This is a genomic window from Paenibacillus cellulosilyticus, from assembly GCF_003182255.1.
GTDB lineage: Bacteria > Bacillota > Bacilli > Paenibacillales > Paenibacillaceae > Paenibacillus_T > Paenibacillus_T cellulosilyticus.
Map to the genome: position 1 here is coordinate 1 of NZ_QGTQ01000006.1, position 57,671 is coordinate 57,671.

Genomic DNA, 57,671 nt, shown 5'->3' on the forward strand with positions numbered 1-57,671 from the left:
AACGCAGCACCTTCCAAGATGCTATGTATTCACAGCACAACAGTTTTTTAGAGGCCTCCTGGTAAAGGTGGCCTCCATTAGAGAGTGACATTTTCATAGCACAGTTAAAGTGACATTTTCTCAGACGATTGACACTTCATTCTCGAAGGTTTCACGGAACTCAGCCTCCAGTTTCGATAGGGCCACGTATTACGAACTAACCGTGCTCGATAATGAAAAGAGACAGCTTCGGACATCATTTCTTGTCCAAGGCAGTCTCTTTGTTATTATCGCTTCGGCGCTTGCGACATCTTGTATGAAGCGAGCAATTCGCCAACGGGTACGCCGTTAATGATAAGTCCTTCCACGGTGCAATTCTCAATATGTACGTCGTTTAAATTACTTTTCGTAATGACACTGTTTCGGAAGTCCACTTCCTCGATATGTACAGGCTCATAGGGCTCTGGCTGCAGCAGCCAGCTCTCTTTTAGCATGGAGCCTGAGATACGAAGGCCAGATAGATTGCAGTTCACTAACTCAGCATTGGCCAGATCACATCGATCGATAATGCAGTTTTTGAAGTCATTTTCAGCGAATCGAATCGGAATGGTGTGACCCCCAAGGTCATGGATAACAGCTCCGTTCATTTGACTGAAACCAATCGTAAGCCCATCCATATCCAGATGCTTTAGCGAGAGATTCGCCATCCCGCCATGGTGAATGCGCATTCCGTTGAGGCGGCTGTCGAATATCTCTGCCCCATCCATCACAACGTCCCGCATGACGACTCCGCGTAAGTTCGAACTTTCGATCTTCGCTTCCTCTAGATCCTCACGGATCATCGTCTTCTTCGACTGCATTGTAGAATCGACCCGCCCGAAGAACAAGGAATCGATCGTACAGTTGAACAACTTTGAAATCTTCGGCAGCAGCGAGATATCCGGCGTAGCAATCCCTGTCTCCCATTTGGATACGGCTTGGCTGGTCACGCCTAGGAGATCCCCTAACTCCTGCTGCGTCATATTGCGCTCAACGCGTAGTGTCTTAATCCGTTCATGAAACTTAATCTCTTCTACCATGGCGCTGTTCACCAGCTTTCTTCGAGATAAGTCTATGATTACATACGGTGGTTAAATATGACAATGGAAACAAAGTTGATCGAATCCAACCATTGGTTGTATCGTTACTGCTCCATCATATCGTATAAAAAACCGTCTCCCCTTTCAGGTAAGACTCGCACAATCTGCTATATAGATAAACGACTACACAACGAATAAAGCCCGCTGTGGTAGCGGACTTCATCCATTGTAATTTTTAAATAAGATTATAACTGCTTCTTGATAAAATAGTGTTGAATCTCTTATTGATCTACCGTGCCATTATTCGCATTGTTCACCGGCGTAACCGTCTTCCGATTCGTCAGCCCTTGGATCAACTTGTTCAGATCGAGGCCGGATACGCTCTTGAGCATCTCTGGCGCTGTAGCCATCAGAGAGGTGACGTAGTTGCTAACCCTTGCCGCGCCTTCGCCATGGCCTGTGTCCACCACTGTGAGTTGATCGATTCCTTTCATCGGCTCGGCAACTTTGCCGGCGAGCTCTGGCAGCATTTTGACGACGATATCGAGCACGGCAGCTTCTCCGAATTTCTCGAATGCTTGCGCAAGCTTTTCCTTCGCCTCTGCTTCCGCTAAGCCCCGCAGACGGATAACCTCTGCCTCAGCTGTACCTTTGGCGCGCTCGGCATCCGCGATCGCAAGACCTTCCAGTCTGCGCTGCTCCGCATTTGCTCTCGCCTCGGCTTCAATCCGGTACTGCACCGCATCTGCTTCACGCAGCTGCTTCGCTTTATCGGCCTCGGCCGCTTGCTCAACTGCGTAGCGATCAGCATCGGCTTTCTTCTTCACCTCAGCATCGTACTGCTTCTCGCGACGAAGAATTTCCTTCCCTTCAAGATCGATCTCCCGCTCTTTGCGGACGAGCTCGACGCGCATCTGTTCCTCGACTACGGACTGCTTCGCACGTGCCTCATGAATCGAATATGCCTGGTCGGCTTCTGCCTTCGCCGTATCCTGTTCCTTCTTGAACGCAGCGATCTTGAGCTCTTTCTCCTTGCCGGCTTCAGCGATATTCGTATCCCGCAGCAGCTCCGCCTTCTGCCCTTCCTCTTCCGCTCTTGCCTTCTGAATTCTAGAGTCTCGAATTGCTTCAGCCTCTGCGATGTCAGCATCACGCTTTACAGCAGCAATTCGCGGTTTACCGAGTGCTTCGAGGTACCCATGTTTATCTCTTACATCCTTGATGGTGAAGGATACGATCAAGAGGCCCATTTTCTTCAGATCACGGGCGGCAACGCCTTGTACCTCCTGCGCGAATTTATCGCGGTTACGGTATACCTCTTCCACCGTCATCGAGCCAAGAATCGCACGAAGATGGCCTTCAAGAACCTCTTGCGCTTCCGATTTCAACGATTCAATCGGCTTGCCCATGAATTGCTCGGCTGCTGTCGCTACATCTTCGACAAGGCCTCCGATTTTGATAATCGCGACGCCGTCCGCTAAGACCGGAACGCCTTGCTCGGTGTACACCTCAGGTGTCGACACGTCGAGCTTATGCGATAGAAGCGACAGAAACTCCGCCTGCTGGAATATCGGGAGAATAAAGGCACCCCCGCCGCGTACGATTTTGATTTTACGTCCAGACTCATCGGTTGACACGTTGCTGCTGCCTAGGAATGAGCCCGTCACAATCATCGCTTCATCTGGACCAACCGTCTTATATCTCGCCCAGAATGCAAGACCCAATACAATAATGACGCCAACAACAATTACAGGTATGACCAAATACTCAGGCATGTTCAAACATTCTCCTCTCTCTGATCGGGTTTATATATCGAATTTCGATACGAACAAAACACCTTCTGCCGCATCGACCTCGACAACGATAACTTTGGCTTCCGAGGGAATCGCGGTTCCGTCAAAGCTGGAAGCAATATGATGAGAACGTGCTGCACCCATCTGTACCATGACTTCACCGAATCCGTTGTCCGGGATCGGAACGATCACTTCACCAATTTGACCTGCTAATTCTTGAATCGAGAAACCAACCGAATTCTCGCTTTGTTCCATCGGACGTATGTAAGCAAAGTACAGGAGCACAGCAAATGCCGTCGCGATGAGAAAAGTTAGGATTAGAACGATGATGTTCCCCATCTCGGTATACTTATTCAGCAGTAATCCTGCCCCACCGAATACGGTAACCCAGCAGGCGATGACCGTTGGGCGGAATAAGCTGTAGCCTTCAACGGACAAGAAATCGAGTGCGCCATCCAGCGATGCACTTAACCAATCACCTAGTAGGACACTAACGATTGCGAACAGGATACCCCCGATCAAACATGATAAAAATAACGTTTCCATCGATGCTCCTCCTTGGCAGTTGCTCGAATGATGGCATATACGTTCCAGTAAGAGCTGATTTTGAGACCCTAAATATATGCCATAGGGTGTAACAAGTATGACGATGCCCGACATTAGAACAAAAGGAGCCCTTGGTGACAGGCTCCTCCGATTGGTGAAACATATATTAAATTTAAAAGTTATAACTTTCATTGCTTATATTCTACTATCGATTCCTTCGGTTGTAAATCTTTAACTTTAATAGGATTGAAGTGTCACCGTAATTAACTTCTTATCTTGTTGCTCCCCTGCCGTTCGGAACGCTTGACGAATGAAATTATAAGCCCCGTTGTTCCACACATCGAAGTTATGATAACCATCTCGAACGAGAATCTGGTAATACGCTTCAATGAATGCTCCTGCGGTTTCAATTAGACCATCATTGGCGCCTGCATAACTGTCCGTAACTACACCATCCTTATCTCCACTGGTTAGATAAAGGACATGCAGTCTATGATCGTTAGTTGCAATGCTCTTTCCTAGCACACTGCCTCTGCTGGAGGTCGGTGCATTGGAGAAGGCGCCTACATAGGCGAACAGATCTGTCATGCCGGGCGCGAGGACCGTTGCATCCAGCCCATTGTTCCACGAGCTTTGGGTATTCGTATACATAGTCGAGTCGTGTCTGTATCCGCCAAGGATCATGTTCAAAGCCTGCATCCCGCCCATCGATAAGCCCGCGATAGCACGATGATTCCGGTTGAATGCAATCGCTTCAGTCGCAGTATCCACACCATTAGCAATCGTGTGGTACTGGGATTCAATGAATGGAATCAGGTCGTACCGCAGCTCATAATCGAAATAATAAAAGCCGAGCATGTTAGTGCCCGCAGCATTAAATGAATTGTCCGTCCAATCGTGCGAACTCCGGCCGTTCGGGAATACGACGATCAACGGTTCAGTATCACCGTTCGCCATCAGATTGTCCAAGATATTGCAAATAATGAATTGATCGTCCGCCTTGCCGTTGCTGTTCAACCACTCATGCTGATCTCCGCCGACGCCATGAAGCAAATACAATACATCATAACGGGTATTTGCATCTTGCTCATCATAGCCTGCCGGCAAATAAACATTGCACCGCTTCGTTATCGGCTCTCCTTGAACGACAGCTCTTCCTGCCATGCTTGGACTGATGCTCTGATTGGTCACCAGCTCGCGCGAGGCATTGATGTAGTTATTTACTGAATAAGAAACTTCATGCAACGTACCTCGAAGCTCTTCTTGAACAGCACGTTTATAGGGTGCAGGCACTGCCGTTACATCCACCATTGTTCAATTCATCTCCTCTGAATGAAAGCATTAAACCAAATAGTAGCAGGAGGCCAAGAGAATGAATACCTGACAAATTATTGATTGTACGCGAAATGGAAATACTACAATTGGATACGTCTATTTGAGTTAAGAAGGAGGACAACGCTGTGCACCAATATCCAACCGCATCGCTCAATGTCGATGCCGTTCAGCAGATTCAAGATCTTGAGCATGCTCTATCGCAATCAACAGGAGATAACATTATCCTTATTGCGTACGCGCAGGATTCGGATGAACGGTCCGAGGTCGCGCAAGAGGAGTAGTTATAGAAAAGCGAACTTTTAATGACACCAAACCCCGCAAGCGACAATCGCCTGCGGGGTTTTTCAGTTACGCATTTAACTCCAATTGTTGAAGAATGTCATCCAGCTGCTGTCGTGCAGCCTCGTCCAACGGTTGGATCGGTTGCGGCAGGTTGGGGCTTGGAGCACAGCCTAATAATTCAGCGGCCGCAGCAATTACACGCAAGCCTCCATGTTGACGGAACAGATCCCAGACAGGTTCTAAGCGATCTGACAGTCTCACGATTTCCGCTGTGTCACCAGTTTGAGCAGCATGAATGATCGGAAGACATGTCTTCGGGAATAACCCGCCCAGAACGGAATACCAAGTGTCGCAACCCGCATTCAATCCGGCTGCAGCGGCAAAGTCCCCGCTTATTCCGATCTTCACATGTGATGGAACAAGTGAACGCAGCTTGTCGACTCTCGCCCTTGCCTCTGCCGGATCGGATGAGACTGGCGGAATTTTTATGCCTCCGACCTGCGGCAGCTGAGCGATTTCACCGATCAAACGATCACTGAAATTAAAATGCGTCACTCGCGGATTATCGTAAATGCATAACGGTACGGTTAATGACCTTGCCACTGTCTCGTAGAGCGAGAAAACCTCCCGCTCTGTAAGCGGCTGGTAGGAGACCGGAGCTAACAATACTGCGCTCACGCCTGATTGTTGAGCATCCTCCGCATAGTGGAGCACGTCACGCGTTCGCAGAGCGCCGATACCGACCATAACCGGTACGCCATTCGCGTTCTCGACGGCAAGCTGCGCGACACGTTTGCGTTCTTCTCTAGTCAGATACATATAGCTGCCGGTTGATCCCAGCGCGCCGATCGAATGAACCTTGGCATCCGCCAAACGCTCTATGATTCGAACGAATGCCGCTTCATCAATGGCCGTCTCATTCATTGGTGTGAGTGGAAATGCGGATAAGCCTGTAAACATGAGCAACGACTCCTTTTCACCATTTATTGCTCATCATATATGCTGCTTGTCCAGAATACAATCAAATCCGCACCAAACAAAAAGACCGCATGCACCATGCGGCTTTCCATCTTTACGGTTAGCGGAGTAGTTGTCGTCACGTCACCAGACTTATCAAATTGTGAAAGGCACTAACCGCCGCTTCTGCAGCCTCGATATCTTGCGCGCTCGTTCCCCCGCTAACCCCAACGCCACCCATTAATCTGCTCTGTTTCCATAATGGAATTCCCCCGCCAAGAATGACGAGTCGTCCATTATTCGTTGTATGAATGCCAAATGCCTCCCCACCTGGCTGCGCGTTCTTCGCCAATTCGGCAGTTGGTCTTCGAAGCGCAACGCTGGACCACGCTTTATCTATTGCGATATCAATATCGCCCGTACGTGCATGATCCATCCGATAAAAGGCAACCAGATTCCCGCCGCCATCTACGATCGCAACATCGCCACGGATCCCGATCTGAGCAGCTTTATGTACAGCGGCGGCAAGCAGCTGCTTCGCAACGTTCAAGGTCATGGTATCCAACATTACGCCCTCCTTGAACGGGTGAAATAATGGTCGAGCGCTTGGACTGCTGCTTGTGCAGCCCGTATATCTTGATCTCCGGTCCCGCCGCTGACGCCGATTCCGCCAATGATACGATTGCCTCGAACGAGTGGAATCCCACCTTTAAGAATGACCACCTTCCCTTGGCTCGTTGTGTTCACTCCGAATGCATCTCCACCAGCTGCAGCTAATCGGGCGAGCTCTGAAGTCGGCATTTGCATCGATACACTCGTCCAAGCTTTGTTGCGCGCGATGTCGATGCCTGCGATTGGGGCATCATCCATGCGATGAAAAGCGATCAACGAGCCTCCTGCATCAACGATTGCGATGCTGGATGGAACACCTTGCTGCCTTGCACGCTGCTCGGCCACGGATAACAGGTAGATCGCCAATTGTAACGAGATCCCTTCCATTGCATTCCCTCCTCTGCTCGAATGGAAGAGGTCATGTGACAATTGTTCCACCATTAACGAACACGGTTTGCCCCGATATGTAGGAGCCATCGTCCGAGGCCAGCATAACGTAGGCTGGTGCTAGCTCGAACGGCTGCCCTGGCCTGCCTAATGGCACATCAGTACCAAACGTTGTCGTTTCCTCCGCAGTGAATGCAGTTGGAATAAGCGGCGTCCATGTAGGTCCTGGTGCAACAGCATTCACTCGAATGCCGCTTTTGGCGATAGACAAAGAGAGCGAACGCGTCATGGAGACGATAGCACCTTTGGTTGCGGTGTAATCGATCATATTCGCCATGCCCGAGAAAGCCGTATCCGAAGTCGTATTGATGATCGAGCTTCCAGGCGGCAGATGCGGCAGCGCTGCCTTAATCATTTCGAAGAACGAAATGATGTTCGTGTGGAATGTATCGAGCAGCTGTTCGCGGCTAATGTCGAGAATGCTGTTCTGATGATACTGCACCCCATGATTGTTAACGAGAATGTTCAGCTTACCGTAATGTCTAAGCGTTGTCTGCACGACTTGCGCGCAAGCTCCTTCCGCTCGCAGATCGATCGCCATGATATGGCATCTGCGACCAAGCTTCTGTATCATTTGTTTCGTTTCCTCAGCGTCCTTATGCTCATCCAGATACGGGATAACTAAATCCGCACCCTGCTTGGCAAAAGCAATCGCGACCGCGCGGCCAATGCCGCTATCACCCCCGGTAATAATCGCTACTTTATCCTTCAGCCTACCGCTGCCGACATAGGAAGGGTTATCCGAGATCGGACGGGGATTCATCAGATACTCATAGCCTGGTCTCCGATTCTGGTGCTGCGCAGGAAATACGATCGGCACATTCGTGCATTGTTGCTTCCATCCTAGATAAGGATAAACAGGAGTGGACATGATGTGGCCTCCTACGAAACATGTGATGTTGCAATATATTCCGTACAAAATCCGATCATGCCGGAGGACAAACTTCGAACGCAGCGCCGAAATGGATGACGTAACTGAAAAAAAATCACCCCTCGACTGAGGGGTGAGCTCTTTGGTTCTAGCAGCAGCTAAGATTGTATTGACTAGTCAATGTACAAACGCCATCACAATTGTAGTAGAACTTGTATTGGAACGTTCTTGAGCCGTAAGAGCCACCGGAGCATTGCGTGCTAATGCACACTGCATTAGTTGGACATACCGCTGTATCAAGTACACATGCCATCATAATCACCTCCTTTCATAGGCCGATTGTTAACCTTCACTTACCGTTATGTAACTCTTGCAAATCGGTCGATCTTCTATCTCCAACGCGTATTCATAAATTCCTTCTTCAATGACGGGGAAACGGATATGCCCGATCATATCGATACCCGGAATTCTTCCTGCAGGCCGCATATTCAAGATTGGTTGAAGCGGCACATAGCTTAGAATTTTGCCGGAAACATTCCTCACCACCACAGCTGGCGAGCGATGCTCCACTTCCCCACTTTTTGACTCCGGAAACAATAGCTTAACGAGCACCTCGGTTACGACTGCTGCCGGGAAGGTCGGTACATTCACGTGATTGTACACGTGATGCACATTATGAAACTTTTCTTTGATGTTGAATTGAACTTGCTCCGCGACCACTAGTTGACCGACCACATCATTCAGCATTCGTATCACCTTCACTGTTCAGCACCTGAGCGATTTGATCCAACTGCTCACCATTTCCGTATTCGACTACTTGTCCATCTGCATTCACAACATAGACGAACGGTGTAACCGGCACGTTGAAGTGCTCATCGTAATCCTCCAGATACGAATAGATCGGAAACTCAAACCCGAAGTATTCTCGCATATCCGCCGTTTCTTCCTGATCGCCATCTGTCACAAGGATAAACCGGTTATTGCCGTTGAAGCGTCTAAGCTCTGGCACTAATCGCATGCAGGTAGCGCAAGTCATCGAAATGAAATAAAAGATCGTGTTCGATTCAAGCTTATGGGCAAGAGACAGCTTCTCATAAGGAAACCGATCGTTCTCGTCAAAAGGAACAAACTGCGTTTTTCTCCCCTCATAGGCCTCCATAAACTTGCTCTTCAATTTCTCCAGCGCCATGACATCACCCTCCGGTCTATACGATTTTGACTAACGGTTCGACGATATGATTGAATGCGCCCATAGAGAGGCAGTTGTTTGTTTCTACGATCTGCCCTAGTCGATTGAGAATAAACCCGCTCGGCAGCTCCATCACCCTCAGCCTCTTCGTAAGGTCATGCTTCGTTACTCGATAGATGTGGGACACACGTTCACCGAAAGCAGCCTTCACCTCATTAAACATCTCTTCCTTACAATAGATAAGAATGGCAATATTGTAGCGCTTGTGGTTCAGCTCCAGGAATTGATCAAGTATTTCCATCGATTCCAGACAGCTCGTACATTCAACACTGAAGCATAAGAGGAATAAGTGATTCGTAATGAGGTCGTACAACCGAAGCTCTCCTTGGTCTAACGTCTGAATCGTTAGATCTGGCATGTAATCGCCAAGGATGATCGGAGATTTGTAGTATCGGCTAATATAATCCTGTTGGCTCATTGCTTTATGGACTCCTTTCTAGACAGCATCAAAGATTCGACTATGCTCACGTATTCGATACGCTTGGTCCGTGATTAAGTAAGAAGGCAAGTCCGTCAACTCCAACTTACGGAGAAGCTCCGCCTCTTCATCTACAATGACTTGAACGCTGCTAGACAGCTTTCTTTGCATCAAATCCGCTTTCCATGCCGGACCTTTATACAGAACGATAATAGGAATCTCCCCATACTTCTCATGGATGTACGAAATATGACGCATGTACCCTATGTCATCCAGACCGACGCCAAGCAGCGCCGTTACCGGGCTGATCGATAAGCCAATCTCGCGTAAAATCGTACTTTTCAGTTGCTGCTGTCGAACTCGAATATATCGAAGCACTAATGTAAACGCTGTCACAAATAGCAACCAAATGATAATCGCAATCGTCATCCTACTGCTGCCTCCTTCTTCAGCTTCTTCATATATCCCCATTCCACATACATCTGATAGAGACAAGTAAGAGCTGAATAGACGAGGAACGTCATCACATGCGGATTCTCGTAGCTCGAATATGATGGCTGAAGACCTAATCCAATTAAGGCAAGCAGGGCGAGCAGCATATTGCGGATAATGGCGAGCTTCTGATTGGTCAGTTTATCGCTTCTTCCGAAACAGGAGCATTTGATCGGTTTCTTACTAAGCTGTTGGCGTAGAAATAAAAGTGAAAAGCATGTGAGTAGTACAAATGCAGCAATGAATGCGACACCTAGGAGAATGTGTAACGAGAAGGTAACACCAAGGAGTAATTCGAGCCCAAGAACAGTAAAGGCTGCAAGGTAGATCTTCCAATTAAGCTGTTTGCCAATGATGTTGAAATCGATAATGGCGTACAGAAATGGTCTGAAACTGAAGAGTTTGGCCGTGAAGGAACTGATAAACAACAGTGAGAATATACCGGATAAGATAAGAATCGCAACCCCTACTTTCCAAGTGAGCGCTTCCACTAAAGTCCAAGCATAAGTTGTCTTGAGAGGATAATAGCACATGAATGGGATTGGTTCAACAATTTTATTTATCTTTTCATGGTTTTATTAACTAATTTATTCTCTTGAGAAGTAAATCGGATAATGTATATATTAACGATTGGATTACTTCAATTTGGCCAATAAGCCTATAAATAGGAGCAGGTCGTTCCCACCCTATTCAAAAGAAAAAGTCACGGCTCGTTCCACCGTGACCCCATCTTTAGGCACTTCATTACCCTTTTCTCTTCTTACGCCTAAACTTCCCGCCTAGCCAGTCCAGGCTGATTCCAAGTGCGACGAGAATGACGATGAGCAGCACGCACCAGCCTACAATCGGGATGTTCGCTACAGCTGCAATAACGATTGAGCCGACCATGATTTTGATCCAATCCGGTTTGTCGGCAACACCTTGCACTTGATTGCCGACATGGTAACTAATGACGGTTATACCGGCTAAAGTGGCAATCGCAATCGCAATTAGGACCACGATGATAAGCGGTATGCCAACGATCGAAACAAGGAGCAAGGCACTGATTGCTGTAAGAGCCACACCTATCAGGAAACCAGTAAAGAGCAGTCGGCCCCATGCACGCACTGAAAACCGCTCGATGAATTCCCTCGTCTTCTCTCTCCCGATGACACGAATCAGCACCGGGATCAGGATAAGAATGAGGGAGCCGCCTAGCTGCAGAACCCACATCAAAGCCATGAGTCCTCCACCGATTAGTAAGCTGTTCTGAGTGGCGTCATCCAGAGAAAGGTTATATAAATCATCCCCAAGGAAAGCACCCGATTCCTGATCGACAGTCCCTCCCACTACAACAATCATGCCTTCGACACGAGCGGTATTCGTTAAGTGCAGATTACCGTTTACGACAACAATGATGCCTGTCACGTGACCTTGTATTTCCGCATCTCCGCCAACAACATACACATCATCTACAGTTTGCTCGGATGGGACGACCGTGTCCTGATGTTCAAACAAGCTTGCAGCTGAAGCGGTACCGGGAATTAGCAGCATCATAACGAGAATGAGACTGCTGATGTAACAAGTCATTCTTCTCATTCGGTCATCCCCTCTCCACCGGTGTTAGTTGAAGTACTCTACGCAAGGAGTAGATGGATGCAACTAACACGAAGAGCGACACAACAATGACGGATATCGACACGAATGGAATTTCCGATACCATATGCGTTATCGCATAGACGATTGCGACGAACAATCGAATAAATCCATGAATGAATTTACCGTACATAAGAGCCATCGTGATTCCAACCGCACTTAGAAGCATCATAGCAATGAGCGGAAGTGTCAGCCAGGTTGTCCGGAAGTCCGTTGATTGCTGCCTAATCGCTTGCATGACTCGCGTCTCGAATTGAACAGATGGCTGTTCCAGTGTGAGAATAGTTTGCATCTGCAGCTTAAAACTGTACAGCTCATCTACGAATGATTGACATGACTCGCAACTGACAAGATGCGCCTCAATCACTTGACGTTCCTCTTCGCTTATTTCATCATCAACATATGCCGATAACAGGTCTTCTGGATGAGATGTCATCCATGATCCCCCTTTCTTAATTCATCCCGTAATGCCATTCTTGCCGCAAACAAACGAGATTTGACCGTCCCCATTGGGATATGCAGCATCGAAGCAATCTCCTCATAACGGTACCCCTGAACATCGTGCAGCAGGATAACTTCTCGATGATCAACAGAGAGTCGAGCAAGTGATTGCTCCATCGACACCTTCACGAACGGGTCCGGCGTATCTCTATCTATTATCGTCTCATCCGCCTCTTCTTGGAACTCCCTTTCTCTAGCCCGTTTAGACAAGCGGTTCTTACACAGATTCGATACGATGCGGAACAGCCACGAGCTAAATGCATATTCACTCTCAAGATTCGATAATGCGAAATATGCTTTGACAAAAGCCTCTTGGGCCACATCCTCTGCATCCATTCGATCATTCAACATGCCAAGCGCAAAGCGATAAACAGGCGCCTTAAACTGCGTGACGAGCTGCTCGTATGCCTCCTTATCTCCAAGCTTGGCATGTTGGATTGTAAGGTGTAACTCCTCATCCACGCATGTTCATCCCCTACACATCAAAGCTGGTTATATTCATTTATCAGTATGCTCTGAGCTCACATGCTTTCTTTGCATCCACTCATATATAACAGGAATGACCATATAGCTGTTCAACGTAGAAGTGATCATACCTCCAATAACGACGATGCCGAGCACTTGAGAAATTACCGTATCGGCATGATGAGTCAATGCAAGTGGTACCAAGGTAAGAACGGTCGTACCCGCTGTCATAAAGATAGGCCGTACCCGGGACAAGCCGCCGTTCAGCACAGCATCGCGAATCGTCATGCCCGATTTGCGATTACGTTCGATTTGATCAATCAGAACAATGCCGTTCGTTACGACAATGCCCGTAAGCATGAGCACGCCAATCAGGGCGGCTAGATTCCATTGCCCGCCGATCAGGTAGAGTGCCAGCACGACACCTGACAATGCGAGAGGGATGCTAATCAACACGGCGACGGGCGCTCTCCAGCCCTTGAATACAAAGCTTGTAATCATGAGCACCAGTAGAATCGAAGCGATGACCGCGATCACCATCTCTACGATCATTTGTTTAATTTGCGTAGTGATGCCCCCTGTCGAATACGTTACACCCGACGGGAACTGCGTGCCTGATAATACATGATCGACAGCCTTCGAAACCTGACTCATATTCGTTGAAGTGATTTGAGCAGATACGACGGCAATAGGCTGGCCATCCTTCTCCTGTATGGAAGATGGTGCGTCACTTGTTTGTACAGTCGCAAGCTGATCGAGTCGATAGGACTGCCCATTGCTGCCAGCAAAGGTTTCAGCGCGAAGCGAATCCAATACTTGATCCGGCGTGTATACAGGCACTGCGGAATCACTGCTATTCGTGCCATGTCCAATTGGGTCGATATAGACGTCCACCGGAATGATGCCATTCCCGCTTGATGTTGGAAGATCAAAGTCTTTGGCCTTGGACCAATAGCTTGCAATTACTTTGTTGATCTCCGCAGTATCGATACCTGCTGCCTTCACCTTCGCTTTATCGATGATGACGTCATATTTCGGAATGCCATTGGTCAAATCCACTTTACCTGCAACATTAAGGCCTTGGATATCGGCAAGCTTCGTGCGTACGAGCTGAGCCGCTTGCTCAAGCGTCGCTTGATCCGCGCCGGAGAGTTCGATTCGAATGCTGGAATCGTCCCCTGCCAAGCTTTGATTCGTTACCGTAACAACGGCTTTGCTAGCCTCCTGCCCATTCACTTGCGACTGCAGCTGCGAGATCCATGAATCAACATTCACATCTGACTTCAGCTTGACAGACATATTCGCAACGTTCGGCTGTTGAATGTATCCGCCACCTTGGTCGAATACATCATCGGCTTGCGGTGTAAAGGATGACCCCATCGTTGCGGAATAAGATTCTACATCCTTATTGTTGCTTAATCGGGATTCCACATTCTTCACTTCCTGATCAACAACGGCAAGTGCCGATCCTTTCGGAAGCTCGATTTGGATTGCGACTTGACCGGTCGAAGTGCTCGGCAGCAGACTGAACGGCAGTCGCATGGCGAATGTAACGGCGACTATAAACAGCAGCAGTGAGGCACTAATGACCGTTTTCTTGTGACGAAGTGCATAATTTAACACGGGCTTCATCATGGGCTCTAGTGTAACCGTCTTACGCTTAGGCTCCTTCCATCCCATGTAGGCAAATGTAGGAATGACAATCATCGCTACAAGGAACGATATCACTAGCGCAATAACGACGGACCATGCAAAACCAGAGTACGATGCACCAATGATGCCTCCTACTAGCGCAATCGGTGCATATACAGCGATTGTAGTTGCTGTAGAAGCGAAGATGGCTGGCAGCATTTCGACAACTGCTGCAGCAAGTGCCGGCAGTATTGGCTTTCCACGATTGTCCTGTACGCGGTTCATCATATTGTCGAGTATAACAATGGCATCGTCCACGATCCGCCCCATTGCAACAATGAGTCCGGATACGGTCAAGATGTTAAGCGTAATTCCCATCGACTTCAGGATCGCAGTCGTTGCAAGCAGCGATACGGGCAGCGAAATTGCGATTAACAGCGTTGAACGAACGTTGCGGAAGAAGAACCACACACATAGCATCGAGAACAGACAGCCCAATAACCCTTCTCGTACGAGTCCTTGCAGCGAGCTGTTCAAATCTTGCGCTCGATCCGTAAGCAACTCCATCGACACGTCTTGATTGGAAACGGCAGGTATGCCGGCAACCCGATTTTTCACCTGCTTCGCAACGTCTGTGATCGTAGCCGAAGGGGTTTTAATGACGTTAATGAGTACACTTGCCTTGCCATTCGTGCGATTAATGGTTTTGACATCGGTTAGAGAAGGCGAGATCGTCGCGATATCTTGCAGCTGAACGGTATCGCCGTCTTTATTTTTAATCGACAATCGATTTAAATCTTGTTCGGATAAATCCGTACCCATAACCCTTATCGGAAAAGGAGCTTTCACATTTGCCACATTGCCCTGCAGACTTGGAATATCGGCGACAATCGATTTATTGAAATCATCAACCGTTATCTGATGGTCATTCAAATCCTTCATTCGCAGCACAACAACGTAGCCTTTGCCTGCACCGCCTACCGTCTGCACATCTGATACGCCCGGAACCGATTTGATTTGATTCACAATATCGGTCTGAATCGAAGATTGTAGGGTCAGATCATCGATAGTCGTATTCTCTGTCGTCAAACTGTAGCTAAGAATTGGGAACGTGCTGGAGGTTAGTCTCGTAACCGATGGCTTATTCACCCCATCCGGCAGCTGTGCGTCATCAAGCGCTTGCTTAATGGTTCGCTCTGCCAGGTTCATATCATAATCCATCGGATACGAGATGTTCATTAGCAGTCCACCATCGTAAGATGTCGTTTCGATATTGGTGATTCCGTCTGTCTTGTGAAGGACTTCTTCGAGTGGTGCTGTAATATCTCGTTTGATTTGATCCGCTTGATAGGAAGAAGCTCTTAATGAGACCATCATGGTGGTGTTATTCATTCCGGGCAAATAATCTCGCTGCATCTGTAATGCGGAGACACCTCCCCATGCCAGTATGAGAACAACAACGATGCCAATAATGATTGAACGCTGCATGAAAGACTCTATTATACGTTTCATTGTGCAATCCCCTTTCCGGTTATATGGGAAAGGACAGCAGCTGGGCGCTAATTGTTCATCGGAAAATAAAAAAACATGTAACCCGCGAACGGGATTACATGTTTTTGGATGGAATGGATCAAGAACGCCTTGATTTATCGGGATTGTTGATCCAATAATTGCCAACCCGATTACTGTGGTTAATCCAGAATCGCACGAACTTGCTCCACGGCATCATCTAAGCCCTTAACAGATAAGGTGATCTGTGGTGCTTCCTCATACTGCTCGGTCGTGTAGTTATATCGCGGATCATAATAGTATTCCAGCAGCATGCGAATCGCAGGCTCATAACGTTCATTCTCTAAGCAGGAAGCAATTTCGGCAGCAATAGGCGTATGAATGCGAGATTTAATGCCGTTAAAAGCTTTCAAATACACGTCCTTCTGATCTGTCGGGTAGTCCTCCAGAATCCGCTGCACCCTAGATTCCACTGGTGCTTCGATAAGAATGGACTTGCCTGTCGCTTTCTTCTGCATCAGAAAATCTGGCAGTACTACTCGACCTATTCGCTTGCTCTCGGCTTCGAGAACAACATATGGCGAATTCTGCAGCGTTATCAACTTCTCCAGCAGCAGCGCCTCGAACGTCTTCTGATTGTTCGGCTTAAGTCCTACTTCTCCGAAAATCGAACCCCGATGGCCTGCCAGACGCTCCAGATCCAATACCGGATACCCTTCGGATTCAAGCTGCTTCAAGATCGCCGTCTTCCCCGTCCCTGTATTGCCATGGAGTACGACCGCTTGAGGGTTCATCTCAAATGATGCCAGCGTCTCAACGACCCATTTGCGATACGAACGGAATCCGCCATTAAGTCGGTAGACATGGATGCCCATCAGGGATAGAACGGTCGCTGTCGTCTTGCTGCGCATGCCGCCACGCCAGCAAAATACCGCCTTCTTCTCTTTGATCTGATCAATCTCGCGAATGAATGCCGGAAGCTTTGCGGAGACAACCTCCAAGCCCCGTTCTTTCGCAGCTTGAATGCTCGTCTGCTTGTACAGCGTACCAATCTCCGCACGCTCTTGATCGTCGAACAACGGGATGTTAATGCTGCCCGGTATGGTCGATTCACGAAATTCGGAAGGCGAACGAACATCGATGGTTACAAGCTCCTTGCTGTCTCGTTGTGCTCTAAGTTGTTCAATGGTGATGTCCTGAAACAAATCGATTCGCTCCTTACATCAGGATCTTTGAGCGAAGCTCAAAGTCACTCTGCTGCTACATCAGGATCTTTGAGCGAAGCTCAAAGTCACTCTGCTGCTACATCAGGATCTTTGAGCGGAGCTCAAAGTCACTCTGCTGCTACATCAGGATCTTTGAGCGGAGCTCAAAGTCACTCTGATTTACGCCTGTAGGTTATTCAACGATAATGTGACCTGGATGCTCAGCCACAGCATCACCAATGATGCTTGCTTCGACACCTTGCTGTACGAGTTCTTCCAGCAGACGATCTGCTTGCTCTGGATTTACCGAGATAAGCAGACCTCCAGACGTAACGGCGTCACACAGAATCCAACGATCGATCTGATCCATCGACTCTGGGAACGTTACGAACGGCTCGATGTGGTTGAAATTGTTCTTCGTACCGCCTGGTACGAAGCCTTGCTCAGCAAGCTCGCGCGTGCGGTTGAGCATCGGCACTTGATCCTTCACAATACGAAGTCCTGCACCGCTGCCCTTCGCCATCTCCGATGCATGTCCAAGAAGGCCGAACCCAGTTACGTCAGTGCAACCATGTACGTCAAAGCCGCTCATCACTTCCGCTGCCGTTTTGTTAAGGGTGGCCATGACGGTCGTTACACGTTTAATCTCTTCTTCCGACAATTGGTCCTTCTTGATCGAGGTCGTCATAATTCCAACGCCGATTGGCTTCGTCAGAATGAGTTTATCTCCAGGCTTCGCGCCAGCGTTAGCCTTGATTTTGTCCGGATGAATCAAGCCTGTTACCGCCATGCCGAACTTCGGCTCTTTATCATCAATGGAGTGGCCGCCAACAAGCGTTGCGCCTGCCTCTTGAACCTTATCTGCTGCGCCGCGCAAAATATCTGCCAATACTTGCTTGTCCAACGTAGTGATCGGGAATGCAACGATATTTAATACCGTTAACGGTTTGCCGCCCATCGCATAAATATCGCTGATTGCGTTCGCAGCCGCAATTTGACCGAAGGAATAAGGATCATCCACGATCGGCGTGAAGAAGTCGACAGTTTGCACAAGCGCCAGTTCGTCATTCAAACGGTAGACGCCTGCATCGTCACTTGTGTCCAACCCGACGAGCAGATCGGGGTTTGGCGTTGTTGGTGGAAGACTGCGAATGACCTGCATCAGATCGGCTGGACCGATTTTGCAGCCGCAGCCGCCTTTGGAAGATAGTGAAGTAAGTTTAATGGATTCTGCTTGAGTCATAACACACTTTCCTTTCTTAAGGTGGTTAATGAAGTTCCGTAAACATCCTTCAGTAATAGTACATCATTCGGTCTACTATCGCAAAATAGAAGCGGCATTGTGTTATAATGTTGAAGCTTTAATTACTATTCACGGAGGTCAAGTATGTCACAGCAGAATCAACCATCAATGAGGCAACCCATCAGCATGAAAACCATTCTGTTGATTATGATTTTTCTCATCATTGCTGCCGCTGGGCTCAGCTATGTCAAGTGGTGGCCCTACTATCATAAAGCGGTAAATGCCATTGCGAATCATACGATCGGCTCCTCGATCTTGGCGGGCAAGGAAACAACATTGCCTAATCCATCGTGGAGCGCAGCATGGGATTATGCCGTAACGTATTACAAAGCCGTATGGAAAGCAGCCGTGCTTGGCATCGTACTCGGTTCACTCGTTCAAGTGCTCCTTCCTTCTGGCTGGCTGCAGCGAGCGCTCGGCAAAACATCGCTCCGCAATACGGCGATTGGCGGATTAGCTTCGGTTCCCGGCATGATGTGCACGTGCTGCGCGGCTCCGATTGCAATCGGCTTGCATAAGAAACGTGTATCACCTGCTGCCAGCCTTGCGTTCTGGCTCGGAAATCCGCTCATTAACCCGGCAACGCTAATCTTCATGACATTCGTTTTATCTTGGAAGTTTACAGTCATTCGAATCGTCTTCGGATTGATAATCACCTTCGGTGTGAGCTACATCGCAGCTCGATTGATGAATAAATCCGATGCTGCGATTCCGCCAGAAGCGCTTGAGAAGGTGATGCCAACGGAGCAGCAGCCAGAAGCGCCGATATGGCTCCGATGGATCAAGAGTATGTGGACAATGATTCTGAATGTCGTGCCTGCATACTTCGTTTCCGTGCTCGTACTGGGTGCAGCAAGAGCGTGGCTCTTCCCTTCGCTTGGCGAGAGTATGGATATCCTGCTGATGGTCATTATTTTCTCCATCGCAGGCGCTTTGTTCGTCATTCCGACGGCAGCGGAAATTCCAATCATTCAATCGTTCCTGTCGCTTGGATTCGGTGGAGGTCCAGCAGCAGCACTGCTTGTCGTACTGCCCGCGGTCAGCCTGCCCTCGCTTCTTATGATCCGCAGCTCCTTCCCTGCACGGGTGGTCTGGTTTATTTTGGCCTCGGTCATCGGCTTAGGTTTAGTTAGCGGCATTGTAGGAGCTATCGTTCTATAACGCACTCATGAACAAACCCACCTGTTCGCTCAGGTGGGTTTGTCATTTGTTTATAAGGATTCGTTCACATCGCTGCCCGTAATCATCAGGTCGAGCGCTAGATGCTGCAATCCGCTTAAGTAATCCTCTTTGAAATCACTCTTCAGCAGTGCCGGCAGATGCTTTCTAGGCACATATGTCGCGCTCCGCTCCTTAATCTGTGCGAGAAGCGTCTCGTCAATCTCATCGTTACAGAAAATGATAGCCTTCGGATTCGTAATCGCAGTGAACGTTGCGATGAGTCGGGCCACCGCGTCTATCTGGCTCTCCCCCGTAGGGACCATGCCTGTACGCGAAGCCCCCTCCTTCAACGCTTCGACGAATGACTTGTTGTCATTTTGCGGCACGAGTGCGATTTCCCCCGAGAAGAACGTACTGCCACGGACAACATCTCCGTTAATCATAATGCCTGAACCTGGACCGTCCTGTCCAAAGTACATATACACAAGCGATTCGTTCTCGATCTCATTGTTGGCGGCAAAGCCAAGCACCGATGCATTCATATCGTTCTCGATGATGACAGGAATTTGGAACCGTGATTCGAACGCTTCCTTCAGATCATTATCAAGGAAATTCGGGTACGGTGGGATGAATATAATTTGGCCATTGCTGACCGCCCCTGGCACGCCTACTGCAGCGGAACGCAGCCGAGGGAATCGTTCAATCAGCGACTCGATATGATTGCCAAGCAGATGTGGATCCGCCTGAAGGACACTAGGCATTCTGCCTTCTTCCTTGATCTCGCCAACGCAGTTGAAGATCGTGTAGTTCGTTTCTGTTTTCTCCACGAAGATCGCAAGACCAAGCATAAATTCAGGATCGTAGGCGTACCGTTTCGCACGGCGGCCACCGCTCGAATCATCCTCGCCAACGAAATGGATCTCGCCATCCATCTCCATTTGCGTAAGAAACTTGCTGATTGTGGGGAAGCTAATGCCAAGACGCTGGCATAGATCAGCCTTCGTCGCACTGCCCATCATGATGAGTGCAGCGCGGATGCGCTGCGTAATGGCCTTCTTTAGTTCTTTAGGTGATGTTTGTATATCGGTCATAAGGCGTGTCACCTTCCATCGCATAATCGCTCAACTTATTAAATGACTTTAATAAGGTAGGCTTATCATAACAAATATCCGACGGAAAGAGCAATACGAAGATGGACGTCCAGCGGAGAAAAACAATAAAAAAGCCGCATCTACGCGGCTGGGGGCGATTGTCCATAGAGCAGCACATGGTAGTTAATGACCTTAAGTCCTCGATCCGATGCATGTTGTCGAAAGATGTCTTCAACATCCGGCAAGCATTGCTGCCACACCAACTTCTGCAACGAGTTCTTCTGGCCGAAGCATTTCTTCATCAACACGTCCTCTGGCCGTGATAAATATTCAACCTCTTCTATCCCTCCAGGTATCGATAGCGATTCCTTAGACATGCCGCAGCTTATCCGGGTTAGAGACGGCGTAGATCGTATCGATTCGGTTATTCTTGTAGCGGAACGAATAAATATATTGGACTTGATCGTCCATTCGGAAATGAAGTCCAGGCATGCCATTGACCATGCAATAGGACATTGTAAACTTGCCTGCGTAGGTCTGAATCAAATTGTTAAATAGCGCAAGGACTTTGTCGAGGCCTGCAACCGGAATTCGTGCTGCATGGACCTTGCCTCCGCCATCCGAGAGGAAGACGACATTGTCGCTGACCAGCTCAAGCAGCCTACTCGTATTCCCTAGCGCCAGTGAAGTGACGAATTCCTTGATATGCGATTCTTCGATGGAAATCGATGGCGTCTCGTCGGGTTCGAAATGGATGCTGCTCTGAGCACGACGGAAAATTTGGCGGCAGTTGGCGCTGCTTTTCCCTACCATCTCCGCAATCTCATCATAGGAGTAGTGGAAAATTTCGCGGAGCAGGAAGACTGCGCGTTCTACGGTGTTCAGCTGCTGAAGCAACAGCAGGTATGCCGTTGAGATCGATTCGTGTTGTAAATATACTGCGGAAGGATCGTCTTCCGGAGTCTCTCGATTGAGGAGGGGCTCCGGCAGCCACGGACCTACGTACAGCTCTCGTTTCTTAGCAGAGGACCGCAGCAGGTCCAAGCAGCGATTTGTGACGATTTTATACAGGTAGGCACGTTCATTCTGGATGGACGATGGGTCTGGCAGCTGATCATAGGTTAGAAAAGCTTCTTGTACGATGTCCTCAGCGTCCATGACACTTCCAAGCATACGGTACGCGAGTGAGAACAGCTGCGTGCGGTACGTTCTAAACAATACTTCTGTGCTCATGATAAGCTTTCCCCGTTCCCTCACGTGAGATAATCTGCTGCACGGCACGCTTCGCGCTGGCAGTCGCAGCATCCAGAAGCATTTCACCATGCGAAGCCCATTCTCCTGCCACATATAATCCAGAAATTTCCGGAACTGCCGGTCCCGGGTTCTGCTGGCGCTCCAGGTGCATGAAGTCATATGACACCGTCATCTTCGGCAAATATTGCTTCGTGATCAGCTCATTCCTCCACCCTGGCTGCGTCAGATCAAGCATTTGCTCAAGGTCACGTAAATCCTGGTCCGCATCCGACCCTTTTCCTTGATATTTAATGAGACTAACGACTTGAGCGCCCTCGTCACTCAAATGCGACGCACGCGATTGATTCGTCAGGAACACTGCCTGATCAATCCCGTATACAACCTGATGCTTCGGACTTGGCAGCTTACGAAGCGCAACGTCCAGACATGCCGACGTCATCTCGATCGCCTGCTCCTTCCACGTTCGAAGGGAGGTTGCTTCCGCATTAGCAACCAATTGATAGGCTGCTGCAGGCGGGACAGCTGCAATGATGTGGTCAGCTTCAATCAGCGTTCCGTCCTCACAGCGAATATGTTGAACGGCTCCGTTCTGATGCTCAATCGCAACAACCTTCTGCTTTGTTATGTGTTGTACCCCAAGCGCTGCTGCCCGCTGTCTTAGCTCCTCTACGATTGCGCCCCAGCCGCGGTCGATATACGTTACACCATGCAGCGAGTGCTGGAGCTGTTGGATGACAGGACCTGCTGCCTGGAAATCCGGTGCCATCACATAGGTGGTAGAACGAATCAGGGCGTAGAATATATTCCTTATCATCGGATCTTTCACGCTGCCTTCTAACCACTCTCGCACGCTAATCTGATCATACTTATGCGTTTGGAGCTTCGTCAGCTTGGCGAACCATGCCGCGAATTCCAGCTTCCCCTTGATCGATAAGAGCGGTGTTGTGAACAACGATTTAGGACCTAAAGGTATCGTACTCAGCCGGCCTTTCCATAAACCATGTCCCTCGTTCGCCGGTTTACCGCTCTTCAAGTTCAATTCCAGCTCACGAAACGTAGCGAGCGCGTCGCCTTGAAATAGCGCGTGTGCACCGAGATTGAAGTAATGGCCCTGCTTGTGATTCGTAATTGCCCTTCCGCCCATCCGCTCCTGCTTCTCGATTACTATCGTCCGTTTGCCTGCTTGTGCAGCGTAGACCGCAGCAGTCAGACCTGCAATGCCTCCCCCTACAATCGCTACGTCAAACTTCGTATTTTGCGTCATACTTATCATCCCTTTCGGTTGTGGTATCCGTATGACGGCCAAGGAGATCGGTTTGTGACAGATCGAGGGAAACTTTTTTACGATAATCAAGATTCGTGAACGAAGACGTATTCGAAGGTGCAGCCGTGCCATGCCTACCTGCTGTGTCATTTGTTTCGTTGCAGCGGGTTAACGCCATATTTTGACCATTGTAATCTTAGCTAAATTTGCCGAGCGGAAGCTCGTTTTGTCGACTTATGGTAAGTGAGGTGTGTTTGTGTTATTAATGTATTTATTATATTGATTTGCTAAATATTGAGTATTATAATCATCTACGAAAGCGCTTTCTAATTCATTCTAGTAAGGGGGTGATCATTAGTGTCGTAGCACGTTGTCCATGTCGGAAAGCGGTCGTCCACCACTCCTGTTGCAGCGTTGATACTTGCCAGAATCGACAAGATGAAGCGAAATAAGTTTTTTATTCACATGATGTTGATTCAAGAAGTTATCACAACCCACTTTTTAGGAGGTTTTATTCGCATGAGAAAAAAGGGCCGTTTAGCACTGATGTCACTCCTGACATCACTCGTACTCGTATTTTCTTCCTTCTCGGTTGCGTATGCAGCAACTTGGAGCTCCTCTGATCAATGGGCAACTTGGACGAATGGTGGTTACACGATTTATAACAACATTTGGGGCAGCGGTGCAGGTTATCAAAGCATCTGGGCGAATTCATACAGCAACTGGGGTGTATGGGCGCAGCATCCGGACACAGGCGGCATCAAATCGTATCCGAACGTTACGAAGACGATCAATAAGAAGATCAGCGCTCTCTCGACACTTAGCAGCAGCTTCAACGTAACGGTTCCATCGAGTGGTGCTTACGAATCCACGTATGATATCTGGGCAGGTACGAACAATGCTTACGAAATCATGCTTTGGATGAACAAAGTAGGCGCAGTCAATCCGATCTCCTATAACTGGTCCTCCTCCGGCAGCCCCGTTGCGGTGTATTCGAATGTAAGCGTTGGCGGTCATACTTGGAACGTCTATCAAGGCAGCAACGGCTCGAATGCCGTCTACTCCTTCGTACGTACGAGCAACACGAACTCCGGCACGGTTGACGTACTGGCTATTATGAACTGGATTAAAAACAAAGGTTGGGTCAGCGACGTTGTCGTGAACAGTGTACAATTCGGCTTCGAGATCACTTCTTCCTCAGCCGGCTCTGATTTCATCGTGAATAGTTATTCGGTTACCAATAGCTAAAACGGTTTCGGCAGCGCTTTCAGCGCTGGATTGGATTTAGTCCCTTATCTCAAAGAGAGCGCATTCGGTGATCGACACCTTGTGCGCTCTTTTTTATGTCATTCAGATCCCACGCTCTGCTCTTTAGACGGAACGATTCTGCGATATTCTAACAAGTGAATTTCGGATTTGGCCGTATAGTCACTGGAGCGATACAGATTGGAATCAATGCTCATCGTCAACTTGTCCGTTGCAAGCTCCAATGTTCGGTCTGCTGGGTCATCGACTTTAACAAACATGGATACGACATAAGATGAAACTTCATGTCTCATCTCGAGCTTCGCATCAACGATATGTGGTTCAAACCAGAGAACGGCTGTCCCATAATGCTCGTTTACATATTGTGATATGGACGGTCGCAGCATATCGAATAAAATTTGTTCCGACGTGGCATATACCTTCTTGTACGGCTCCTCACGCGGTGGATTTGCGTTCGCTGTGACAGACGACATTACCATAGTGAGTAAGATCATCGTTTGCAGCAGCTTGATTGCCATTCGTTTCATTGGAATCACCTCCCACTTACCATCACCGTGACAATCGATCCTTATTCTTGCAACGAGCCTCCTATACAAAAAAAGACGATCGAATACATCGACCGCCCTTCATTCTTCCTTCTGTGTGCTTACTTATCATCCAAACTTCTGCTCATAGATCACATTGCCGTCCTTATCCAAGCCACGAAGGGACTGCCATTCGCTGCTGCCATATTCCGCTTCCCATAAGAACAGGAACATATGATCAGCCGTAATACTCTCTCGCATTGGAGCCGGCTGCCCAGTCTCCTTATCCGTCATGAGCAATTCGACCGTTAGGATTCGTTCATCCGATACGTAACCGTAAAATTTGTAGAACGTGCGCTGATCAACATTGGACATCGAGCTTCCCTCCCAGCTATAGGAGAGCCCCTTATCGCGTTCAATCTTAATCCCAGCAACGCCGCCGCCCGCTACCCAACCACCGCGTCGTTTCTGCACGGAATCCGCAGAGAACCATTCCTTATACGTACCAAGAAAGATGACCTGGTTCTTATCGAATGGTACTGTCACCTTACGAACGATGGTCGATGGCCCATAATGAAAGCCGCTCTCCGACAGGCGATGTGCCTGTTCAGGTGTCCGACTGCCCGGTGTAAAGATGTTCTCCCGGTAGATGAGGAATAGCAGAAGAAATACCGCTACCCATTCGACCGTTATGATTAACCATCTCTTATTCACGTCCCATCACCCGCCTTCACTAACGGGATCTCGAGTTCACCATATCGACCGTAGATATCATAGACAAGTTTGGCGCTGCCAACCGGCTTATCCGGCACGTCGAATGAGATATAACCAATAGACCCCCATGTCGTACCGTTCGAGCCGGCGCTATGGCTCAATAGCTCCTGTCCGTCTGGCGTAATAAGCTTCAAGCTCATGGCCGGGAATGTCCATACGCCCTTCGTCTGCTTTGAATGAAACTCATAGGTCACCATAATCTGCTTTGGCGTCACATATACGGCGTTCGCGGTGAACGTGTCGTTGTCGATCGGAAAGCTCTTATCTATTGAGATCGCAACAACCTCTCCATCCGCCTGAAGAGATGCTATCGTATCTCCATTCCCTCGATCCCAGTCATTCGTTACCTTCGAGATGTAATGCACAATCAAGATAATGACGAGTGCTGCAAGAATGAATCTTCTTAACAAGGTAAAAACAAGGTTCATTGCACGCATATTCAATAACCACCGCCTAAATTGGGAATCCGCCAAATATCAAGAAGAGCCCAATAATAATTGCGATAACGCCGCCGATTCTCGCCATAACAAGCGCTGCGTCGCTCGGCTCAGCGTTTTTGAACTGCCATCCATATTGCATGTACCAGCCAACCTTAGGAAACGCGATATTCAGTATCCCAATGATGACGAACAGGAAACCAACGAAACCGAACATATTTGTCCCCCTCATCCTTCACATCGTTAAAGATCCTATAGATTAGACGCAAACAACTCACAAAAGTTACATATTGGATATATAGGAATTTATAAGGTTGTTCAGTTGTAAAGTCGTTCCGTCATGCTTAGGCTATATTCGGCACGATTCGCTCCAATTACACACAGATTGATGCGATGCAGCGCAGTGGGTAACGATAAAAAAGACTGCCATGTGGCAGCCTGTTTAAGTGAATTAGCTATGCTTGAATGTTAGTTGACTGTAAAGCTCTGCAGCTTCCATCGCCGCCTCCATCTGATACTGTACGATAAGCAACAACTTATCGTTATCTGATGAGCCAGGCTTATTCTGAAACCATCGCAATAACTTAGGCGCTTCCCATACCGCTCGCATAGCGAAAGAAGCGATAAAACCAAACCGAGACAGCTCTGACTCCCCAGTCCACCCGGACTCCCTCAGGCCTTCCATGTAGGAAGCGAAGAATAGCTCGCGATATTGTGCGAAATGCTCAATCGGTACATGTCCTCGGCTAACAGCTAATCCTAAAAATCGACCGAGATCTTCGCCTATACCCGAAATGCTGGCGAACTGCCAATCAATCAGCATCACAGGATCATCTGGTTGCTGATCCTTGCGCAGCAGAATGTTCTGCTCGTAATAATCCTGATGAGCGAACACGCGCGGCAGCCGTTCTAATGCAGAAATCCAGTCTCCTACAGCATCCTCCAACTGGTTCAAGCTCAACATAATAGCGGATAATCGTTCATCCGATAACAGCTGTTCAATCGCCCCCTCGTCAAGCTCAGAACGATAGGACATACACTCCTGTATCCATGAACGCATCCACCGAGAATTAATCCACTCATTGCTCGGAAGCGTCTCGCCTACAAGATAAGCTGCCTGGAATTGGCCTAATCTCTTACATGCGAGTCGATAGGCGTCTTTATCCCACTGCTGGAGCTCATGCCCAACATCCTCGAGCCACAGCCATATGGAGCCATCATCAAGATGGTCGATTGAGAAACATTTGGGCGTGACGAAGTTCGCGGGCAGCTGCTGTAGCAGTCCCGACTGATAAGCTTCTACCTCACGTCGCCAATAATTATAATGAGATGTAGAATCACACGTTGGGTCTTGTTTCACAACCTTGAGAATAACGGACCAAGATCTACGCTCTGCATCACGGAGCTTCGTTATTCCTGTTACTCGAAATACCCCGCCAGTAACAAAATTCCGTTCACCCGTTCCAATTGAATGATAACTCCATTCGATTAATTGCCCATCATTCTTATGTAAGACAGCATTGGATATGGCTTGAAGCTTCTGCTGATCGATGCAATTCTCTATGCCTGAGGCATGCATACAGCTTGTCCACCTTTCGATAACAAGAAGATGAGCGCCTCCCATAGCGCTCACCTGCTTGCTAGTTCCATATTCATATCATTGATCTGTACATAAAAGCATACCTTCATTGCCTTCGTGTCAGTAAGTCGATCCACTCATTCATGATGTTCAAGCTGTCCAAGCTGTCCAGTATCTCTATCAAGCAGATGCTCAAGGCGCTTGCGAAGCTCTACCATCTCTACAACACGCTTCTCCATGCGTTCCTGCCTCTTAAGCTTGAATTGATCGATAATCTCGCTTGGTGTCAGACGGTCTAATAAGTTCAGAAGCGCTTGATCGGTCTCCTGCCTTTGCTCTAACCGTTGCAGTTGATACATCATTACAACTTCACTTGTCGTTGGTTTTGATTGCGTCATCGAGACCACCTCCACCCCTATTGTATTCACGGGTGAGATGCGCGACGACTAGGCGAACTACAATCCACTGCTCATTTCTTGTTTCCTGAACCGAAGCCAATCACGTAGCCATCAGGGTCTTTCACCGAGAACTCTTTCCAAGTACCCCAATCGAACTCGGTAACGAAAGGTTCCGCCGCAATAACAGCTCCACTCGACTGTAATTCCTCGAACAACAGCTCGAGCTCATCATGGGTTCGTACATAGGCATACGTATTGCATTGGTTTCGATTAGGACGAACGTCTTCCATCGCTTCCGCTTGAATCAGCTTGAAGCCAAGTCCAAAATCATCACGAATCGCCCAAAATTCGTTCACATCGCATCCAAGCGCTTCGGCATAATAGGCCTGAGAACGTGCCAAATCAGATACTAGCAATACCGTAAGTGAATTCTCGATTCTAGCTTTGACCTGTTCCATAATAAGATCGCTCCTCATCGAATGGTAACAATACCCATTACTAGAATAGCGAATATACGTTCGATTGTAAATAGAACATGGGGTGTTGTTTCCGCAAATCATCGCATCTACTCTTCGTCGTCCTCTTCAAATCATTGGCATAACAAAAAAAACCTGATCGCTCAGGTTCGAGAGGTCTAGCGCTCACGTGTGGTTACGTCCATTAATAACGGCTTCAGCTGATGCTCCCATATCCACTTCGGATGATACTGCTGCCGCACCAGCGTCTTGGCTCGCAGTACCTTCTCTTCTCCCATTCTTCTAACAATGATCGCCGCATGCTCTCGGATGTATGCTTCTTCCGAGGGCTGATATTGCTCCTTCGTCTCATAGCCGAAGTTACGGGCATTCCACCGCATGAAATAAGCATCCAGTCGTTCACCAAGCTCCTTCAGTGCAGGAACGGCTTCGTTGAGTACAATGAAGTTGCCGCGAGACGCTGCCTCCAGCACGATAAGCCCGAATGATTCCGAATAAGAGGAGCAAATAAACAGATTGCTTAACCCGAACAGCTCCATCACCGCTTGATGCGGAAAACCATCAGTCCAACCTTCGTCCGACGTGAACACGATATGCTCCCTCTTGAGACCGAACCGAATACCTACTTCGCATATCTGAAGCTTATACGCCTGACTGCTAATATCAAGTGAAGGAAAATCACAAAATACGATCTTGGCGGAAAGTCCCGATTCAAATGCAATGGCGCCAACCAGTGCAGCTGCCTTCTCGAATTGCTTCCCAGGAGTTAGTCTGCCGGGATAAATCACCAGAATATCAGGGGACAGCAGATCGATTCTTGCTCCCAGCCGACGCAGCGCTTCGCTGGATTCGGCATAAGGATTCCAGCTATTGTACACGGCATGACAGCGATTCAATTCAACCCCGTACTGCCGAGCTAGCGCAGGAAGTCCAGACGCTGTTGGATAAAGGTAGTCCGTATTCGGCATTGCGTTGAATCTTGCCGATAACGGCCAGTTCGCGCGAATCGGGCGCGGAGCCGGCAACGAGTGAGTCATGGCTAGGAAACGGACCTTCGGCAGCCTCTCCTGCACTTGCCTGACTGCGACATTGTGGACCAGATGCCAGCCTTGGTACATAATGTCGTGCATGATGCAGACATCTGCATCACGCAAAACCTCTTCCATGCTGTCCGCAATGACGGCAGCCTCTTCGTAGAAGGACTCATGTACTCGTCCGACTGACTGGGCATAATCCCGCCAATGAATGAGTTCGCCTCGCAGCCGGTTTGTAATTCGCACCCACTCGATACGTTCATCCAGAAAGATTCCTTGGCGTTCTGAATCGGGGCAGTCTTGGCTGACGAGAAGTTTCACGTGAAGCCCCGCTTCCAGCAGCATATGCAGATGCTCTTCCACGACGCTGACAAGGGAATAGGTTTTGGAGAGCCCATTAAACATCGTTAGAATCGCAATCTTCATCCTTGCATCCCCTCTTCGACTATTGGTCATGCATAACAGAGGTAAATATGCGGAATAAGACATCTATATGCATATTTTGAATACCTTTCAAATATGGTGAATGGCGTACGTTAGAGAGGAGGCTTGCAGTATGGCATGTATTGACCTGGGAATTGCCAATGATTTTAACGTGTTTGTATTTACTGACCATACACAATCATCCGTTGACTCTGAGGGACGAGTAGCCGTTGGAGGTAAGGCTACCTATACCAATTATGGAGTGGGCAGTTCACTCTCCGTTTCTCAGACGCGAGATGATCTAGTTGTACAAGGTGAGATCGATATTACATCCGGCGCCAATTTTGCAGGAAACACGATCATTTATCCGAACGGAACCGTAACCAACTATACCATGACCAACAACAATGGCGTGCCAAATCAACCACTCGTCGGTTCTCCCATTGATTTCGACGCGGCTCAACGCGAACTTACCGCTTTATCGCTCAACTTGTCGGCCATTCCGGTCAACGGCACTGTAGAAAATAACTTCGGACAAATTGTGTTAACCGGGACGGATCCCGAGCTTAATGTATTCATGTTTAACGGCCTTAATGTCGACGGAGAAGGATTACGCCTGGATACGGCTAACGGCATCAATATTATCGCCCCATTAGGCTCTACGATCATCATTACAGTCGGCGGCGAGAATGTTGGGTTTGGCAGCTATACGATTTTTCGTAACGGGATAACCTCAACACGGCTGGATGCCACGCTGATCTTATGGAACTTCTTCCAGGCGACAACCGCCTTTAATCAGAATCTGTCCATCACAGGTTCTGTGCTTGCCCCTTATGCGGACTGGGAAGCGATCGGCTTCGGCAATATTAACGGAACCATTGTCGCTAACTCCTTGTCCAACGCTGGCGGAACATTGGAAGAGCACCACGTTCCTTTTGCCGGCTGCTTGCCAGGCAGCGAGACAACTACAAGTACAACAACAACGACTACAAGCAGCACGACGTCAACTACGACAACGCCAGTTCCAACATCAACGACATCCACCACGACTACCGAAAGCACCACATCGACAACCTCTTCATCGACCACAAGCTCTGCCACCATTTCTACTACTAGTACTTCCTCTACGACATCTGCTACGAGCAGTACAAGTTCAACGACCAGTTCCAGTACCTCCTCTACGACAGCGCCGATCATTGTAGGTCCTAACATCATTGCAAGCAAAACCGCAAATGTTACATCGGTTAATATCGGGGACACGATTACGTATACGATTCAAGCCACCAATATCGGCACAGCACCTGGTGAAGCGATATTGTCGGAGGAGTTTCCGGAGCAGATTAAATTCATTCCATCCAGTCTGAAAATCAATGGCGGAAAATTCAGCGGCGTGGATATTACGGAACAGGTCATTATCGGTACGATTGCACCGGGACAGACCGTGACGATTGAGTTTCAAGTATTCGTTGCCGGATTCCCGCCTGGAGGGATCATCCTCAACAATGGCAGCGTTGTAACGGTAGCTCCGGGTACGACGCCAGCTACTTGTTCACCAGGTGTCCTTGCTTTAACAGGGCTGCCTAACGTACCGTCAATACCCGGTCAGTTCCTACCCGTTCTTCCCGTTGTAAGGCCAGGCTTCACCCCGCTTCCCGGCGAACTTATCTCATTAACGCCTCTGGTCAGCGCCAGCGGCAAAGTTCTACTAGCACATCCTGTTACTGTGCCCGGGGTGACCATACCGCCATTTCTCGGCCTAACCATACCACTGATTACAGGAACGCTTCAGCCGATTGAACTTCGGACTCGAATTACGGCGTCTCGTGCTCCTAATGTTTCAGCACCAAACCTAATCGTCTTCCAGCCGTTCTTGGATTTCAACCTCTTCATCGGTCAGCGTATCACGTACAGCTTCTTCATCGTTAATAATGGTAATTTGCCTGCTGTCCGGACACGATTCTTGAATAAGGTCGCGAATAATGCCATGTTCATCGAAGGTACAGTAAGGGTTGGTGATGAGCTGCGATTGACGGATGATCCGAACAATGGCATTAGCCTCGGTCCTATCCCCGTCAATCAAGGCGTAATCGTTCGCTTCGACTTGCTGGTTAATGGCGGAACTTCATTAACGAACAGCTTCAGCGTTGCTGCTGATTTCCTAACTGCCAATAACACGATCACCTCTGCGACATTCCAGTCGAAGCCGATCACGAATCCAGTGCAGCAGCTGGCCGTATCCAACAATGCTAGATTTCTTAAGGTTTCTTCTATCCGAACCGTGAAGGTAAACGGCACCTATGACTATCAATTTACGATAACGAACCTGTCTCCGGACATTGCTGCAATTAATTCGATCTTCTATGACAGTCTGAATCCGGCGTTGGAATACGTCTCAGGAAGCCTTGTCATCAATGGCGTTCCTCAAGGCGACCCGCAGATTGGCATTAGTCTTGGCACCATTGCACCTGGCGCTACCGTAACGCTTTCATTCACGGTTCGGGTCATGTTCGCCCCTACTGGCGAAATCATTGATAACCAAGCGATCCTGTTCTTCGAATTTCGAACCAACATTTCCTGTTTCCGAGGCGGCCTGCGGTCTAATCTGAATCAGGTGACAGTTATTGAAGAAGAGGAAGAATAACGGCCTATTATGCCAAAAGGACGATCGCGAGCAATCACGATCGTCCTTCGTATGTTCTAACGCTCGATAAGTCCGTATTTCCGCTTGATTCGATCCAGCTTCTCCAGCATTGGCCTTGCAAGAATGAATAAGAAGCATACGGTTGCGATCGCATGGACCAAATCGAACCAGAAGCCCGAAATGTAAATAGCGATAATCGATTCCTTCGTGTAAGAATTGGAACCGAACAACGATAGAGAGCTGAAATTCATAATACCGCCGTAGATGACGATAGCGGACAATCCCCCGAAGATGCACAACGACAGCTTGGAGCGCCGCAGCCATTTTATTCTAAACAAGATTCCTGCTAAGAAACCAACAATACCGAAGCTGAACATTTGCCAAGGGGTCCATGGCCCTTGTCCGAAGAAGAAATTGGAGACGAATCCTGTAACCGCACCGACCAAAAATCCAGCCTCTGCTCCGAGACTTACACCTGTAATGATGACGATAGCTAGAACGGGCTTAAACTGCGGCAGCATGAAGAAGGCAGAACGTCCAGCCACCGCAATGGCGGCTAATACAGCGATCACGATTAACTCTCTCGCCTGCGGTTTGCGACTCTCGAACACCATCGCGAACGGAATGAGCGTGTACAGGATGATGAGCAGGCTGATAAAGTAATATTTCCGGTCATCCATGACGACGATTCCCATTACGATGGTCGCCGGAATGACGACAAGGATGAGCAATGAAGCAAGCAAAGTGCGACGGTTCATCCATCCCCTGTTCATCGGCTGTTGAGACATCTTGTAATCACACTCTCCGTCGTTACGGCATCGCGCCATAAATGTCGTGCCATTCGATTAGCAGCTGTCGTATAGAAATGGTTACCTGCGAAGAACGTATTCGTCTCATTGCTGGCAATCATGCTGCCATCGAAGAACATCGAGCATACCTCCCCATATTTCGCACAAAACTCAATGTCATGAGAAACCATAATGATCGTAACGCCATCCGAACGCAGCTTATGTAGAAACGCTCCGAGCTTCTCCTTGAAGAACGCATCCAGTCCCTTAGTAGGCTCATCCAGCAGAAGAATCGTCGGGTTCAACAAAAGGACTTTGGCTAGCGCCGCTCGCTGCTGTTCCCCTCCGCTAAGATCATACGGATGCATCGCTAATAGGGACTCCAGCTCAGCGAACGCTACGACTTGATCGACCTTCGCCTTCTTCTCCTCTGAAGACAGCTTCACATCCGACAGCACCTCGTACAGGTCGAGCTCCACCGTCTTCTTGACGAATAAGGACTGTGGGTTTTGCGGCAGTACGCCTAGACGATTATGGAATAAGTCGCGTACCTTCATAGCGCTTGGCTGCTGCCCTTCTACAAGCACCTTGCCGCGATTAGGTTTTAGAATGCCGCTAAGAAGCGATAAAGTCGTGGACTTCCCCGTACCATTCCCACCGACGATGCAGTAGAATTGTCCTCTCCTAACTTCAAACGACAAGTCCTTGATGATGTCAGCCCCATGCTTCTCGTACTTGCACCATACGTCTTTGAATTGAACGACGACTGGGTTAGGATTTGCAGTCTTGCCGGTAGAGACGATCTGCTCCATAGGTTCGGCTGCTTCCTGCAGCATGTTATCCTGCAACCACTGTCTGCCTTCCTTTATCGTTAGAGGACGCTGGCTGTCCATTGTTCCTTGCCTTGTCACAGCTGCGTGTATTCGCATGGGTGCTGGCATTGAAGCAAACATAGGATGTCCAGCTGCGCGCAAAGCTTCGCCGGCTGCACGCGGAGTATGATCGGCGATGATGGCGCCTCTGTCCATAACGATCAGTCGGTCGGAGATCGGCAGCACTTCCTCCAGCCGGTGCTCGCACATGATGACGGTCGTGCCGAGCTCCCGATTGATCCGCTGCACCGTATCAAGGAATTCCATCGCTGCAATCGGATCCAATTGGGATGTGGGCTCATCCAAGATCAATACAGACGGATGCATGGCCATTATGGATGCAAGGTTGAGCAGCTGCTTCTGACCGCCAGAGAGCTCGGCTACGTTGCGATGGAACCAGGTCTGAATGCCGAAGAAGCTGGCCATCTCCGCAACTCGCAGCCTCATCGTTTGTTGATCAAGTCCAAGACTCTCTAGCCCGAATGCAAGCTCATGCCACACTTTATCGGTCACGATCTGATTGTCGGGATTTTGGAGGACGAAGCCGATATCGGCGGCCTGGGTTCGAAGATCGGCAGCGTTAAGCGGTTGTCCCTTATAGAGAATCGCTCCACTCCGTTCACCGTGTGGCGTAAGCACCGACTTGAGATGCCGCAGCAGCGTACTTTTTCCACAGCCAGACCGGCCAACAACTGTAACGAATTCCCCGCTATTGATCGACAAATTCAAGGTGTCGAGTGCCTTCTTCTCCTGCTCGGGAAAAGCAAAGCTTAAGTCTTTGATATGATAAATTTCCATTTGAGTTCCTCCACGAGCGATATAATAGCGGGCAGCATACATAGGAGGCCGTAAGCCGTATATACTACTGCGCTTAACCAGGACTGATCCTTCATATGGATGGAAGGGAAGTAACGAATCGTATTTTCTCCGGCCGAGGCTCCAATGAGAACCGCAGCGATAAGTATCGCCAGCGTTATGAGCATCGTTTGGTCTCTTCGATCCAGCCGATAAAGCGAGAAGCTCGTGCGACCTGGCAGGCCGTACCCCCTTGCCTTCATTGAGTCTGCGGTCTCGATCGCATTTTCCATCGCCCATGTTGTCATAATGGACAGGATACGTATACCATGGCGTGCTCGATGAACGACATTGCCCTGCGTCACATCTCTGCCGATACTGCGCTGCGCGACAGAGATAACTCGAATCTGCTGCTTGAATCGCGGCACGAATCGAAGCACCATGGAGAAAATGAGCGACAACGCAGGAATGATGCGTCCGAACAAGTAGATGAATTTGTCCGATGTCATCACTTTGTTGTAGCAGGAGAACCAGACCATCACCGTTATGAGCATGCATGATGATGCGATTCCGTATAGGATAGATTCCAGAGTCACTGGGTTGCCGTCCTTCATGTAGAACAGAATCGTTACGCCAGCATGATTGAACAGAGGGTTAGCAGCTGCCAGGATAATGAGCATCGGCAGCATATAGAGCACATTGAACCGTATTGCCTTGATTCCGTTCAGTACAATGGAATACGTAACAGCGCTGATCAGTGCGATCCCTTGGAATACCGGATGCATGAAGATCATACTGAAAGCTAAGACAACGACGAAATAACCGAAGTTAACGATCGGATGATAGGCAGCGAATGAATCCCGTCTCATTCGTCTCCCCCCGCGCTCGACTGACCGCCGCCGATGTCGCGGCCAAGATCACACGTATACAGCCACTCAATAACGTCGCCATCTTTCAACTGATAACGGCTTGCGCCATAGTTCGGGAACCATTCATTCACTCGGTACATCCATCCGCTAAGCTCGCCGCAGTCGAACTCATAAATATTGTTAATGCCCTCAATATAGTTGCTGTTATAGAGAGGCGTCATCTCGAATTCCATATGAATCTTATGCTTCTTCATCTCGCGATGCAGCACGTCGAACACGCTCTCCCCTTCGTAGAACGTTACCTGCGTCGCGGGGAATATCACCCCGTCATCAGGCAGAACCTCAAGCTTATCTTTATTGAATTGATCCAAATGATCGAGAATCGTCTTGCACATGACGGATAACGTTACGGTATACGATTTCTTCTTGTCTACGTCCGCGTTCTGCGGCTCGACTGGTTCTGGCTTGCCTGCTGGCACAGGCTCCGTTTGATACTTGTCCTTGTCTGTATCCTTATTCTCTGTACTGCTGTTACTTGCTTGACTGTCCGTTCCCTTGTCTGTTGTCGCAGCCTGACTGGACGTGCTCGACTTATCCTTATCGGAACTATTCGCAGCCGTACTTGTTCCTTGAGCGCTGGCGCTCTGTGGTTTGCTCGTCGCCGGCGTCTTCGTTCCGGCGGTCTGTTGAACGGTTTCACCTTTCGTTTCTTGCGTTGCAGCAGCCTTGTCTGTACCCTTCTCTACAGCTGCATCTGGGCTCGTATCTGTCTTCTCTTCTGAACCATCTTGTGCAGTGACACCTTCAGATGATGAATCCGCCACACCTGATGAGCTCAAGTTGTCCGATTGAGCTGTCTCCTGCTCCGTGTCATCTGATAAGACACTATCGTCAGACACTTCTGGTGATATCGCTGCTGTTGTATCGGTAATCGTTTGGCCTGTGGTCGTTCCTGTCGTCTTATTGCTGCTTGATTGCGATCCGTTCCCACCATAGAAGTAAGCGACAGCTAATACTACAATAATGACGACGAAAGAAAGCCATTTTGTCGCAGACCGTTTCATATGTGTTGTACACCCCCAAATAACGAGGCAAGGGCATAAGATATGCCCTTGCCTCCTTCCATCTTTAATGCTTATTCAAATACGCCTTGCCGCGCAGTCTTACTTCACATCTGTCATGTCATACAGAGCTGTCTTTCCACTGAGCAAACGATCATAAGCAACGAGCGCGTACATCCCTTGATCTGCAGCCATCGGATCTGCAACGCCTGGCTCTGCGCCGCCGTTATCATTGCCGCCAGCCTTAACGTGATAGAAGCCGCCATCCGTAGTTGCAAAGCTCAGAAGAGCATCGATGGCCGAATGACCATTTTTCACAAAACGTGCATCTGTATGGGGGTTGATTCCTAGACTCGTCAATGCAACGATCACCTGCGAGACGCTCTCCGCATTGTTCGCGTTGTTGCTCTCGAAGCCGCCATCTGCTTGCTGCTCTGCAGACAGCCATGTCAGCGCAGCATCAACCGCCGCCTTCACATCTTTGTTCTTCGTGTAGTAAGGCGCCAAAGCTTGAATGGCCATACCCGTAACGTCAACGTCAGCAGCCGCAGCACTCTCGCCAAGCGCCCAGCCTCCGCCATTGATTTGACGCTTCAGGATGAAGTTGATCAGATCTTCTCGCGTCGTCTGTGCAGATACACCTGCCACGACAGGGATCTCGTACTGGTTGCTATCCAGCGCGATGAGTGCAAAGATGGGTCCGTTAATGCCCTGTTTGATCAGCGTATCGAAGTCCGCCAGCTTCTCAAGCAGGTTGTAACCTGCTACGTCGTCCACGTTGCGGCCCAGAGCAGACAGCGCCAGAATGACGCGGTCATACTCCGTATATTTCACACTGTGGAGGTTGCCTTCCTTCTCCGTCAGTGTTTTCTCTAGGTTAGCGTAGTACGTGTTGTAAAAGGACGCGGGCACTGTCTCGCCCGAGCGTGCCAATCCAAGCACCGTCCATTCGCCGCCCAATGTCGATACGGTTGGGCTCGCAACCGTCTTAAGCAAATACTGGGCCGTTAATGCGATTTGCGTCTCAACGGCTTGTTGGTGCTTATCTACAGCCGGTACCTCTTGCTCCGTACCGTTGTTCGAATTATAGTCATACGAACGCATCGCTACGACAAATGCCATTTCGCGCGTTACGGTAGCTGCAGGGTCGAAGCTGCTGCCTACTCCATTCATCAGTTTCAATGCTAGGCTCGCTTTAACAGCGGATTGGGCCCAGGATGAAACTTTATTAATATCATTAATGCTAGATACAGCTGAAGCGTATGCTTCTTCATCGATGCCAAGCGCACGAACGATCATAACGGCCATTTGTTCCCGAGTAACGGTATCATTCGGTTTGAATTCACCGTTGTAGCCTGTAATGAAGCCTGCTTTGTAAGCCGCTTCAACATATGGGCTGTACCATGCTGTCGATTGAACATCCTTGAAGGAGGACGTCGTTGTCTGCTTCACATCCAGGCTCAGTACAGCGGCCATCAGTTTCGTGAACTCTGCTCTTGTGACCGATCCTTTCGGATTCAACTTACCGTTGCTGCCTTGTACGAAGCCTTGCTCCGTTGCATCCTTGATGGATTGCTCAGCCCACGACGAGATTTGCTTCGCGTCTGTGTACAGCGCGTTCAGATCTACGCCTGTTGATGCTGTGTTCGTCGTATACGTTACGAACGAAGTGAAGTGATTCGTCTTAATAATTAGATCGTCGCCAACCAGGTAGGCGTAAGTAATAAGCGCTTGGCCTGCTGTTGCTTTCTTGCCTGCCTCATCCGAAGCGAACAGCTGGATTGGCGTGAACGATTGATTTTGAATAAAACCAGCCAATTGCCCCTTCGCGCCTTTGATCGTAAGCGTCAGCGTTTGATCGAACTTGTATGAAGAGTCCGCTGCACCCATGAGGAACGCGTGCACGATACTTTCTACCGTAGTGTCTTGACCACTGATCAGCGCAAGCAGATCCGGGTTAGTAGTATCGATGTCGGTGAACAGCTCCATCGTTGACTTACCCGAGAGAAGCTTCGTTCCTTGCTCAATCGAAAGCGACACATTGCCTTTGTTCGTCGTCAGTTGAGGAAGTCCATCCGTTGCATCTTCCGTATTCAGTACAACCTTATGCTGAACATCCGGAATATTCAGTGTGATCTGCTGAGAAGCTTGTTCCTTAGTCGGCTTCAGCTCGTAATCCTTCTGAATATCCTTCGGAACGTCGATAACCGTAGCATTGCTTGATTGCTCCGTGCTTCCTGTACCAGTGCTTGAACCAGCACCTGTGCCTGATCCACTACCTGAGCCTGAGCTTGAGTCGCAGCCACCATCTGGCACCGAAGCACCGAGGTCGCAGCCCAGATCCTTGGTATAACGCCAAGCGACTACATCATTCGCTTTAAGCGTATAGCTGCCCGCACTATAGTTCGGGAAGACACCATTAACCGAATACATCCAACCGCTATCTGGTCCACGGTCGAACTCGCTCAGTCCGTCAATACCTTGCACATACAGCGTTGCACCCGATCCGGTCGAACGGACTTTGCCTGACAGCTCACGTGCCAGCACCGTATATGCCGTATCACCGGATTGAAGCTCTACCCGCTTCGCAGCAAGAATCGTACCCTTCTCACTGTCGCCAGTGACCGAGAGAGTCACATAGCTTGTTGTCGATCCCCCGTTACCCGAGTTCGATGCGGCGCCAACTACAAGCGACTTCGTTGAGCGTACAACAGTCGGTGCATCATCTTGCATATAACCGGTCACTTCAATGGAGTAAGTGCCTGCTTGCGCAATGCCACTGCTGAACGTTGCAATTCCGTTCGCATTCGTCGTTGCAGTCGCGCTGCCAATCTTGACTTGTACGCCTGCCGCAACGGAAGAAACATTATCACTCGACGTTCCGTTCCATACGGAGGTGATTTGCTTCACTGCAACAGTGAAGGACTCCCCTGCCTTCGGTGCAGATGGTGTCACTTGAATGGAATCAACCATCTGCGTATTGGATCCGGCATAATAAACAAGAAGCTTGTCTGAATCATTCACTTCATAATCCGCCATGCCAACAGCCGGGAAGGTCCATTCGCCATCACGATAAACGTTGAACATCCAACCATCGTAGCCGCCATAGGTTCCTGCTGCGATGTTATTAATGGCAGACACATACTTGCCATAGGAGGAATCTGTGACGGTGAGCGGGATTTGCTTCTCCGTCAGAAGTTTCTGAAGTGCCTGCAACGCGTTACTGCCCGTTGATGTGCCTTCTGCAATTGAACCTTGCGGTCCTTCAACCTGGATAGAAACAGCTATATCTTCACCAGGGTTCATAGCCGTTGGATCTGCTATGACGAACGACGTCACAGCTCGAACAAGGCTTGGCGTTTGATCCGTCACATAGCCCGTCACTTCGATTGCGTAAATGCCGGCTTGTGCAATGCCGCTGCTGAATACGGCTATTCCTTCGTCATTCGTTGTGATGGAAATATCGCCAATCTTCACTTGCACGTCAGCCGCTGCTGTTGTCACAACTTCGCTGCTCGTACCGTTCCATACCGATGCCGTCTTGCTCACCGCAACAGTAAACGCCTCGCCTGGCTTCGGCGATTTAGGTGTTACTTGAATCGAATCGACCAGCTGCGTATCCGAGCCGGAATAATAAACGACTACTTTATCCGATTTCTGCAGCTCGAAGGCATCCATGCCAACTGCTGGGAAGCTCCACTGTCCATCGCGATAAACATCGAACATCCAGCCATCGTAGCCGCCATAGGAGCCTGCTGCGATATTGTTAATAGCCGATACATATTTGCCATATGCAGAATCCGTGACCGTGATTGGAATTTGCTGATCAGCAAGCAGACTTTGCAGAGCTTCCAATACATTCGTGCCTGTTGCCGTACCTTCTGCAATCGGACCTTGTGGTCCTTCTACTTGGATCGAGGCCGCTTGAAGCGGCTTGCCCATCGCATAGAGGCGTCCTTCTCCATGTACATACATCTCATACGCGGTAAGCGCCTGCTGTGCTTGTACAGTTGCCATGCTGTCGGACGCTGCTTGCGAGTCGGCAGCATGAGAGAAACCACCATCTACTTGATAGAAGCTGAATAGTTTATCCAGCAGTGTAATGCCGTTCTTCGTGAATGTCGCACCCGTCGGATCAATGCCGTTGGATGAGAGCGCGATAATCGCTTGTGCAACACTCTCGCTGGAATCAACACCATAGGACAAGTAGCCGCCATTCGTTTGCTGGCTGTCAGACAGCCATTGAACGGCGCGCTCGCCTGCGGTCGTGACATCAGCCTGGTCCATATATGGCGCAAGTGCTGTCAACGTCATCGCTGTTATATCTGGATCGCTCGCACCTGTACCGAGTGCAAAGCCGCCATCCTCTTTCTGGCGATCCAAGATCGCCTGCAGCAGCTTCGTACGATCCCACTTCGCATCGCTAGGTGTCGTATATTCGCCGCTATCAAGAGCGATAAGCGCGAACGCCAGACCATTCGTGCCCTGCGCTTCCATCACATCGCTGCTATAAATATTCGCAATGATGTTTACGCCGTCGAAGTCGGTTGCGTCCTGACGAAGCGCGGACAATGCGATAGCGATTCGCTCATAGTCCGTAACAAGCGCATACTCCGGATATTCCTTGACGAATGCCAGTGATGGCAGCGTTGCTAAGTAGCTGTCCGGCACCTCCAGACCTGCACGTGCAATGGCTACAGCCTGCCATTCTGTGTCATCCCAGCTAGAACCGAGAATCCACTGCGCCGGCCAGCCATAGTCTTGCGATGTGCCGAAATCATATAGGCGGTTGCCACCCGTCTTGAACGAGTTGTAGGCAATTAGAGCTTGCAATGCCTGCTCTGTCGCTATACTGTTCGATGCAGCTCCAGGCGTGTGAGAGAACGTTCCGTTATCTTTCCTGAAGCTGAGCAGCTTCTGAACGAGGTTGACGCCATTTTTCGTAAAACGATCATCTGTTGGATCAATGCCTTGTGATGATAGGCCGATTATCGCTTGCGACACGCTTTCACTTGCATCTGCTCCGTATGACAAGTAACCGCCGTTCGCTTGCTGATTGGTCGCGAGCCAGTCGACTGCCTTGCCGATTGCCACCTGAGCTGCGTCCTGCTCCTTGTATGGTGCAAGTGCAATCAGTGTCATCGCCGTCATGTCCGGATCGCTCTTGCCGCTGCCAAGGGCGAAGCCGCCATCATCCTTCTGCAAGGAGATAATTTGCGCAACGATCCTATCACGCGTCCAAGCTGCGTCGTCCGGAACCGTATATCTGCCGCTATCCAGCGCAATAAGTGCGTACAGCGGACCGTTCAGACCTTGGTTCGTCATTCGCTCGCTATTGTAGATTTTTTCTATTAAATTGTAACCAGCGAACTTCGTAGCATCTTGATGTGCGGCCGTTAGACCGATTACCGTACGTTCGTAATCCGTCACCAGCGTGAAGGTTCCTTTGTTCGCTACAAGTGTTTTGTACAACCCTGCCACATAATTGCTAGGAATCTGCTTCTCAGCCTTGGATAGACCAACTGCTTGCCAGTCACCGATCTTCGTAACCGTGAGAATGCTTTGTGCAGCACCCTCAATGGAGGTCTGTACTTCAGCGAGCAATGGATCTACCGTGGTCTCCGGCGCTGTTGTCTCTTCGCTTTCGGCACCGCCGTTCGGATCTGGATCGCTCAACGACTCTACGCTGTCCTCCAGCTCCAAGTCACTGTTTGTCGTATCCTGCGTAGTCTCGACAACTGCATTCGTTGTGGAATCAGATACGTCCTCAGCATAGACTTGGAAAGCTTGCAAGAAGCTTGTAAGGAAGACGGCGAAGGTCAATAGCAGCTTCAAAGCAGCTCTCACAGAACCTCGCCTTTGACTTAATGATGATTTCATTGGATAACTCTCCCCAGTACAAAATAGAATGACACACTTACCTCACTTCAAAAAACGCAAAAAAGCCGCCCTTGTAGGCGGCTTTAACAAAGGACGATCATCCCACGATTAATCGCTATAAGCGATCCGCATACGTGGACGTCGTACCTAGTAGATACATAGGTATCCATTACGTCTTTTCTCATTCTCACCCCCCGAAGAATAAAGAAATTCACATAAAGGCAGGTCTCCTGGCTCATGAGTCATCGCATCTCTATGCCTTCCCAGTACGTACAACAACCAGTGGCATCGTATAGAGGTGCTCATCAATTACAGTGGCGGGACCGCGTCGGATTGTAACCGAACTTCCCTTTTAAGCAGACTTGCAAGCAAGGCTGCACCCTTATGGACTAGATATTCAATTTTTTTGTCCTGTTCATCATACAGACAATTGCATAGGCTGTCTATGAAAATGTTCACAGGAATACTCGGAAATGTCGGTAACTACATTTCAAAGAAACTATCGCGCTCCACTTTGCAAACCCGAAGCCTGTATCTCGAATACCAGGTGGACTTCCCTGTATCTTGAGCGACACGGTGCAGGGAGTGCTCCTTCCAATTCTTGATCGCATCTAAAGACTCCCAATAAGAAACCGTGATCCCTAGCCCATCTTCATCACGGCTGCTGCTCTCTACACCGAGAAAACCTGGCTGAGCCGAGGCCAATTCAACCATCTTATCGGCCATAGTGCCATATCCACGATCGCCCTCTGTACGCTCGGACGTGAATATAACCGCATAGTAAGGGGGCTGTGGTGTCTGTGCCATTTTACTCATCTATTACTACCTCCCAATCATGCAACGATACTCTCAGCATAGTTCTAATCTAGTCTACTTACAATTGTTATATGTATGAAAAAAAGCCGCTAACAGCGACTCTGTGTTCAATCTCCATTGATTATATCATTCGACTTGATCCTAATCGGAATCCAAACCTCGCATTTGTAATCATCAGACCGGTAATCTCCCGCGGTGTATACCTCAATCGCTGGACCGCCTGTATGCTTATAGCCAGTTGCCGGAAACCAATCCTCTGCGATATTGTTCCATACTTCTCAAGTGCATGTTCAAGCCGCTCCATCCACTCCATCGGTGGCATTTCCAATCTTATTCGAATCCCGAATGATTAAAGCCATTACCTACTGTAAACTGACCGCCAAATGTGATCGCCATTAATGTTGAATGCCCTAAACGGTGAGACACCGAGCTGCTGCAGCCGGAGAAGAATGGCCTTAGATTGTATTGTGCGATTAGCTGTGCCATATCAGGTTGATTCGGCATTGCAGCCAATAACGCATCATACTCGGGTAGCAGCTCCGGCATGTATTGCTGACCCTCATTTAATTATCAATGATAATCTCCCCTTCATCCTTCGGTTCTTCGAAACCATTAATGAAAGTATGGAGGAGCTCTTCTGTAATAGGAAAAGCTGCGTTCGCATCGAATCGTTCGCTGCGAACTTTCAAGCGCCTGCGCAGTTCATCCGGCTGTACGCGAAGATACAATAACCTCCATCGTCCTCCTGACTGTTCAATCAACTGCTTATACCAATCGCGCTCACGGCGGTTCCAGAAGCTGGAGTCTACAACGACAGGCTTATTCTCTTGGATATGCTCTACAATCTGCGTCAGCAGCCGCTTATGAGCCGCGTCCAGATTCGCACGATACTGCTCAACCGGATAATCGACACCATAACGTCCATTGGTCTTCCACACCTCTTCATCGATCGAAAGTCGGTTATATCCCAGCTCAGCCAATCGCTGAGATATCGTAGTCTTGCCTGAACCTGCAATTCCGCACATGAGGACAACAACAGGATGACCTGTATCCTTTTCTCGACCGAGAAGCTTCGTTAGATCAATGGATTCCGCCAAATCCACCATCATTCCCCTCACATGATTAGACTAGCTCTAGCAGCTTGTGATCAATGATTGCCACGGTCCCAATATCCGATACCGCGTCCCATAAGATGATTCTCGCTGCTTCTTCGTTCTCAATGAAAGGGTCGAGCTCGCTCAGCTCCGCGTAGTATAACGCACCGAATTCCATTCGTTCCGGCCCATGAAAACTAGGCTGAAGGTGAAACTTCATCAGTCCTTTGAACGCAATCTCGCTAGCATTCTGATTCGTCTCCTCCAGAAGCTCTCTTACCACGCATTCTCTAGCAGATTCGCCTGGCTCGATCACGCCACCAGGCAGCTCCCAGCTGCTGCGCCATTTGTTAAACATCATCAGGAATTTGCCTTGGCATTTCACGACAATCAGTGCATGCGTTAGCGGAGCGTCAAGCTCAATCGTATGAAGATCTGATTCGGTAATCGTAATAAGATCTAGAAGTACATTGCCTTTGGCATCGGTTACGATGGACATAGCTGTCTCCTCCTGTACAAACAATAATATCCATACTATCATATTTTTCCACCGGCGAAGTCTCAATAATAAATAACAAGCTGCCGGTTCTCCGACAGCTTGATTACTTCCTTACCTATGTTTATTACGGATGACGAATTGTATCGTCTGTGTACTTACATCGATGAACTTCACTAGCAGCGAGATCTTGTTATCTGAATTCAGTCGCTCCCAATAGAAATCAGCAGTAGCTTCGATGTCATCAAACAGCGGCACCTCGAATGGCTCACCAACGAACGGCTTAAGAATACCATCAAACTCTGCGCTATACGTATGAAGGCAGTGCCCCGCCCCTGGCTCGAACCCGCTATAGTCGAAAAATTGCCTCTGGCAAACACTCGGATCATTATCATTGGTTTTCAAAATAGACAGCGTATACGACTTGTTTCCACAATCAATCACTGCCGATATACGTGGTGTATAATGCGGTGGATCCGGCTCGAATTCTCTCGTCGTAAGAAGCTGTTGGAACGACTCTCCACGCTGAACGCCCTCATAGATCGTGTCAGTCTGATCGCCATTGCTCACGATATGAATGCCATTCCAATCCCGCACGGGATAATAGATAATGAGCGACGGGTCTTCCATCAACGCGGGATCGAACGCTGTGTTCTTGATGTGATTCCCTTCTCTTTCAAACACACGATTGCGGCTGTTTACACTACGTCCCATCGTCCAGTACACCTGAACATAATGTGAAGCAGACGGCGTCTGTCCGACGATCAACGTCCTTCCTGGGTAAGGCTTGGCGAATAACTGCTCTTCTACCATTGTCACAATTCTCCCCTTGTCATAAGAACAAAAAGAGGCAAGGAGATCACTTGCAATCTCCTTACCTCTGCCCAGGCGTCCGGCCACAATCGTTATATGCTCCCCCATGGTTACCCATGCTTCGCCAGTCACATATACGTGTTTAGTTATTCTCTATATTACCAGTTAAAAACCATATCGACAATACTCTTATCCGAGCGTCTTATCGAATCTCCCGAACATCACGCTCATTAACTGGGTCGGACCCGGCAAATGTGGGTTGAACAGCAGGGTAATCGCTAACGCTGCCGATAATAACGTGATTCCTGTAACGACCTTTCTGGATTTCTTTTGTTTGCAATTTCGTAATTCAACCCATAGGATGGCGGCTGTAAAAAGAAGAATGCCGAGGATCGATACCACTATCATCGGTTTCACCTCCTTATATTCGATTAATATCGATCGCTTTGTCCAGGTACGCCTTGCGGATCTGTGGATTTCCCTGTACTCGTAATAAGGGTATTTACCCGAACCTCTACCTTCATGTTTTCGAGGATTTCATCCCAATTTTGCTTATGCGATTTCCACTGCTTTGGATAATGTCGACGAAACTGTATGGAAAATCCGAAAAAATCGGTTTTCAATTGCTTTTGAGAAAGCTTCAACGCATCTTCGGCTAATCCAGTAAGCTTCTTCTTCCATTGCTGCTCAATCAGCGCATTCATGTGTGGATCAGCAATCGATTTTGAAGTGGTGTTCAGCACCACCTCCCCCTTTGCATCCACCTTGATTTTCATGCTCCACTCGTTGTTGGAGATTTGCGGAGTCAATTTGGTCTTCATAGCGCTCAATCTGATCGATACGGCGCCTTCTTTTCCCTCAATGTCAACTGGCATGATAATATTATTCAATTGATTAAGGAGCATTAATACGCCAACGCTCATCGGCTCGGTCACTGTCTTCACATAACGATCATTTTTAATGAGCGTAAGACCCCTCACATAAGGGTCGCTCGCGTATATACTCTGTCCCGATGTAGGCTTTAGAATGAGCATGCGCGACAGCACAGCTGAACGGCTTGGACCTTCTATCGACTGTGCAAGATTCAAGACGGTTACACGCGTTCCAAGCTTCAAATTGCTCATCTCCCGCAGCGATTCCGCGGAGCTGCGCTCCAATGGTGGGAGAAGCGCTAACAAATCCCTGGCTTTCTTGCTTGTCGAGAATACAAACGCATGCTCTCGGATTTGCGTATACCGAAGAAAGAAATCTAGATATTGACGCAATCCTTGTTTGGAGGCTTGTTCACTTATGACAATGACCTCGCAGTGGCCCCAGAACACGTTGCGAGAAACTTTTCTCTGCAATCTGTTCATCGCTTCAGCCACATTGCTGCCTACCGCGGTACGTATCATCGTTACACCGCTTTGACTTGCTTCACCCGAACCGGTTCCGCTTGAAGAGCCACTCCCCGCCTTGCGAGGAATAAAGATTTGAGCGGTCAGTTCGACTTGATTATCTCTGGTGTCTACACCGGTCGCAAGAATAATAGCAAGATCATTCACTTCAATCCGATCCCAGCAACCGGTAACGAGTAGACAGCTGAATAAAGCCAGGATTTGAAGGGGCAATTTCCATCTCGTCCCTATAAGGCGAGAATCACACTTTTTACGCGTCATCATGGCTGCTTAAGCCCCTCGCCCCTTCATACTTACATTCCATAGCTTTCTCAATAGCGCGCAACCGTACAATAATGCAGGAAAGCAGAATAGAAACAGTAAGGTGTACAAATTGCCAGAGACGCTTAACAGCTTAGCCACGTCTGATTGACCCGTCACAACCCAGTACGAATACGCTAAGCACAAGAAGGATAATGGGGCAACAACAGGTTTATAGTCATCTAAACCGAACCATTCCGCTGTAGTTGTTGCGAAGATGTACAGAAATACAGAGATTTTGACAAAGATTCCGAAAATCCAGACGGCAATGATGACAGCTTCAATATGCTGCAGAAAGTCCGCAATCGTGATGTATCGCGCAGCAATTAACATAGGAAATGCAAAGCTGTCCGTTATGTCGCCAATGAGGAACAAACAAACCAGATTGGTAACGATCATAATGGCTGTTGTGAATAACAGCGACCCCATCATCACTTTACCAAGCTGGCGTTTATGATTGACATAGGGCAGCAAGAAAGCGATAACCATGTATTCGCTTAACCACGCAGCAGGCGCTATGCTGCCTAGAAATGATGGAAGCACTCCATCCTCGAATACAGGAAGAAGCTCTTCAGGCTTCAATTCTTTCATTAGCAGAAGAAAGGTAAGAAGTAAAAGCGCAGTGATTATGGTGACAAAAATTTGTGAGGTGCGGCCCACTACCTCTATTCCGAGACGCACATTAAGTGAACATACAATAACCATAGTTCCCATCACTATAAATAGCGGCGTGCGCGGCAAAGCATTATTAACGATAAATTCACCATACTCTCTAATAATCAAGCCTGTCAGATGAGGCAAATAGACAAGATAAGCCAGCCCGAATACTTTTCCTGGCAGCCAACCTAATATTTTCACACTAGACTGAATGATCGTCATATTGGGGTAAAGGCGATAAATGCCAAGACTGATTCCAATAACGATAAAACCTACGAGTGATCCCCAAATCGGCGAAAGCCACATATCGTGTCCTGCATAATGCATGGTTATACTAGGCACGGACAATATAGAAGTTGCAAGTATGGTGGGCAACAGCATGATCGCAAGTTGCATGTCTGAAATCCGCCCCTTATCGGTTAACAGGTGTACCCCCTCCTTCTGAGCTTAACTTTCAATCATTGGCCTATTTGCTTGCTCCTCTGCATCATGACACCACCAAACGTCCTTACGCCCCTTTGCCGAAGCTGGAGGAGACAGCGATAGATAGGGCATGCCAAATGATCGCAGGCTGCTTAAATGAATCACGATGACAAGTACACCAAGCATCATTCCAACGAGTCCAAGCGTGCCAGCCAACAGCATGATCGGGAATCTGAGCAAACGAGATACGATACCTGCTGCATATCTCGGGATCATGAAAGAAGCAATCCCGGTTAATGCAACGATAATGACCATAGGAGCAGATACGATGCCTGCCGAGGTGGCCGCTTGTCCGATAATGAGTGCTCCGACAATACTGACAGCAGCACCAACCTGCTTAGGCAGCCGAACCCCTGCCTCCCTTAATGCTTCGAATGAGATCTCCATAATCATCGCTTCCACCAACGCTGGAAATGGAATTTCTTCCCTCGCCCTAGCGATGCTTAGCAGTAGAACGGTGGGAATCATTTCCTGATGAAAAGTAGTTATCGCCACGTAAGCCGATGGCAGCATGACAGATATGACAGCGAAAAAATATCTCAACCAGCGAATAGAAATACTCATATATTTATTCTCATAATAATCTTCCGGAGATTGGAGCAAAGAGAAAATCGAAACAGGTGCAATGAGACTGAAAGGTGTTCCGTCAATCAACAGCGCAAAGCGGCCTTCAAGGAGATTCGCTGCCACTACGTCCGGTCGTTCCGTTGCGATCATCTGCGGAAAAGGTGAATATTGTTCGTCCGCAAGGCCTTTTTCGATATATTGACTTTCCAGAACGCCTTTCAAATGCAGCTTTCTTAATCTTGCTCCGACTTCCTCTAACAGTGCTGGATCAAGTAAGCCATCAACATAGGCGAGAACAATGTCTGTGTTTGTATATTGACCTTTGCTTGTTGCAATGAGTTTCAATGCAGGGGTTCTCATTCGCTTGCGTAAGAGAGAAAGATTGGTACTTATATCTTCAGTAAACCCTTCTCGGGGGCCACGCACAGTTGACTCGGCTGTAGGCTCTTCAACAGCGCGAGATGCTGTCTTAGGTACCGAATAAGCTCTGCCAATCGATTGATCCTCCAGCAGCAGCAGAGCTTGTCCATTCAGAATAGCAAGGATAGCTTGATCGATTGTATGGACGTTCTGAACGGAAGACATCGGAACGGAAATCCCAGACATTGAGGATGTGTTATCCTCCACTATAGGAGACAGCAGTTGTCTCTCCAGTCGTTCGCTATCACACAGGCTGCTGCAATACACACATAATGCGGATATATGATTGCCGGTTTGGAAGAAGTGAAATATAATGTCCGCATTATCTCCAAGAACCTCTTGAAGTACTGCATGGTTATCGTCCAGACGTGATGTAAATTCCTCTTTGTATGGTACCTTTTCTGTTTGTAACACGATCCCCACCTCGCAATCCTTACATGGAAATATTAAGTATCTTTATGTTTTTCCCATTAGGTGGAAATTATGCACGTTAGGCTGTTACGCCCGGATTACCTTCTCCCATGCTAGTCGCACAAAAAAACACTTACAGCCTGTCGGCTCGTAAGTGTTACACTGCTGCACATCTTTTAGCTAAAAGTCCATCCAAATAAACTCGGCCACTGCAAGAATCAAGGCGATTATATTGCCTACAATAAAGAACCACTTACGCGCACGTCGACTCATAGGCTCAGTCTCTGTAATCATCTGCCAAGCGATAATTCCGTTGATGACAAGGAAAATAATGAGTGCTAACAACCAATTGGACAACATCCGGATCTATGACCCCTTTTTCTTTAACATAGTTAATGGTACACATATCCATATTAGTTGAATTCGTTCTATAGGTCTAGCCTCATCCATCGACAAGGAATCGTATCAACGAGAGAGAATAGGTAAATTGTTACACTATCGTTTAAGAAAGGATGCGTTCAAATGGAGATTGCCATTACTAGAGCTTCGATTTCGGATGCAACAACAATCTTAGCCCTTCAAAAGCTTGCTTATCGCAGCGAGGCAGAACTCTACAATGACTTCAACATCGAGCCGCTTCTCCAAACACTCGAGCAGTTGGAGCAGCAATTCGACGATCATATCATACTGAAAGCTGTCATAAACGATAAGATTGTAGGCTCAGTCAGAGCTATTGAACGGGATGGCACCTGTTACATTGGCAAGCTCATGGTTTCTCCTGAGTGCCAGAACCACGGCATTGGCAAACTGCTAATGAGGCAAATAGAAGCGCTGCAGCCCCACTCTCGCTTCGAACTCTTCACAGGCTTCAAGAGCGAACGTAATATTGCGCTGTATCAAAAGCTTGGGTACCAAATTTATTGCGAACGGGTAATTTCACCTGAATTTAGTTTGATTTATCTTGAAAAGAACAGGTCTTCTTAATTAGTTGCACCTTTAATCTGCACATCAAGCGTACCAGAAGCATACCAATAGGTAGGCACCCAGCTTATCTTTGGGAGGAAACAAAATATGTATTGGGGATACCCCGTCGCCTATAGACAGTCTTTTCAGCCGGTCTGGCAGACAACCTTTCAACAATCGCTTGCGATGATCCGTGAGGCCGTGCAAGACGAGCGTCATGATGAACTATTTTATGAGGAGTTAATCCGACTTGCACCTACTCAAGCTCAGCAAGAAATCATTACTTCCATCCGTGAGGATGAGCGTGGACATAATCGTATGTTTAGAAGCATGTACAAGGAATTAACCGGGCAGGACATCGCTCCTCCAGCGAATGTACCGTTTCAGAAACCAGCCTCCTACGTAGATGGCCTAACACAAGCGTTGTTTGGAGAATTATCTGCTGTAGAGAAATATCGTGCAATCTGGTCAGGTCTACCTGCCGGCGTTTATCAGAATACCGTACTCGGTATTATTCTAGATGAACAGAAGCACGCAACCAAATACAACTATCTCTTATTACTAAATCAAATGAAATAACAGAAGGCCCTTCAAGTGCTCATTCACTTGAAGAGCCTTCTTCTATCCCTACTCCTCATGACATGAAAGAAAGCCGCGATAGCCGCGGCTTTTCTCTACTAACAGTTATTCTATAATGGCAACCGGACGAGCCCAGCCACCGCTTGCTTTCTCCACTTTGATCGGAAAGCAAGCAATTTTGAACCCATATGGACGTGGCAGCTGATCGAGGTTCGCCAGCTTCTCAATCTGGCAGTATTCGCGATCCTTGCCCACATAATGTGCCGCCCATAGCACGCCTTCTTTGGGGTCGTTCTTATAAGCATCTGCTTGAAGATTAAGCGGGATATCCCATCCCCAGCCATCGGTGCCGACGACCTTAATGCCTTGGTCGAGCAGCCATACTGTTGCCTCGGCAGACACACCAGCATGAAGGAACGCATAATGCTCTTGGTACAGCCGCTTGTCCGCATCGCTGCGAATAAGGACGATATCGAACGGCTTCAATGTATAGCCAATTCGGTCTAATTCATTAATCAGATCTTCTGTTGTAATCTCGTAGCCTGGCGGCTTCGTACTGAAATCAAGCACAACGCCATCGGAATAAAACCATTCGAGCGGCAGCTCGTCAATCGTTCTAGCTGGTTTACCTTCTGATGTCGGCCAATAGTGCCAAGGTGCATCGACATGCGTTCCTGCATGCGTGTTGAGCGTGACGGTTTCCGTTGCCCAAGCCTTGCTCTCTGGGAAATTGTCAGGCTGTAACCCTAGGATGGCAGACGCTTGTCTAGCTCCATCCTCATGACTTGCATAATCAATGCGCGCTGGCAGCGGCTCGCGAATGCTCGGGCTGATAGGTACGCTTAGATCGATCAGTTTCATCGTATACGACTCCCTTTGTCTTCGAATGATCATATCGAACAATGACCGCATCTATTCTAGTATTCAACCCTACCGCAGCGCAACCATTATTTCCAAAGTTATAAAGACATACTTTTGCAAGGAGCCGCAACGAGCTTCCGCTCTAATCCATTAACAGCCTTCCAGTCGCCCTAGCGCCAATGGTCTTCTTCACATGTGTCGCCATGAATCGAACAATTTCCTCGGTAACCATATCTGCTGCATGAACCTCTTGCGTGTGGTAACCATCTCCGTATTCATATATGAACCTTCTCTTCCATAACAATGCACGTTGAACCGCATCATTCATCCCCGATCGATCAGCAACGATCTGGACAAAGCCCTGCTTCTGCCAATATTCTGCGTTTCCCTTCTCTTGTCCGGGCAATGGCCGATGAACAACAACAGGAAGCCCTACCACTCTAGCCTCCGCAAGTGTTACACCGCCTGCCTTCGTAATCAGACAGGAAGCAGCCGACATCAGCTCTTCGATATGTTCAATAAATCCTACGACGTGAACTTGATTCGCATGCTTGAACTGCTTCGTCAGGGTGCGAAGCACCGAATCATTATGACCGCAGACAACGACGATCTCCGCATCCTGCCGAGCCATGAGATCGTCGATATCTGACTTCACTTTCGCATATACACCATTGGCGCCTGCCATCATGAGGATCATTGGTTTCGCTGTGTTCAATCCGTACTTCTGATAAACTTCGTGCTGAGCCACATTACGCAGAAACGAGGAGCGCACTGGAATACCACTAACAATAACCCGATGAGCAGGTACGCCTTTGTCAATCAACCAGCTCTTCATCTGCTCACTTGCAACGAAATAACGATCCGTGTTCGGATGAAGCCAACGATTGTGCAGCACATAATCCGTTACGATTGTCATGCAGATACAGTCTCCCATAACCGCTGCATCCATCTCGGCCGTTGCAAGGTAAGGGAACGTATGCAGCACAAGATCGGGACGCTCCCTCTTGGCAATTTCTTTAATTCTGTCCATGCCCATTAAGCGCATCCATTGATTCAAACGGCATTCGGGGTCAATTCGATTCGTATACTCATATATCCATCCATAAAGCTTCGGGCAATAAATCGAGCCTTGATGAAAAGCAAATCGAGTCCACTTATCCCACAACGGGTGAGCCATGGCGAACACATCCAGCATTGTAACATCGAAGCGTTTCATCCTCTCTAAGCGCTCCTTCATCGCTCGAGCAACCTGATAGTGACCTTCGCCGTATTTCGCATAGATGATAAGTATTTTGGGCTTATCGCTCATGGTCACACCGCTCCTCTAATGTTTGTGTGGCGTATGGGATTCCACCAAGTTAGGCTGACCTTAATGAATTCCCCTTCTTTTCTTAAGGAGCCAGAACAGCCCTGCCACTAAAATGATCCCTGCGATTCCATAGCTAAGGGGATGGAGTATCCGCTCGATCTGATCGGACTGTCCCAGCTTGTATCCTGCAAAGGCAAGCGCCATATTCCAAGGGATACACCCGATGAATGTGAATAAGATGAACTTCGTTACACGCATACTTGCAATACCGGCTGGCAGTGAAATGAACGTTCGTACGAATGGGAGATTACGGGCAATCAATACCGTTAACTCACCGTGACGATCGAACCAACGCTGTGCTTGTTCATAGTGTGATTGCTTGAACAAAATATACTTCCCATATTGCTCCAATAACCGTCTGCCGCCCAAGGCTCCGATATAATAAGCGATGATCGATCCAACCAAATTACCGAATACGCCTGCAGCGACGACACCCCAATAGGTCATGGAACCAAGGGCTGACGCAGCACCTCCGCCCAGCAGAATGACTTCGCTCGGAATGGGGATACAGGCGCTTTCCAGAATCATACCGATGAATATACCGGTCAGACCGAGTGTATCAATAAGATGAATTGCAGTTCTTGAGAACCAATCTATAAGCTGATGCATCGAGTATCCTCCCTACGCATTAAACAGCAAGTAAATGAGGAACACGGCTGCCAATACGAACCGATAATAAGCAAACGGCGCCAGCTTGAAACGCTCAAGCAGCTTCAAAAATGTTATGACAGCGATTAGTGCTACCGTGAAAGCAACAACAAATCCTATAGCAAACCAACCTATATCGGATGAGCTGAGCGTATCGTAGCTCTTAAGCAGCTCGTAGCCGCTTGCAGCCACCATCATCGGAATCGCGATCAGGAACGAGAAATTGGTTGCTGCCCGATAACCGACGCCTGACAGCAGGCCACCTGCAATCGTAGCCCCTGAGCGGGAAAAGCCCGGCCACAACGCAAGACATTGGTACATTCCAATGAGCAGTGCCTGCTTATAGGTGACTTGATCGATCGCCTGGGCTTGTACTTCCTGCTGATGACGTTGACCGATAAGCATGAAGATACCGCCTGCCACCAATCCTATCAACACCGTATAAGGCGAGAACAAATACGATTTGATAAACGAATGAAGGATTAATCCTAGTGCCATGGCAGGCAAGCAGGCCAAGATCAAGTGAAGCAAATTCAGTCGATGAGCGGGCTGTGCATTCCCTACATTCCCCGCTTCTAATTTCGCAAGGCCAAGCAGGTTGAATATTCGTCTCCAATAGATAACAGCAACCGCTAGTATGGCGCCTAACTGAATGATGATCTCGAACGTATCCGCTTTATCACCAGTAAACCCGAGCAGCTTGCCGCTCAAGATGAGATGACCGGTCGATGAGACAGGCAGAAACTCCGTCAATCCTTCCACGATGCCTTGGATGACGGCATTAAACACGTTGTGCATGAGGTCGTGTCCACTCCTTTGTCAATTAAAAGCTAGTTAGATCAGCTGTTACCTACTATAAGCACCATTCCTAAACGAATCGTGAAGCCTTTATTAACATTTTCTTAACTGCCCGATGGGCAAAAAAAAGAAAGTCTGACCTGTGTCGTCAGACTTTCTCATTATCCCCTGCAGCGATACCCCGTTCCCCACACCGTCTCGATGTAAGCAGGATTAGCAGAATCCCTCTCGATCTTCTCGCGGATTTTCCGAATGTGAACCGTTACCGTCTGGACATCGCCCATCGCGTCTATGCCCCATATTTTTTCGAACAGATGATCTTTACTGAATACACGATCCGGGTGCTTGGCTAGAAAATAGAGCAGGTCAAATTCCTTCGTCGTCAGCACCACCTCGGTCTCGTTCACGAACACCTTGCGCGTATCCGGATCAATATGAAGGCCGCGAATACGAATGTCATTCTTCGTTTCTGCTGTACCGACAAGCCGCTCATATCTAGCGATATGCGCCTTGACTCGAGCAACAAGCTCCGCAGGCTTGAATGGCTTCGTGATATAATCATCAGCGCCTAGACCAAGTCCGCGAATGAGATCAATATCCTCTCGACGTGAGGAAACCATCAGAATCGGGACGTTCATCTTCTCCCTGATCTTCCGGCACACCTCGAACCCATTAAGCTTAGGCAGCATGAGATCCAGAAGGATCAAATCATATGCAGCCGATAGACTCATCTGCAGCCCAAGCTCACCATCCTGTGCAATATCGACTTGATAGCCATTTATCTCCAAATAATCCCGTTGCAGCTCGGATATCGACACATCATCTTCAATGAGCAGTACTTTCTTCATCGTTTATCATTCCCTTGTCACTCGTAATAGGAAGGCTTAGCGTAATGACCGTTCCCACTGTAAGCTTGCTTGCAGCTTCGATGGTGCCGCCATGTCCCTCCATAATCTGCTTGGCAATCGCTAACCCAAGCCCGCTGCCTCCTGTATGTGCGCTTCGTGATTCATCCGCTCTAAAAAACCGTTCAAAAATATGCGCCAAGGCGTGCGGCTCAATGCCGACCCCATTATCCGTTATCTCCATGATCGCTTGGTCTTCCCGGCAATAGGCCAACAATCGAATCTTCGGCGTCGGCTTATCCATATACCGAACGCTGTTCTGAATGATATTGTTCAATACGCGCTTAAAGTGATCCATATCAAGCGACACAACGGTGTCCGTCTCGATTCGAATATCACGATCAAAGACGATGCCCCGCTTCTCGAGCTCGAACTGCAGCTCCTCTGACCAATCGAGCAGCAAGGGCAGCAGCTTAACGCTTTCCATATGAAAAGGCTGACGATTCAAATCAAGCTTGGAATATAAGAACAACTCCTGGATCAAATGCTCCATCTCTTCAGCCTTACGTGCAATTGTCTGCATATATTTCTGACTCTTCTCCGGTGTATCCGCAACGCCATCCATGATGCCGTCAATATAACCTTGAATGGCGGTAAGAGGCGTCCGCAAATCATGGGAAATGCTTGCGATCAGCTCCTTGCGATTCTCTTCATACTGCGCCTGCATTTGAAGCGAGTGTTGAAGACGCGACCGCATTTCTTCAAATGCAATGCCTAATTGGCCCGTCTCGTCCCTCGAATCAATCTTCAGCTCGAAATCTAGATTCCCTTCCTTAATTTCGCGTGCAGCGTTCCGAAGTGCTCGCAACGGACGGATAATTTGCTTCGACATATAGGCCGTTAACAGCACGTGCGTCAATACAAGCACACAGATTAGTGCAATGAATAGAGTCGGAAAATATTGACGGATATAATACATCAGCGGATCGACCTTCGAAATAATGAACAATGTCCCCTGCTCGTTATCACGATAGCTGAAATCAAATTGAACAAACGAATAGCTGGCATTGTCCTCTTTCATAAGCGGGTACAAGCTGTAGGCATCCTTCTTCGAATAGGGAGGCAAATCGGCTGTCACAGCCGGAATCTTGTCCATGCTGCTGGATTGATAAATAATCGCGTCACCGATTCGGACGACAATGCCTGCATCTTCATCCTTCAGCTCTGTCGTCAGCTCATCCAGATACCCGCGGTCAA

General features: G+C 48.6%; 57 protein-coding genes, 1 pseudogene and 2 riboswitches (1 of these 60 running past the window's edge). Of the genes and pseudogenes, 6 read left to right on the plus strand and 52 right to left on the minus strand.

Features of this window, described 5'->3' with window-relative positions; all coding sequences use genetic code 11:
* Positions 1–266 precede the first annotated feature (266 nt).
* From DFQ01_RS10425 to DFQ01_RS10440, 4 genes are all read right to left on the minus strand, one after another.
* Entirely contained in the window at positions 267–1,058 is a 792-nt protein-coding gene (locus tag DFQ01_RS10425; protein WP_110043843.1) for a helix-turn-helix domain-containing protein, read from the minus strand.
* Between the two features lie 281 nt (positions 1,059–1,339).
* A complete protein-coding gene (locus DFQ01_RS10430; protein WP_110043844.1) occupies positions 1,340–2,833 on the minus strand; it encodes a flotillin lipid rafts scaffold protein FloT in 1,494 nt (497 codons plus the stop codon).
* A 30-nt stretch (positions 2,834–2,863) separates the two neighbouring features.
* Positions 2,864–3,397 (minus strand): NfeD family membrane protein, encoded by a 534-nt coding sequence (locus tag DFQ01_RS10435; RefSeq protein WP_110043845.1) that lies wholly within the window; start codon positions 3,395–3,397, stop codon positions 2,864–2,866.
* Positions 3,398–3,634: 237 nt separating this feature from the next.
* Entirely contained in the window at positions 3,635–4,708 is a 1,074-nt protein-coding gene (locus DFQ01_RS10440) for an alpha/beta hydrolase (RefSeq protein WP_110043846.1), read from the minus strand.
* Positions 4,709–4,857: 149 nt separating this feature from the next.
* Between DFQ01_RS10440 and DFQ01_RS31050 the strand changes: the two genes are divergently transcribed.
* Positions 4,858–5,013, plus strand: a complete 156-nt coding sequence (locus DFQ01_RS31050) for a hypothetical protein (protein ID WP_174812685.1) — start codon at positions 4,858–4,860, stop codon at positions 5,011–5,013.
* 67 nt (positions 5,014–5,080) lie between these two features.
* Here DFQ01_RS31050 and DFQ01_RS10445 read toward each other — a convergent pair whose 3' ends face one another.
* From DFQ01_RS10445 to selD, 15 genes are all read right to left on the minus strand, one after another.
* The gene (locus tag DFQ01_RS10445) at positions 5,081–5,974 is read right to left on the minus strand and encodes a dihydrodipicolinate synthase family protein (protein WP_110043847.1); all 894 of its coding nucleotides are present in this window, start codon (positions 5,972–5,974) and stop codon (positions 5,081–5,083) included.
* 136 nt (positions 5,975–6,110) lie between these two features.
* Positions 6,111–6,539, minus strand: a complete 429-nt coding sequence (locus DFQ01_RS10450; protein ID WP_245946616.1) for a GlcG/HbpS family heme-binding protein — start codon at positions 6,537–6,539, stop codon at positions 6,111–6,113.
* Positions 6,539–6,970 (minus strand): GlcG/HbpS family heme-binding protein, encoded by a 432-nt coding sequence (locus DFQ01_RS10455; protein ID WP_110043848.1) that lies wholly within the window; start codon positions 6,968–6,970, stop codon positions 6,539–6,541. Before DFQ01_RS10455 ends, DFQ01_RS10450 begins: the two co-directional genes overlap by 1 nt.
* 31 nt (positions 6,971–7,001) lie before the next feature.
* Entirely contained in the window at positions 7,002–7,901 is a 900-nt protein-coding gene (locus tag DFQ01_RS10460; protein ID WP_110043849.1) for an SDR family oxidoreductase, read from the minus strand.
* A gap of 342 nt (positions 7,902–8,243) precedes the next feature.
* Positions 8,244–8,648, minus strand: coding sequence for a hypothetical protein (locus tag DFQ01_RS10465; protein WP_110043850.1), 405 nt, complete (start codon positions 8,646–8,648; stop codon positions 8,244–8,246).
* Positions 8,638–9,090: a peroxiredoxin family protein gene (locus tag DFQ01_RS10470; protein WP_110043851.1), complete on the minus strand. Its 453-nt coding sequence runs from the start codon at positions 9,088–9,090 to the stop codon at positions 8,638–8,640. The genes DFQ01_RS10465 and DFQ01_RS10470 overlap by 11 nt, the downstream gene beginning before the upstream one ends.
* Before the next feature lie 16 nt (positions 9,091–9,106).
* Positions 9,107–9,568, minus strand: a complete 462-nt coding sequence (locus DFQ01_RS10475) for a TlpA family protein disulfide reductase (RefSeq protein WP_110043852.1) — start codon at positions 9,566–9,568, stop codon at positions 9,107–9,109.
* Positions 9,569–9,586: 18 nt separating this feature from the next.
* Positions 9,587–9,997 carry a hypothetical protein gene (locus DFQ01_RS10480; protein ID WP_110043853.1) on the minus strand — a complete coding sequence of 137 codons (411 nt, stop codon included), beginning with the start codon at positions 9,995–9,997 and terminating at the stop codon, positions 9,587–9,589.
* Positions 9,994–10,593, minus strand: coding sequence for a MauE/DoxX family redox-associated membrane protein (locus DFQ01_RS10485; RefSeq protein WP_110043854.1), 600 nt, complete (start codon positions 10,591–10,593; stop codon positions 9,994–9,996). The genes DFQ01_RS10480 and DFQ01_RS10485 overlap by 4 nt, the downstream gene beginning before the upstream one ends.
* A gap of 211 nt (positions 10,594–10,804) precedes the next feature.
* The gene (locus DFQ01_RS10490) at positions 10,805–11,638 is read right to left on the minus strand and encodes a hypothetical protein (RefSeq protein ID WP_110043855.1); all 834 of its coding nucleotides are present in this window, start codon (positions 11,636–11,638) and stop codon (positions 10,805–10,807) included.
* Positions 11,639–11,642: 4 nt separating this feature from the next.
* The gene (locus tag DFQ01_RS10495) at positions 11,643–12,131 is read right to left on the minus strand and encodes an anti-sigma factor family protein (protein WP_110043856.1); all 489 of its coding nucleotides are present in this window, start codon (positions 12,129–12,131) and stop codon (positions 11,643–11,645) included.
* A complete protein-coding gene (locus tag DFQ01_RS10500; RefSeq protein WP_110043857.1) occupies positions 12,128–12,658 on the minus strand; it encodes an RNA polymerase sigma factor in 531 nt (176 codons plus the stop codon). Before DFQ01_RS10500 ends, DFQ01_RS10495 begins: the two co-directional genes overlap by 4 nt.
* Positions 12,659–12,694: 36 nt before the next feature.
* A complete protein-coding gene (locus DFQ01_RS10505) occupies positions 12,695–15,805 on the minus strand; it encodes an efflux RND transporter permease subunit (RefSeq protein ID WP_110043858.1) in 3,111 nt (1,036 codons plus the stop codon).
* A gap of 179 nt (positions 15,806–15,984) precedes the next feature.
* On the minus strand, positions 15,985–17,007 hold the full coding sequence (gene mnmH / locus DFQ01_RS10510; protein WP_110043859.1) for a tRNA 2-selenouridine(34) synthase MnmH: 1,023 nt from the start codon (positions 17,005–17,007) through the stop codon (positions 15,985–15,987).
* Positions 17,008–17,200: 193 nt separating this feature from the next.
* On the minus strand, positions 17,201–18,250 hold the full coding sequence (gene selD, locus DFQ01_RS10515) for a selenide, water dikinase SelD (RefSeq protein WP_110043860.1): 1,050 nt from the start codon (positions 18,248–18,250) through the stop codon (positions 17,201–17,203).
* Between the two features lie 186 nt (positions 18,251–18,436).
* On the opposite strand from selD, the gene DFQ01_RS10520 reads away from it, so the two are divergent.
* Positions 18,437–19,471 carry a permease gene (locus DFQ01_RS10520; RefSeq protein ID WP_245946617.1) on the plus strand — a complete coding sequence of 345 codons (1,035 nt, stop codon included), beginning with the start codon at positions 18,437–18,439 and terminating at the stop codon, positions 19,469–19,471.
* 50 nt (positions 19,472–19,521) lie between these two features.
* On the opposite strand, the gene DFQ01_RS10525 is transcribed toward DFQ01_RS10520, so the two are convergent.
* The 4 genes from DFQ01_RS10525 to DFQ01_RS10535 form a co-directional block, all read right to left on the minus strand.
* Complete coding sequence (locus DFQ01_RS10525; protein ID WP_110043862.1) at positions 19,522–20,562, minus strand: ROK family protein; 1,041 nt, start codon at positions 20,560–20,562, stop codon at positions 19,522–19,524.
* A 140-nt stretch (positions 20,563–20,702) separates the two neighbouring features.
* Complete coding sequence (locus tag DFQ01_RS30820) at positions 20,703–20,939, minus strand: hypothetical protein (protein WP_146216856.1); 237 nt, start codon at positions 20,937–20,939, stop codon at positions 20,703–20,705.
* Positions 20,932–21,795 carry an RNA polymerase sigma-70 factor gene (locus DFQ01_RS10530; RefSeq protein WP_110043863.1) on the minus strand — a complete coding sequence of 288 codons (864 nt, stop codon included), beginning with the start codon at positions 21,793–21,795 and terminating at the stop codon, positions 20,932–20,934. Before DFQ01_RS10530 ends, DFQ01_RS30820 begins: the two co-directional genes overlap by 8 nt.
* On the minus strand, positions 21,773–23,080 hold the full coding sequence (locus DFQ01_RS10535; RefSeq protein WP_110043864.1) for a phytoene desaturase family protein: 1,308 nt from the start codon (positions 23,078–23,080) through the stop codon (positions 21,773–21,775). The genes DFQ01_RS10530 and DFQ01_RS10535 overlap by 23 nt, the downstream gene beginning before the upstream one ends.
* Before the next feature lie 519 nt (positions 23,081–23,599).
* Here DFQ01_RS10535 and DFQ01_RS10540 point away from each other — a divergent pair.
* Positions 23,600–24,328: a GH12 family glycosyl hydrolase domain-containing protein gene (locus DFQ01_RS10540; protein WP_110043865.1), complete on the plus strand. Its 729-nt coding sequence runs from the start codon at positions 23,600–23,602 to the stop codon at positions 24,326–24,328.
* A gap of 98 nt (positions 24,329–24,426) precedes the next feature.
* Here the strand turns inward: DFQ01_RS10540 and DFQ01_RS10545 are convergent, their stop codons facing one another.
* The 8 genes from DFQ01_RS10545 to DFQ01_RS10580 all read right to left on the minus strand — a co-directional run bounded on the left by DFQ01_RS10545 (position 24,427) and on the right by DFQ01_RS10580 (position 29,994).
* Entirely contained in the window at positions 24,427–24,873 is a 447-nt protein-coding gene (locus DFQ01_RS10545) for a hypothetical protein (RefSeq protein WP_110043866.1), read from the minus strand.
* Positions 24,874–24,999: 126 nt separating this feature from the next.
* A complete protein-coding gene (locus tag DFQ01_RS10550) occupies positions 25,000–25,584 on the minus strand; it encodes a hypothetical protein (protein ID WP_110043867.1) in 585 nt (194 codons plus the stop codon).
* Positions 25,581–26,081 carry a hypothetical protein gene (locus DFQ01_RS10555; RefSeq protein ID WP_110043868.1) on the minus strand — a complete coding sequence of 167 codons (501 nt, stop codon included), beginning with the start codon at positions 26,079–26,081 and terminating at the stop codon, positions 25,581–25,583. Before DFQ01_RS10555 ends, DFQ01_RS10550 begins: the two co-directional genes overlap by 4 nt.
* A gap of 16 nt (positions 26,082–26,097) precedes the next feature.
* A complete protein-coding gene (locus DFQ01_RS10560) occupies positions 26,098–26,298 on the minus strand; it encodes a DUF6199 family natural product biosynthesis protein (RefSeq protein ID WP_110043869.1) in 201 nt (66 codons plus the stop codon).
* A 234-nt stretch (positions 26,299–26,532) separates the two neighbouring features.
* Positions 26,533–27,660, minus strand: a complete 1,128-nt coding sequence (locus tag DFQ01_RS10565) for a phosphotransferase (protein ID WP_110043870.1) — start codon at positions 27,658–27,660, stop codon at positions 26,533–26,535.
* 137 nt (positions 27,661–27,797) lie between these two features.
* Positions 27,798–28,058 carry a hypothetical protein gene (locus tag DFQ01_RS10570; RefSeq protein ID WP_110043871.1) on the minus strand — a complete coding sequence of 87 codons (261 nt, stop codon included), beginning with the start codon at positions 28,056–28,058 and terminating at the stop codon, positions 27,798–27,800.
* 71 nt (positions 28,059–28,129) lie between these two features.
* Positions 28,130–28,516, minus strand: a complete 387-nt coding sequence (locus DFQ01_RS10575) for a VOC family protein (protein WP_110043872.1) — start codon at positions 28,514–28,516, stop codon at positions 28,130–28,132.
* A 176-nt stretch (positions 28,517–28,692) separates the two neighbouring features.
* On the minus strand, positions 28,693–29,994 hold the full coding sequence (locus DFQ01_RS10580; RefSeq protein WP_110043873.1) for a glycosyltransferase family protein: 1,302 nt from the start codon (positions 29,992–29,994) through the stop codon (positions 28,693–28,695).
* A gap of 130 nt (positions 29,995–30,124) precedes the next feature.
* Between DFQ01_RS10580 and DFQ01_RS10585 the strand changes: the two genes are divergently transcribed.
* A complete protein-coding gene (locus tag DFQ01_RS10585) occupies positions 30,125–32,632 on the plus strand; it encodes a choice-of-anchor A family protein (RefSeq protein WP_174812686.1) in 2,508 nt (835 codons plus the stop codon).
* 56 nt (positions 32,633–32,688) lie between these two features.
* Here DFQ01_RS10585 and DFQ01_RS10590 read toward each other — a convergent pair whose 3' ends face one another.
* From DFQ01_RS10590 to DFQ01_RS10660, 15 genes and pseudogenes are all read right to left on the minus strand, one after another.
* Positions 32,689–33,390: an ECF transporter S component gene (locus DFQ01_RS10590; protein WP_174812753.1), complete on the minus strand. Its 702-nt coding sequence runs from the start codon at positions 33,388–33,390 to the stop codon at positions 32,689–32,691.
* Between the two features lie 11 nt (positions 33,391–33,401).
* The gene (locus DFQ01_RS10595) at positions 33,402–35,090 is read right to left on the minus strand and encodes an ABC transporter ATP-binding protein (protein ID WP_110043876.1); all 1,689 of its coding nucleotides are present in this window, start codon (positions 35,088–35,090) and stop codon (positions 33,402–33,404) included.
* On the minus strand, positions 35,063–35,956 hold the full coding sequence (locus tag DFQ01_RS10600; protein ID WP_110043877.1) for an energy-coupling factor transporter transmembrane component T: 894 nt from the start codon (positions 35,954–35,956) through the stop codon (positions 35,063–35,065). Before DFQ01_RS10600 ends, DFQ01_RS10595 begins: the two co-directional genes overlap by 28 nt.
* Positions 35,953–37,020: a DUF4430 domain-containing protein gene (locus DFQ01_RS10605; RefSeq protein WP_110043878.1), complete on the minus strand. Its 1,068-nt coding sequence runs from the start codon at positions 37,018–37,020 to the stop codon at positions 35,953–35,955. Before DFQ01_RS10605 ends, DFQ01_RS10600 begins: the two co-directional genes overlap by 4 nt.
* A 99-nt stretch (positions 37,021–37,119) precedes the next feature.
* On the minus strand, positions 37,120–42,897 hold the full coding sequence (locus DFQ01_RS10610) for an S-layer homology domain-containing protein (protein WP_110043879.1): 5,778 nt from the start codon (positions 42,895–42,897) through the stop codon (positions 37,120–37,122).
* A gap of 203 nt (positions 42,898–43,100) precedes the next feature.
* Positions 43,101–43,296, minus strand: a riboswitch (cobalamin riboswitch).
* An 84-nt stretch (positions 43,297–43,380) separates the two neighbouring features.
* Entirely contained in the window at positions 43,381–43,713 is a 333-nt protein-coding gene (locus DFQ01_RS10615; protein WP_110043880.1) for an antibiotic biosynthesis monooxygenase family protein, read from the minus strand.
* A gap of 107 nt (positions 43,714–43,820) precedes the next feature.
* Positions 43,821–43,979, minus strand: a pseudogene (locus DFQ01_RS10620) (GyrI-like domain-containing protein); the annotation flags it as partial.
* Positions 43,980–44,043: 64 nt separating this feature from the next.
* On the minus strand, positions 44,044–44,259 hold the full coding sequence (locus DFQ01_RS10625) for a hypothetical protein (RefSeq protein ID WP_110043881.1): 216 nt from the start codon (positions 44,257–44,259) through the stop codon (positions 44,044–44,046).
* 17 nt (positions 44,260–44,276) lie between these two features.
* Complete coding sequence (locus DFQ01_RS10630) at positions 44,277–44,822, minus strand: P-loop nucleotide/nucleoside kinase family protein (RefSeq protein WP_245946618.1); 546 nt, start codon at positions 44,820–44,822, stop codon at positions 44,277–44,279.
* A 13-nt stretch (positions 44,823–44,835) separates the two neighbouring features.
* Positions 44,836–45,306, minus strand: coding sequence for an NUDIX domain-containing protein (locus tag DFQ01_RS10635; RefSeq protein WP_174812687.1), 471 nt, complete (start codon positions 45,304–45,306; stop codon positions 44,836–44,838).
* Between the two features lie 111 nt (positions 45,307–45,417).
* The gene (locus tag DFQ01_RS10640) at positions 45,418–46,116 is read right to left on the minus strand and encodes an IMP cyclohydrolase (protein WP_110043884.1); all 699 of its coding nucleotides are present in this window, start codon (positions 46,114–46,116) and stop codon (positions 45,418–45,420) included.
* Between the two features lie 62 nt (positions 46,117–46,178).
* A riboswitch (ZMP/ZTP riboswitch) is annotated at positions 46,179–46,258 on the minus strand.
* Positions 46,259–46,305: 47 nt separating this feature from the next.
* The gene (locus DFQ01_RS10645; RefSeq protein WP_110043885.1) at positions 46,306–46,524 is read right to left on the minus strand and encodes a hypothetical protein; all 219 of its coding nucleotides are present in this window, start codon (positions 46,522–46,524) and stop codon (positions 46,306–46,308) included.
* 23 nt (positions 46,525–46,547) lie between these two features.
* Positions 46,548–47,726, minus strand: coding sequence for a Ger(x)C family spore germination protein (locus DFQ01_RS10650; RefSeq protein ID WP_174812688.1), 1,179 nt, complete (start codon positions 47,724–47,726; stop codon positions 46,548–46,550).
* Between the two features lie 57 nt (positions 47,727–47,783).
* Positions 47,784–48,866 carry a GerAB/ArcD/ProY family transporter gene (locus tag DFQ01_RS10655; protein ID WP_110043887.1) on the minus strand — a complete coding sequence of 361 codons (1,083 nt, stop codon included), beginning with the start codon at positions 48,864–48,866 and terminating at the stop codon, positions 47,784–47,786.
* 51 nt (positions 48,867–48,917) lie between these two features.
* Positions 48,918–50,354: a spore germination protein gene (locus DFQ01_RS10660; protein WP_110043888.1), complete on the minus strand. Its 1,437-nt coding sequence runs from the start codon at positions 50,352–50,354 to the stop codon at positions 48,918–48,920.
* A gap of 519 nt (positions 50,355–50,873) precedes the next feature.
* On the opposite strand from DFQ01_RS10660, the gene DFQ01_RS10670 reads away from it, so the two are divergent.
* Together DFQ01_RS10670 and DFQ01_RS10675 are read left to right on the plus strand one after the other, a co-directional pair.
* Complete coding sequence (locus tag DFQ01_RS10670; protein WP_110043890.1) at positions 50,874–51,335, plus strand: GNAT family N-acetyltransferase; 462 nt, start codon at positions 50,874–50,876, stop codon at positions 51,333–51,335.
* A gap of 87 nt (positions 51,336–51,422) precedes the next feature.
* On the plus strand, positions 51,423–51,893 hold the full coding sequence (locus DFQ01_RS10675; RefSeq protein WP_110043891.1) for a ferritin-like domain-containing protein: 471 nt from the start codon (positions 51,423–51,425) through the stop codon (positions 51,891–51,893).
* A 105-nt stretch (positions 51,894–51,998) separates the two neighbouring features.
* Here DFQ01_RS10675 and DFQ01_RS10680 read toward each other — a convergent pair whose 3' ends face one another.
* The 6 genes from DFQ01_RS10680 to DFQ01_RS10705 form a co-directional block, all read right to left on the minus strand.
* Entirely contained in the window at positions 51,999–52,754 is a 756-nt protein-coding gene (locus DFQ01_RS10680) for a cyclase family protein (protein ID WP_110043892.1), read from the minus strand.
* 142 nt (positions 52,755–52,896) lie between these two features.
* Positions 52,897–54,063 (minus strand): MGDG synthase family glycosyltransferase, encoded by a 1,167-nt coding sequence (locus DFQ01_RS10685; RefSeq protein ID WP_110043893.1) that lies wholly within the window; start codon positions 54,061–54,063, stop codon positions 52,897–52,899.
* Between the two features lie 60 nt (positions 54,064–54,123).
* Positions 54,124–54,732 (minus strand): DedA family protein, encoded by a 609-nt coding sequence (locus DFQ01_RS10690; protein ID WP_110043894.1) that lies wholly within the window; start codon positions 54,730–54,732, stop codon positions 54,124–54,126.
* A 12-nt stretch (positions 54,733–54,744) separates the two neighbouring features.
* On the minus strand, positions 54,745–55,569 hold the full coding sequence (bacA, locus tag DFQ01_RS10695; RefSeq protein WP_110043895.1) for an undecaprenyl-diphosphate phosphatase: 825 nt from the start codon (positions 55,567–55,569) through the stop codon (positions 54,745–54,747).
* 161 nt (positions 55,570–55,730) lie between these two features.
* Entirely contained in the window at positions 55,731–56,417 is a 687-nt protein-coding gene (locus DFQ01_RS10700) for a response regulator transcription factor (protein WP_110043896.1), read from the minus strand.
* Positions 56,395–57,671: the 3' portion of a sensor histidine kinase gene (locus tag DFQ01_RS10705; protein WP_110043897.1), read on the minus strand. It continues 223 nt past the right edge of the window; 1,277 of the gene's 1,500 nt are visible here — the last part of the coding sequence; its start codon lies beyond the right edge, outside the window; its stop codon occupies positions 56,395–56,397. Before DFQ01_RS10705 ends, DFQ01_RS10700 begins: the two co-directional genes overlap by 23 nt.

Coding starts and splice junctions, on each gene's coding strand:
- DFQ01_RS10425 (WP_110043843.1), bottom strand. CDS start 1,058: ATGGTAGAAGAGATTAAGTTTCATGAACGGATTAAGACACTACGCGTT.
- DFQ01_RS10430 (WP_110043844.1), bottom strand. CDS start 2,833: ATGCCTGAGTATTTGGTCATACCTGTAATTGTTGTTGGCGTCATTATT.
- DFQ01_RS10435 (WP_110043845.1), bottom strand. CDS start 3,397: ATGGAAACGTTATTTTTATCATGTTTGATCGGGGGTATCCTGTTCGCA.
- DFQ01_RS10440 (WP_110043846.1), bottom strand. CDS start 4,708: ATGGTGGATGTAACGGCAGTGCCTGCACCCTATAAACGTGCTGTTCAA.
- DFQ01_RS10445 (WP_110043847.1), bottom strand. CDS start 5,974: ATGTTTACAGGCTTATCCGCATTTCCACTCACACCAATGAATGAGACG.
- DFQ01_RS10450 (WP_245946616.1), bottom strand. CDS start 6,539: ATGTTGGATACCATGACCTTGAACGTTGCGAAGCAGCTGCTTGCCGCC.
- DFQ01_RS10455 (WP_110043848.1), bottom strand. CDS start 6,970: ATGGAAGGGATCTCGTTACAATTGGCGATCTACCTGTTATCCGTGGCC.
- DFQ01_RS10460 (WP_110043849.1), bottom strand. CDS start 7,901: ATGTCCACTCCTGTTTATCCTTATCTAGGATGGAAGCAACAATGCACG.
- DFQ01_RS10465 (WP_110043850.1), bottom strand. CDS start 8,648: ATGCTGAATGATGTGGTCGGTCAACTAGTGGTCGCGGAGCAAGTTCAA.
- DFQ01_RS10470 (WP_110043851.1), bottom strand. CDS start 9,090: ATGGCGCTGGAGAAATTGAAGAGCAAGTTTATGGAGGCCTATGAGGGG.
- DFQ01_RS10475 (WP_110043852.1), bottom strand. CDS start 9,568: ATGAGCCAACAGGATTATATTAGCCGATACTACAAATCTCCGATCATC.
- DFQ01_RS10480 (WP_110043853.1), bottom strand. CDS start 9,997: ATGACGATTGCGATTATCATTTGGTTGCTATTTGTGACAGCGTTTACA.
- DFQ01_RS10485 (WP_110043854.1), bottom strand. CDS start 10,593: ATGTGCTATTATCCTCTCAAGACAACTTATGCTTGGACTTTAGTGGAA.
- DFQ01_RS10490 (WP_110043855.1), bottom strand. CDS start 11,638: ATGAGAAGAATGACTTGTTACATCAGCAGTCTCATTCTCGTTATGATG.
- DFQ01_RS10495 (WP_110043856.1), bottom strand. CDS start 12,131: ATGACATCTCATCCAGAAGACCTGTTATCGGCATATGTTGATGATGAA.
- DFQ01_RS10505 (WP_110043858.1), bottom strand. CDS start 15,805: ATGAAACGTATAATAGAGTCTTTCATGCAGCGTTCAATCATTATTGGC.
- selD (WP_110043860.1), bottom strand. CDS start 18,250: ATGACTCAAGCAGAATCCATTAAACTTACTTCACTATCTTCCAAAGGC.
- DFQ01_RS10520 (WP_245946617.1), top strand. CDS start 18,437: ATGAAAACCATTCTGTTGATTATGATTTTTCTCATCATTGCTGCCGCT.
- DFQ01_RS10525 (WP_110043862.1), bottom strand. CDS start 20,562: ATGACCGATATACAAACATCACCTAAAGAACTAAAGAAGGCCATTACG.
- DFQ01_RS30820 (WP_146216856.1), bottom strand. CDS start 20,939: ATGTCTAAGGAATCGCTATCGATACCTGGAGGGATAGAAGAGGTTGAA.
- DFQ01_RS10530 (WP_110043863.1), bottom strand. CDS start 21,795: ATGAGCACAGAAGTATTGTTTAGAACGTACCGCACGCAGCTGTTCTCA.
- DFQ01_RS10535 (WP_110043864.1), bottom strand. CDS start 23,080: ATGACGCAAAATACGAAGTTTGACGTAGCGATTGTAGGGGGAGGCATT.
- DFQ01_RS10540 (WP_110043865.1), top strand. CDS start 23,600: ATGAGAAAAAAGGGCCGTTTAGCACTGATGTCACTCCTGACATCACTC.
- DFQ01_RS10545 (WP_110043866.1), bottom strand. CDS start 24,873: ATGAAACGAATGGCAATCAAGCTGCTGCAAACGATGATCTTACTCACT.
- DFQ01_RS10555 (WP_110043868.1), bottom strand. CDS start 26,081: ATGCGTGCAATGAACCTTGTTTTTACCTTGTTAAGAAGATTCATTCTT.
- DFQ01_RS10560 (WP_110043869.1), bottom strand. CDS start 26,298: ATGTTCGGTTTCGTTGGTTTCCTGTTCGTCATCATTGGGATACTGAAT.
- DFQ01_RS10565 (WP_110043870.1), bottom strand. CDS start 27,660: ATGCATGCCTCAGGCATAGAGAATTGCATCGATCAGCAGAAGCTTCAA.
- DFQ01_RS10570 (WP_110043871.1), bottom strand. CDS start 28,058: ATGACGCAATCAAAACCAACGACAAGTGAAGTTGTAATGATGTATCAA.
- DFQ01_RS10575 (WP_110043872.1), bottom strand. CDS start 28,516: ATGGAACAGGTCAAAGCTAGAATCGAGAATTCACTTACGGTATTGCTA.
- DFQ01_RS10580 (WP_110043873.1), bottom strand. CDS start 29,994: ATGAAGATTGCGATTCTAACGATGTTTAATGGGCTCTCCAAAACCTAT.
- DFQ01_RS10585 (WP_174812686.1), top strand. CDS start 30,125: ATGGCATGTATTGACCTGGGAATTGCCAATGATTTTAACGTGTTTGTA.
- DFQ01_RS10590 (WP_174812753.1), bottom strand. CDS start 33,390: ATGAACCGTCGCACTTTGCTTGCTTCATTGCTCATCCTTGTCGTCATT.
- DFQ01_RS10595 (WP_110043876.1), bottom strand. CDS start 35,090: ATGGAAATTTATCATATCAAAGACTTAAGCTTTGCTTTTCCCGAGCAG.
- DFQ01_RS10600 (WP_110043877.1), bottom strand. CDS start 35,956: ATGAGACGGGATTCATTCGCTGCCTATCATCCGATCGTTAACTTCGGT.
- DFQ01_RS10605 (WP_110043878.1), bottom strand. CDS start 37,020: ATGAAACGGTCTGCGACAAAATGGCTTTCTTTCGTCGTCATTATTGTA.
- DFQ01_RS10610 (WP_110043879.1), bottom strand. CDS start 42,897: ATGAAATCATCATTAAGTCAAAGGCGAGGTTCTGTGAGAGCTGCTTTG.
- DFQ01_RS10615 (WP_110043880.1), bottom strand. CDS start 43,713: ATGAGTAAAATGGCACAGACACCACAGCCCCCTTACTATGCGGTTATA.
- DFQ01_RS10625 (WP_110043881.1), bottom strand. CDS start 44,259: ATGCCGGAGCTGCTACCCGAGTATGATGCGTTATTGGCTGCAATGCCG.
- DFQ01_RS10630 (WP_245946618.1), bottom strand. CDS start 44,822: ATGATGGTGGATTTGGCGGAATCCATTGATCTAACGAAGCTTCTCGGT.
- DFQ01_RS10635 (WP_174812687.1), bottom strand. CDS start 45,306: ATGTCCATCGTAACCGATGCCAAAGGCAATGTACTTCTAGATCTTATT.
- DFQ01_RS10640 (WP_110043884.1), bottom strand. CDS start 46,116: ATGGTAGAAGAGCAGTTATTCGCCAAGCCTTACCCAGGAAGGACGTTG.
- DFQ01_RS10645 (WP_110043885.1), bottom strand. CDS start 46,524: ATGATAGTGGTATCGATCCTCGGCATTCTTCTTTTTACAGCCGCCATC.
- DFQ01_RS10655 (WP_110043887.1), bottom strand. CDS start 48,866: ATGCAACTTGCGATCATGCTGTTGCCCACCATACTTGCAACTTCTATA.
- DFQ01_RS10670 (WP_110043890.1), top strand. CDS start 50,874: ATGGAGATTGCCATTACTAGAGCTTCGATTTCGGATGCAACAACAATC.
- DFQ01_RS10675 (WP_110043891.1), top strand. CDS start 51,423: ATGTATTGGGGATACCCCGTCGCCTATAGACAGTCTTTTCAGCCGGTC.
- DFQ01_RS10680 (WP_110043892.1), bottom strand. CDS start 52,754: ATGAAACTGATCGATCTAAGCGTACCTATCAGCCCGAGCATTCGCGAG.
- DFQ01_RS10685 (WP_110043893.1), bottom strand. CDS start 54,063: ATGAGCGATAAGCCCAAAATACTTATCATCTATGCGAAATACGGCGAA.
- DFQ01_RS10690 (WP_110043894.1), bottom strand. CDS start 54,732: ATGCATCAGCTTATAGATTGGTTCTCAAGAACTGCAATTCATCTTATT.
- bacA (WP_110043895.1), bottom strand. CDS start 55,569: ATGCACAACGTGTTTAATGCCGTCATCCAAGGCATCGTGGAAGGATTG.
- DFQ01_RS10700 (WP_110043896.1), bottom strand. CDS start 56,417: ATGAAGAAAGTACTGCTCATTGAAGATGATGTGTCGATATCCGAGCTG.